The 57369-nt window shown below is 63.0% G+C and carries 53 protein-coding genes, 1 tRNA gene and 1 other RNA gene (1 of these 55 cut by a window edge); 12 read left to right on the forward strand and 43 right to left on the reverse strand.

Annotated elements, in window-relative coordinates:
- Nucleotides 1–66: the final stretch of a ribose-5-phosphate isomerase gene (locus APT63_18985; GenBank protein AMA47551.1), read on the forward strand. Its footprint begins 615 nt before the window's first position; 66 of the gene's 681 nt are visible here — the last part of the coding sequence; its start codon lies beyond the left edge, outside the window; it ends in the stop codon at nucleotides 64–66.
- Between the two features lie 48 nt (nucleotides 67–114).
- Here APT63_18985 and APT63_18990 read toward each other — a convergent pair whose 3' ends face one another.
- From APT63_18990 to APT63_19000, 3 genes are all read right to left on the reverse strand, one after another.
- The gene (locus APT63_18990) at nucleotides 115–1017 is read right to left on the reverse strand and encodes a DNA-binding protein (protein ID AMA47552.1); all 903 of its coding nucleotides are present in this window, start codon (nucleotides 1015–1017) and stop codon (nucleotides 115–117) included.
- Nucleotides 1018–1108: 91 nt separating this feature from the next.
- Nucleotides 1109–2035 (reverse strand): DNA-binding protein, encoded by a 927-nt coding sequence (locus APT63_18995; protein ID AMA47553.1) that lies wholly within the window; start codon nucleotides 2033–2035, stop codon nucleotides 1109–1111.
- Between the two features lie 166 nt (nucleotides 2036–2201).
- Nucleotides 2202–2867, reverse strand: coding sequence for an isomerase/hydrolase (locus tag APT63_19000; protein ID AMA47554.1), 666 nt, complete (start codon nucleotides 2865–2867; stop codon nucleotides 2202–2204).
- Between the two features lie 344 nt (nucleotides 2868–3211).
- On the opposite strand from APT63_19000, the gene APT63_19005 reads away from it, so the two are divergent.
- Entirely contained in the window at nucleotides 3212–4441 is a 1230-nt protein-coding gene (locus APT63_19005; protein ID AMA47555.1) for a D-3-phosphoglycerate dehydrogenase, read from the forward strand.
- A gap of 288 nt (nucleotides 4442–4729) precedes the next feature.
- On the forward strand, nucleotides 4730–5218 hold the full coding sequence (locus APT63_19010) for an ABC transporter substrate-binding protein (GenBank protein AMA47556.1): 489 nt from the start codon (nucleotides 4730–4732) through the stop codon (nucleotides 5216–5218).
- Between the two features lie 40 nt (nucleotides 5219–5258).
- On the opposite strand, the gene APT63_19015 is transcribed toward APT63_19010, so the two are convergent.
- On the reverse strand, nucleotides 5259–5891 hold the full coding sequence (locus tag APT63_19015; GenBank protein AMA47557.1) for a 2OG-Fe(II) oxygenase: 633 nt from the start codon (nucleotides 5889–5891) through the stop codon (nucleotides 5259–5261).
- Nucleotides 5892–6004: 113 nt separating this feature from the next.
- Here APT63_19015 and APT63_19020 point away from each other — a divergent pair, with 113 nt between their 5' ends.
- Complete coding sequence (locus tag APT63_19020) at nucleotides 6005–6757, forward strand: hypothetical protein (GenBank protein AMA47558.1); 753 nt, start codon at nucleotides 6005–6007, stop codon at nucleotides 6755–6757.
- On the opposite strand, the gene APT63_19025 is transcribed toward APT63_19020, so the two are convergent.
- The 4 genes from APT63_19025 to APT63_19040 form a co-directional block, all read right to left on the reverse strand.
- The gene (locus APT63_19025; GenBank protein ID AMA47559.1) at nucleotides 6758–7693 is read right to left on the reverse strand and encodes an alpha/beta hydrolase; all 936 of its coding nucleotides are present in this window, start codon (nucleotides 7691–7693) and stop codon (nucleotides 6758–6760) included.
- Nucleotides 7694–7771: 78 nt separating this feature from the next.
- Nucleotides 7772–8335, reverse strand: coding sequence for a maltose acetyltransferase (locus tag APT63_19030; GenBank protein AMA47560.1), 564 nt, complete (start codon nucleotides 8333–8335; stop codon nucleotides 7772–7774).
- A gap of 536 nt (nucleotides 8336–8871) precedes the next feature.
- Nucleotides 8872–10329, reverse strand: coding sequence for a hypothetical protein (locus APT63_19035; GenBank protein ID AMA47561.1), 1458 nt, complete (start codon nucleotides 10327–10329; stop codon nucleotides 8872–8874).
- A gap of 301 nt (nucleotides 10330–10630) precedes the next feature.
- Nucleotides 10631–11017 carry a hypothetical protein gene (locus APT63_19040; protein AMA47562.1) on the reverse strand — a complete coding sequence of 129 codons (387 nt, stop codon included), beginning with the start codon at nucleotides 11015–11017 and terminating at the stop codon, nucleotides 10631–10633.
- A 326-nt stretch (nucleotides 11018–11343) separates the two neighbouring features.
- Here APT63_19040 and APT63_19045 point away from each other — a divergent pair, with 326 nt between their 5' ends.
- Nucleotides 11344–12072: an ABC transporter gene (locus APT63_19045; GenBank protein ID AMA47563.1), complete on the forward strand. Its 729-nt coding sequence runs from the start codon at nucleotides 11344–11346 to the stop codon at nucleotides 12070–12072.
- A gap of 97 nt (nucleotides 12073–12169) precedes the next feature.
- Here APT63_19045 and APT63_19050 read toward each other — a convergent pair whose 3' ends face one another.
- From APT63_19050 to APT63_19150, 21 genes are all read right to left on the reverse strand, one after another.
- Nucleotides 12170–12955 (reverse strand): methionine ABC transporter substrate-binding protein, encoded by a 786-nt coding sequence (locus tag APT63_19050; protein AMA47564.1) that lies wholly within the window; start codon nucleotides 12953–12955, stop codon nucleotides 12170–12172.
- Nucleotides 12956–13094: 139 nt separating this feature from the next.
- The gene (locus tag APT63_19055; protein ID AMA47565.1) at nucleotides 13095–14036 is read right to left on the reverse strand and encodes a Fis family transcriptional regulator; all 942 of its coding nucleotides are present in this window, start codon (nucleotides 14034–14036) and stop codon (nucleotides 13095–13097) included.
- Nucleotides 14037–14096: 60 nt separating this feature from the next.
- The gene (locus APT63_19060; GenBank protein AMA47566.1) at nucleotides 14097–14678 is read right to left on the reverse strand and encodes an alpha/beta hydrolase; all 582 of its coding nucleotides are present in this window, start codon (nucleotides 14676–14678) and stop codon (nucleotides 14097–14099) included.
- A 638-nt stretch (nucleotides 14679–15316) separates the two neighbouring features.
- Nucleotides 15317–15718, reverse strand: a complete 402-nt coding sequence (locus APT63_19065; GenBank protein ID AMA47567.1) for a biopolymer transporter ExbD — start codon at nucleotides 15716–15718, stop codon at nucleotides 15317–15319.
- Nucleotide 15719: 1 nt separating this feature from the next.
- Entirely contained in the window at nucleotides 15720–16442 is a 723-nt protein-coding gene (locus APT63_19070) for a biopolymer transporter ExbB (protein ID AMA47945.1), read from the reverse strand.
- A gap of 39 nt (nucleotides 16443–16481) precedes the next feature.
- Nucleotides 16482–17294, reverse strand: coding sequence for an energy transducer TonB (locus APT63_19075; GenBank protein AMA47568.1), 813 nt, complete (start codon nucleotides 17292–17294; stop codon nucleotides 16482–16484).
- Between the two features lie 232 nt (nucleotides 17295–17526).
- On the reverse strand, nucleotides 17527–18516 hold the full coding sequence (locus tag APT63_19080) for a sulfate ABC transporter ATP-binding protein (GenBank protein ID AMA47569.1): 990 nt from the start codon (nucleotides 18514–18516) through the stop codon (nucleotides 17527–17529).
- Nucleotides 18517–18519: 3 nt separating this feature from the next.
- Nucleotides 18520–19392 carry a sulfate ABC transporter permease gene (locus APT63_19085; protein AMA47570.1) on the reverse strand — a complete coding sequence of 291 codons (873 nt, stop codon included), beginning with the start codon at nucleotides 19390–19392 and terminating at the stop codon, nucleotides 18520–18522.
- Between the two features lie 14 nt (nucleotides 19393–19406).
- Complete coding sequence (locus tag APT63_19090) at nucleotides 19407–20225, reverse strand: sulfate ABC transporter permease (GenBank protein ID AMA47571.1); 819 nt, start codon at nucleotides 20223–20225, stop codon at nucleotides 19407–19409.
- Between the two features lie 87 nt (nucleotides 20226–20312).
- The gene (locus APT63_19095; protein ID AMA47572.1) at nucleotides 20313–21320 is read right to left on the reverse strand and encodes an ABC transporter permease; all 1008 of its coding nucleotides are present in this window, start codon (nucleotides 21318–21320) and stop codon (nucleotides 20313–20315) included.
- A 46-nt stretch (nucleotides 21321–21366) separates the two neighbouring features.
- Nucleotides 21367–21549, reverse strand: coding sequence for a hypothetical protein (locus APT63_19100; GenBank protein AMA47573.1), 183 nt, complete (start codon nucleotides 21547–21549; stop codon nucleotides 21367–21369).
- A 547-nt stretch (nucleotides 21550–22096) separates the two neighbouring features.
- Entirely contained in the window at nucleotides 22097–25192 is a 3096-nt protein-coding gene (locus APT63_19105) for an ACR family transporter (GenBank protein ID AMA47574.1), read from the reverse strand.
- A complete protein-coding gene (locus APT63_19110) occupies nucleotides 25189–26265 on the reverse strand; it encodes an efflux transporter periplasmic adaptor subunit (GenBank protein AMA47575.1) in 1077 nt (358 codons plus the stop codon). The genes APT63_19105 and APT63_19110 overlap by 4 nt, the downstream gene beginning before the upstream one ends.
- Nucleotides 26262–27365 (reverse strand): efflux transporter periplasmic adaptor subunit, encoded by a 1104-nt coding sequence (locus tag APT63_19115; protein ID AMA47576.1) that lies wholly within the window; start codon nucleotides 27363–27365, stop codon nucleotides 26262–26264. The genes APT63_19110 and APT63_19115 overlap by 4 nt, the downstream gene beginning before the upstream one ends.
- 198 nt (nucleotides 27366–27563) lie before the next feature.
- A complete protein-coding gene (locus APT63_19120; protein AMA47577.1) occupies nucleotides 27564–28451 on the reverse strand; it encodes a spermidine/putrescine ABC transporter permease in 888 nt (295 codons plus the stop codon).
- On the reverse strand, nucleotides 28448–29368 hold the full coding sequence (locus APT63_19125; protein ID AMA47578.1) for a spermidine/putrescine ABC transporter permease: 921 nt from the start codon (nucleotides 29366–29368) through the stop codon (nucleotides 28448–28450). Before APT63_19125 ends, APT63_19120 begins: the two co-directional genes overlap by 4 nt.
- The gene (locus APT63_19130; protein AMA47579.1) at nucleotides 29365–30507 is read right to left on the reverse strand and encodes a transporter; all 1143 of its coding nucleotides are present in this window, start codon (nucleotides 30505–30507) and stop codon (nucleotides 29365–29367) included. The genes APT63_19125 and APT63_19130 overlap by 4 nt, the downstream gene beginning before the upstream one ends.
- A 59-nt stretch (nucleotides 30508–30566) precedes the next feature.
- Nucleotides 30567–31661 carry an ABC transporter substrate-binding protein gene (locus APT63_19135; GenBank protein ID AMA47580.1) on the reverse strand — a complete coding sequence of 365 codons (1095 nt, stop codon included), beginning with the start codon at nucleotides 31659–31661 and terminating at the stop codon, nucleotides 30567–30569.
- 159 nt (nucleotides 31662–31820) lie between these two features.
- Nucleotides 31821–32918 (reverse strand): spermidine/putrescine ABC transporter substrate-binding protein, encoded by a 1098-nt coding sequence (locus APT63_19140; protein AMA47581.1) that lies wholly within the window; start codon nucleotides 32916–32918, stop codon nucleotides 31821–31823.
- Between the two features lie 127 nt (nucleotides 32919–33045).
- On the reverse strand, nucleotides 33046–34407 hold the full coding sequence (locus tag APT63_19145) for an aminotransferase (GenBank protein ID AMA47582.1): 1362 nt from the start codon (nucleotides 34405–34407) through the stop codon (nucleotides 33046–33048).
- A gap of 40 nt (nucleotides 34408–34447) precedes the next feature.
- Complete coding sequence (locus APT63_19150; protein AMA47583.1) at nucleotides 34448–35806, reverse strand: glutamine synthetase; 1359 nt, start codon at nucleotides 35804–35806, stop codon at nucleotides 34448–34450.
- 655 nt (nucleotides 35807–36461) lie between these two features.
- Between APT63_19150 and APT63_19155 the strand changes: the two genes are divergently transcribed.
- Nucleotides 36462–37838, forward strand: coding sequence for a gamma-glutamylputrescine synthetase (locus tag APT63_19155; protein AMA47584.1), 1377 nt, complete (start codon nucleotides 36462–36464; stop codon nucleotides 37836–37838).
- 145 nt (nucleotides 37839–37983) lie between these two features.
- Nucleotides 37984–38060, forward strand: a tRNA-Arg gene (locus APT63_19160).
- 363 nt (nucleotides 38061–38423) lie between these two features.
- Here the strand turns inward: APT63_19160 and APT63_19165 are convergent.
- From APT63_19165 to APT63_19220, 12 genes are all read right to left on the reverse strand, one after another.
- Nucleotides 38424–39734 carry a hypothetical protein gene (locus APT63_19165; GenBank protein AMA47585.1) on the reverse strand — a complete coding sequence of 437 codons (1311 nt, stop codon included), beginning with the start codon at nucleotides 39732–39734 and terminating at the stop codon, nucleotides 38424–38426.
- A 174-nt stretch (nucleotides 39735–39908) separates the two neighbouring features.
- Entirely contained in the window at nucleotides 39909–40946 is a 1038-nt protein-coding gene (locus tag APT63_19170; GenBank protein AMA47946.1) for a hypothetical protein, read from the reverse strand.
- Between the two features lie 865 nt (nucleotides 40947–41811).
- Complete coding sequence (locus APT63_19175; protein AMA47586.1) at nucleotides 41812–43509, reverse strand: 2-isopropylmalate synthase; 1698 nt, start codon at nucleotides 43507–43509, stop codon at nucleotides 41812–41814.
- A gap of 438 nt (nucleotides 43510–43947) precedes the next feature.
- Nucleotides 43948–44331: a glycine cleavage system protein H gene (locus APT63_19180; GenBank protein ID AMA47587.1), complete on the reverse strand. Its 384-nt coding sequence runs from the start codon at nucleotides 44329–44331 to the stop codon at nucleotides 43948–43950.
- Between the two features lie 46 nt (nucleotides 44332–44377).
- Nucleotides 44378–45460 carry a glycine cleavage system protein T gene (locus tag APT63_19185; protein ID AMA47588.1) on the reverse strand — a complete coding sequence of 361 codons (1083 nt, stop codon included), beginning with the start codon at nucleotides 45458–45460 and terminating at the stop codon, nucleotides 44378–44380.
- Nucleotides 45461–45579: 119 nt separating this feature from the next.
- Nucleotides 45580–47202, reverse strand: a complete 1623-nt coding sequence (locus tag APT63_19190) for an iron ABC transporter permease (protein ID AMA47589.1) — start codon at nucleotides 47200–47202, stop codon at nucleotides 45580–45582.
- Between the two features lie 477 nt (nucleotides 47203–47679).
- On the reverse strand, nucleotides 47680–48681 hold the full coding sequence (locus APT63_19195) for an iron ABC transporter substrate-binding protein (GenBank protein ID AMA47590.1): 1002 nt from the start codon (nucleotides 48679–48681) through the stop codon (nucleotides 47680–47682).
- Between the two features lie 105 nt (nucleotides 48682–48786).
- Nucleotides 48787–50010 carry a 2-octaprenyl-3-methyl-6-methoxy-1,4-benzoquinol hydroxylase gene (locus APT63_19200; protein ID AMA47591.1) on the reverse strand — a complete coding sequence of 408 codons (1224 nt, stop codon included), beginning with the start codon at nucleotides 50008–50010 and terminating at the stop codon, nucleotides 48787–48789.
- A 3-nt stretch (nucleotides 50011–50013) separates the two neighbouring features.
- Nucleotides 50014–50496 (reverse strand): tetrameric acyl-CoA thioesterase, encoded by a 483-nt coding sequence (locus APT63_19205; protein AMA47592.1) that lies wholly within the window; start codon nucleotides 50494–50496, stop codon nucleotides 50014–50016.
- Entirely contained in the window at nucleotides 50493–51692 is a 1200-nt protein-coding gene (locus APT63_19210) for a 2-octaprenyl-6-methoxyphenyl hydroxylase (protein ID AMA47593.1), read from the reverse strand. Before APT63_19210 ends, APT63_19205 begins: the two co-directional genes overlap by 4 nt.
- Nucleotides 51689–53023, reverse strand: a complete 1335-nt coding sequence (locus tag APT63_19215) for a Xaa-Pro aminopeptidase (GenBank protein ID AMA47594.1) — start codon at nucleotides 53021–53023, stop codon at nucleotides 51689–51691. Before APT63_19215 ends, APT63_19210 begins: the two co-directional genes overlap by 4 nt.
- Before the next feature lie 23 nt (nucleotides 53024–53046).
- Nucleotides 53047–53610: a hypothetical protein gene (locus APT63_19220; GenBank protein ID AMA47595.1), complete on the reverse strand. Its 564-nt coding sequence runs from the start codon at nucleotides 53608–53610 to the stop codon at nucleotides 53047–53049.
- A 152-nt stretch (nucleotides 53611–53762) separates the two neighbouring features.
- Here APT63_19220 and APT63_19225 point away from each other — a divergent pair, with 152 nt between their 5' ends.
- The 5 genes from APT63_19225 (at nucleotide 53763) to APT63_19245 (ending at nucleotide 55968) form a co-directional block, all read left to right on the forward strand.
- The gene (locus APT63_19225; protein ID AMA47596.1) at nucleotides 53763–53972 is read left to right on the forward strand and encodes a hypothetical protein; all 210 of its coding nucleotides are present in this window, start codon (nucleotides 53763–53765) and stop codon (nucleotides 53970–53972) included.
- Entirely contained in the window at nucleotides 53969–54286 is a 318-nt protein-coding gene (locus APT63_19230) for a cell division protein ZapA (GenBank protein ID AMA47597.1), read from the forward strand. Before APT63_19225 ends, APT63_19230 begins: the two co-directional genes overlap by 4 nt.
- Before the next feature lie 18 nt (nucleotides 54287–54304).
- Nucleotides 54305–54483: non-coding RNA, 6S RNA (gene ssrS, locus APT63_19235), on the forward strand.
- A gap of 83 nt (nucleotides 54484–54566) precedes the next feature.
- Nucleotides 54567–55175, forward strand: a complete 609-nt coding sequence (locus APT63_19240; protein ID AMA47598.1) for a 5-formyltetrahydrofolate cyclo-ligase — start codon at nucleotides 54567–54569, stop codon at nucleotides 55173–55175.
- A gap of 340 nt (nucleotides 55176–55515) precedes the next feature.
- Nucleotides 55516–55968, forward strand: a complete 453-nt coding sequence (locus tag APT63_19245) for an EVE domain-containing protein (GenBank protein ID AMA47599.1) — start codon at nucleotides 55516–55518, stop codon at nucleotides 55966–55968.
- On the opposite strand, the gene APT63_19250 is transcribed toward APT63_19245, so the two are convergent.
- Both APT63_19250 and APT63_19255 read right to left on the reverse strand, forming a co-directional pair.
- Entirely contained in the window at nucleotides 55969–56376 is a 408-nt protein-coding gene (locus APT63_19250) for a flagellar basal body-associated protein FliL (protein ID AMA47600.1), read from the reverse strand.
- Between the two features lie 96 nt (nucleotides 56377–56472).
- On the reverse strand, nucleotides 56473–57123 hold the full coding sequence (locus tag APT63_19255; GenBank protein AMA47601.1) for a calcium transporter ChaC: 651 nt from the start codon (nucleotides 57121–57123) through the stop codon (nucleotides 56473–56475).
- Nucleotides 57124–57369 lie beyond the last annotated feature (246 nt).

The following is a 57369-nucleotide window of genomic DNA, read 5'->3' on the forward strand; positions in this document are numbered from 1 at the left end:
CCTGCCGATGTCCTGCTGCTGGGCACCGCGGACGGCGTTCGCACGCTGCGCGCGAACACGCCCTGACCCCGTGGCGCCTGCCCTTGGGCGCTTTCGGGCGCCAGGGGCTGGCCGTCAAGGCTGGCCGGGCTCGAACACGTAGAACAGGTTCGGCTCGCTGACCAGGTACAAGGTGCCGCGCTCGTCCATGGCGATGCCTTCGGCCTGGGGCACGGTCTGCTTCAGCCCCTGGAACCCTCGACGCAACGACAGGGTGCTCAGGGGCTTGCCCTCTTCGTCCAGCTCGATCACCAGCCGGGACTCGTCGGACAGCGCCAGCAGGTGGCCGCTGCGCTCGTCGAACTGCAGGCTCGACAGGTCACGCACGAACAACCGGGCATCGCGCTTGCGGTCCTGGGCCACCTGCACGGCATAGGGCTGTGCCGGGTCCCGGTGCGGGAAGCCCTGGACCACGTAGATCAGCATCGGATCGCGCTCCTTGGCGACGAACAGCCGTTTGCCCGCCGAGTCGTAGGCCAGACCCTCGAACCCCTTGTTGCCATTGAGGCCGATGCCCAGGGTCAGTTGCTCGGCCTGACTGGCGTCGAGCGTGTGCGTAGCGTCCTGCAATCGAACCTGGATCAGCCGTTGCTGGCGCTCATCGGTGATCACGTAGCTGTCGCGCCCCACGTACTCCACGGCCTCCGGGTCGCCAAAGCCGACCAGTGCGATGCGCCGCAGGATCCGACCGTCCAATGACAGCTCGATCAGCTCGGAACGCTTGTTGGTCACCGTGAACAGGGTCTTGCGATCGGGATCGTAGGTCAGCGCCGAGACGTCGTCGTCCAGGCCTTCGATGACCTTGCCTTCCACGGCAACGCGATAATGCTGCAAGGCCATGCCCTGCTCGGCCGGTCGCCACCAGGTCTTGACGTTGAACCAGCCCCGTTCGAACAGGCGAAACTCCTGTGCAGTGAAGATCAGGACCAGCAGGCTAAGACCGGCAAGCAGCAGCAAAGGGCGGGACAGACGGCGCATGGAAAGTCAGACTCGAGTTCGGAAAGGCGAATCTAACCACGACTGCTGAAATAAAGCTTAATGCCATCATCCGTAGAATCTGATGATAGGGTCAGTCTTTGCTGAAGCGATAGAACAGATTGGGCTCGCTGACCATGTACAGCGTGCCCTGCTCGTCCATGGCCACGCCTTCGGCGCGCGGCAGCGTCTGTTGCAGGCCGTTGAAACCGCCCAGCAAGGTCATGAAGCTGATCTGCTCGCCGTGCTCGTCGAGCTCCAGCAGCATGTTCGAATTGGCCGACAGCGCCAGCAGGTGCCCGGTACGCGGGTCCATGCCGGTGGCCGAGAGGTTGCGCAGGTCGAGCTGGTCGCTGGGCAGCGGGTACTTTTCGCCCACCAAGTTGCCATGCCCGTCGCTGTTCCAGGCGAACAGCCGGGGCGGACGCTCCTCACCGACGATCAGGCGTTGCCGACGCGGATCCCAGACGACGGCCTCGAAGCCCTTGTTGCCCTTGTCTGCGTCGCCCAGGTCATGGGCCTGGAAGTCGGCCCGGTCGAGCGAGGTGGTCTTCGCGTCGACCCGGACTACCACCAGGTCGTGCCGGCGCTCGTCGATGATGGCCAGGCGGCCGTCCTCCAGTACCGCGACGCCCTCCGGGTTGCTCCAGCCCACCAACGGAATCTTGCGCAGGACCTCGCCGTCCAGGGTCAACTGGACCAGGAACGGGTTCTTGCCCATGACCGAGAACAGCGTTCGCGTGGCCGGGTCGTAGGCCAGGTCGGACGCTTCGTCGTCCTCCATGCCTGGCAGGACCTTGGCGTCGATGTCGACGTGGTAATCGGGCAGCCAGGTGCTTTCCTGGCGCTCTGCCGGGCTTTCGAAGTACTCCTTGGCCCACAGCAAGGCGCGATCGTCCCAGTGCATCGTCACTGCCAGGCCGCCGGCGACCAGTGCCGCGAGCCCCAGCCCGAGCGGCCAGCGCAGGCCGACGCGCGCCTTGGGCTTGGACGAGGAAAGGGCACGGGTGGAAACGGGCATGGACATGTTCCTGGAGGCTTGCCGAAGAGGCGGCGCGCGGCCGGCGCGAGAAGTCTGCCGCGCGATTATCCGCAAACGATGTGAAAAAAACGGCAAAACCGGCGATCGGCCACGGCCGAGGGAGGCAGGCGGTGACGAACGCGGGCCGTCACCGCCCAAGGGGACGTCAGAGCACCCGGCTCTCGAAACGACTCACGCCAGGCAGCTCCAGCACCAGCGTATCGCCGACGTTCAACGGGCCCACACCGGCTGGCGTGCCGGTCAGGATCACATCGCCGGCCTGCAGCGAGAAGTGGGCGGCCATGTACTGGATCATCGGAACGATGGGGTTGAGCATCAGGGCGCTGCTGCCGTCCTGACGCACCTCGCCGTTGATGCTCAGGCGGATGCCGATGTCGGTCAGGTCACCGAAGGCACTGGCCGGGGAAAACGGCGGCAACACGCAGCCACCGTCGAAACTCTTGGCCAGCTCCCAGGGCAGGCCCTTCTCCTTGAGCCTGGCCTGCAGGTCGCGCAGGGTCAGGTCCAGGGCCGGCGCGAAACCGGAAATGGCATCACGCACTTCCTCTTCGCTGGGCTGGGTCGACAGCGACTTGCCGAGCAGGACAGCGATCTCGGCCTCGTAGTGCACCGAGCCGCGTTCGGTCGGGATGCGGAAGCCGCTGTTCAACGGCACCGTGCAACTGCCGGGCTTGATGAACAGCAGCGGCTCGCTCGGCACCGGGTTGTTCAGCTCCTTGGCATGCTCGGCATAGTTGCGACCGATGCACACCACTTTGCCCAGCGGAAAATGGATGGGGGTGCCGTCCACGTACGCGTGCTTGTAGCTCATTGCTGACTCCTGTGCCGACGCGGCTGTCATTCGGGAGCGAAGATCTTACCCGGATTCGAGCCGTCCGGATCGAGTACGGGCTTGATCACCTTCGCGCAGGCGAGTGGCGTCGGTGAACGACTGTCACGAGGCCTGTGGGAGGTTTGCTTGCGATGATGTGAAAGCGGAGGCCGGGCCGAACTCTCGAAACATTCATGGTCAGCCTGAGCACGCTTCACCTGTCGGAATCGGCTCAGAGTAGGTCGCGTATGCTAGCATTGCGCTCCCGCTGTTCGTGCTAAGGCCGATGCCGCGCCGCTTCACCTCCCTGCCATTTTCTATCTCCGGGACACAGGTTTACGCAGATGAGCAAGACTTCTCTCGACAAGAGCAAGATCAGGTTCCTTCTTCTCGAAGGCGTCCACCAGAACGCAGTGGACACTCTCAAGGCTGCCGGGTACAGCAACATCGAGTACCTCACCGGCTCGCTGCCAGAGGCCGAGCTCAAGGAAAAGATCGCCGATGCACACTTCATCGGCATCCGCTCGCGCACCCAGCTGACCGAAGAGGTCTTCGACTGCGCGAAGAAGCTGGTCGCGGTCGGCTGTTTCTGCATCGGCACCAACCAGGTGGACCTGGGCGCGGCCCGTGAGCGCGGTATCGCCGTGTTCAATGCACCCTACTCCAACACCCGTTCGGTCGCCGAACTGGTGCTGGCCGAGGCCATCCTGCTGCTGCGCGGCATCCCCGAGAAGAACGCCTCGTGCCACCGTGGTGGCTGGATCAAGAGCGCGGCCAACTCGTTCGAGATCCGTGGCAAGAAGCTGGGCATCGTCGGTTACGGCTCGATCGGCACGCAGCTGTCGGTGCTGGCCGAGAGCCTGGGGATGCAGGTCTACTTCTACGATCCGCTGACCAAGCTGCCGCTGGGCAACGCCACCCAGGTCCCGAGCCTGAACGAGCTGCTGGGCCTGGCCGACATCGTGTCGCTGCACGTACCTGAACTGCCGTCCACCCAGTGGATGATCGGTGAGGCGCAGATCCGCGCCATGAAGAAAGGCAGCATCCTGATCAACGCCGCCCGTGGCACCGTGGTGGAGCTCGAGCACCTGGCCAACGCGATCAAGGACAAGCACCTGATCGGCGCGGCCATCGACGTGTTCCCGGTCGAGCCGCGCTCCAACGACGAAGAGTTCGAAAGCCCGCTGCGTGGCCTGGACAACGTGATCCTGACCCCGCACATCGGTGGCTCGACCGCCGAGGCCCAGGCCAACATCGGCCTGGAAGTGGCGGAAAAGCTGGTCAAGTACAGCGACAACGGCACCTCGGTGTCGTCGGTCAACTTCCCGGAAGTGGCCCTGCCGGCGCACCCAGGCAAGCACCGCCTGCTGCACATCCACGAGAACATCCCGGGCGTGCTCAGCGAGATCAACCGCGTCTTCGCCGACAACGGTATCAACATCTCCGGCCAGTTCCTGCAGACCGACGAGAAAGTCGGCTACGTGGTGATCGACGTGGATGCCGAGTACTCCGACCTGGCGCAGGAGAAGCTGCAACAGGTCAAGGGCACCATCCGCTCGCGCGTACTGTTCTGATCCGCACCCCCTCGCATGGGGGGGTTGCCTGAAGGGCCGGGCGGTCGATGACCCCCGGCCCTTCGTCGTTCAGGCTCTACCGCCGATGCCGATCGGCCTGCCCTCGCCTCCCTATCCGCCCGTCTGCCTCACCCCTAGGGTAATCTTCCGCTCACGCCTGGACAAAAAACCCGTGCTCGCCCTCAAACATTGCGCTCAACTTGCGGTCAGACCCAGCGCTTGACCGGGGCGAAGGATAAAAAGCCTCGGCAACCGTCACCTATTTGCCGAACATGAAGGGGCCTTCTCATGCGATTGACCACAGCCTTGCTGTTGACCACGCTCATCAGTCCACTGGCGCAGGCCGAACTGCTGGACGAAGTGAATGACCGGGGCGAGCTGCGTATCGCCGTGCAGGCCGACACTCCGCCGTATGCCTTCAAGCAGGCGCAGCGATTGACGGGCTTCGAGGTCGAGCTGGGCCAGGCCCTGGCCCAGGAGCTGGACGTGCGCGCCTCGATCATCGAAGCGCCGGCAGACGCTGTGCTCAGCGGCATCGAGAGCGGCAAGTACGACATGGCCCTGAACCAGGCCAAGCCAGCCGCGACCGAGGGTTCGGCCGTGGACGTCAGTCAGCCCTACAGCGATCAGGCCTTGGCCATTCCGTTCCAGAAGGACAACCCGGCCTTCGAGTCGGCCGTCACCAATGCCATGCAGCGGATCAAGGCCGACGGTCGACTGACAGCGCTGGAAGAGAAGTGGCTCAAGGTGCCGCTGGAGGTCACCGCCGAGCAGTGACGCGCGCCAGGGGCGCCGAGGACAGGAACGCCCCCCGGCCTCAGAACGGCTCCTGGCCGCGTCGCCTGAACCAACCGGTCAGGGACAGACGGTCGCGCGTGGCGGGCAGCACCTCGTGGGGAATCGCGTCCGACATGAACACCACCAGGCACCCTGCCGTCGGGAACACATCGTGCTCCCTGCCGCCGGGCAGCACCATGCGCAGCTGGCCGCCCTGTGCAGGCTGCCAGTCCTGGTTCAGGTAGAGCACCGCGGTGACCATCCGTCGATCATCGTCGAGAAAACGGTCCAGGTGCTGCTTGTAGAAGGCGCCTGGCGGGTACAAGGCGAAATGGCACTCGTACTCCTCCAGCCCCAGGAACAGGTGCCGATTGAGCGCCTGGCGCAGGTGGTCCATCACGTCCAGGTACTGGTCACAGACGGCCGACTGGCCGGGCTCGATCCACTGGATCTGATCGCCCCGAATCCCCTCGCGCACGCCTTGCGCCGAACCGCGCCCGACGCCGGCAGGCAGCAACGCTCCGTCGGCCGCGCGTTGCCTGCACTCGAACGCCAGCCCCTCGAGCAGGTCGAGTGTCACAGGCAGCTGCTGCTGCGACCAACCGTGTTCGACCAGGTCGTCGACGATCAGCGAAAGGGTGGGGTGATCCGGAGAGATGTGCATGCCGCGCATAGTATCCAGAAGCCAGGTAAACCGACAGTGCTACTTGGCGGCACCGCACGCGGACATCTCGACAAAGCCGGGCCGTGCCACGGACAATAGCGCCCTGCCGACAGGAGTCCTGAATGCGCCGCGTGTTTTACTCGTTCCTGCTGATGATCTGCATCACGCCTGCCTGGGCCGACAGCCTCGACACCTTGTACAAGGCGGCCGGCTGGCCGGAGCAGCGCGCGCATTTCACCGATGCGCTGGACGCCGCCCAGCAGCGTTACCGCGACAGCCTTCCTCCGGCGGTGTACCAGGCGCTGGTCACCAACAGCAGCCAGCGGTTTCAGCCCCAGGCCATGGACAAGCGCGCCCAGGCGCAGCTGCGCGCCAACCTGCCCGATCCGGCGCCCGCCCTGGCCTTCTTCGAGTCGCCGCTGGGGCGCAAGATCGTCGCCGCCGAACTGCTGGCCACGCGCAAGGACCAGTTGGCCCAGAACGCCCAAGGCCTGCCCAAGGTTCAGGCCAGCGACAATCGTCTGTTGACCATCGGTCACCTGATCGATGCCCTGCCCGCCCGCGAAGCCGGGGCCGAAGTCAGCCTGGCCATCGCCGGGGTCGCCGCCGACAGCCTCAGCTCGATGATCCCTGGGCTGTTCGGGGGCGGCCAGGCGCAAGGGTTGCTGGACGGGCAGCGGCAGCGGTTGATGCAGCAGATCGGCGCAGACCTACCCAATACCCTGCTGTACGTCTACCGGGACCTGTCGGACGAAGAACTCGAAGCGTTCTCCACCTTCGCCGAGTCCAGCGACGGCCAGGCGTACTACAAGGCCGCCCTGGCAGCGATCCGTGCCGGGTTGGCCGTCGGTCAGGCGACCGGCGACCTGCGCTGATCAGCCCAACCGCTGACCGATGAAGGTGAAGTAGCGCTCACGGATGTCAGGCAGTTCGTTGACCAGATGATGCCGCGCCTCGGGCAGCATCAATACCTGTGCGCCCTCGAACTTGCGTTTGAGCACCTTGAGGTTGTACGCCCAGTCCACCGTGGCGTCGGCCTGGCCCTGGATGATCAAGGGTGTACGCAGGCTGCTGGGCGCGGCCTCAATGTGCTTGACCCAGTTGAACATCGCACCGACCCAGGCCGTGGGCAGGCGGCGGGGTTGCAGCGGGTCGGCCTGGAGAAACGGCAGGAAGGCAGGGTCGTTGCTGTTGGCCGTGAAGCGACGGTCGATGCCGTCGACGAAGTGCCGGAGCACGCTGTAGCTCAACCGCGAGCGGTGCCATGCCGAGGGCCTGACCAGGGGTGCCAGCAACACGACCTGCCCGTCGATCGGGCTCGAATCCCCTTGGTGCAGCACATGGTCGATGGCGATCGCACCGCCCGTGCTTTGCCCGCAGACATGCCAGGGCCGTGGCAAGCCCAACCGCCGCGCCTGGTCGAGCAAGCCGTCCAGGACCTGCTGATAGATGGCGAAATCGGTGATGCTGGCGCGGGCACCGCTCGACAGGCCATGACCCGGCAGGTCGCAGCTGATCACCGCCTGCCCGCGTGCCAGCGCCCACTCGATCACGTGCCGGTAGAGCCCCATGTGGTCGTAGAAGCCATGCAGGATGAACACCGTGCCGGCCGGCTTGACCGGAGCGGCCGGCAGCCAGACCTGCCCGACCAGCTCGAACCCCGCCACCGTGAAACCGCCCAGCCAGCTCTGCCCCGGCAGCCCCAGGCTGTAGAAGCGACGGTAGGCTTCGGCATCGCTGGACAAGGGCTGCCCCTCGGCCAGGGGCGCCAGGCTCGCACGGAGCAGATCAGGCTGGAACGAGGGAGACATCGGGCACATCCACGGGCAGTGAGGCGGCCATCTTCGGCTGTCAGGCACGCGATGGCAAGGCACAGGCCACGGGCGGCTCTACGCGTCTTCCGCCGCCCGGACACGGGCCGGATTGCCCATGACCACCGTCCCGGCCGGCACGTCGTGGGTCACCACGCTGCCCGCCCCGACCACGGCGTCATCGCCGATGGTGATGCCGGGCAGGATGATCGCCCCGCCGCCGATCCAGACGTTGTTGCCGAGGGTCACCGGCTTGCCGCTTTCCAGTCCCGTACGGCGAATGCCGGCCTGCTGGGGATGGTCGACCGTGTAGATGTGCACGCCTGGGCCGATGTGGCAGTCCTCGCCGATATGGACCGGGAGCACGTCGAGGATCACACAGCCGAAATTCAGGAAGCTGCGCGCGCCGACGCTGATGTTGTAGCCATAGTCGCAGTAGAACGGCGGACGAATCGTCACCGCCTCGCCGACCGCCGCGAAATGCGCATCGAGCAGCCCGCTGCGCAGGTCCTGATTGGCCACGTCGCTGGTGTTGTAGTGCTGCATCCACTGGGCATTGGCGGTCTGCTCGGCCAGCAGTTCCGGGCAGGTCGGCCGGTAGAGCAGGCCACTGAGCATCTTCTGTTTTTCGGTCAGCTGCATGGGGGATCCTTCAAGGCAGGGCTGGGCGCGACAGGCGTCGAAGATCGGACCGTGGGGAGGGGGAGAATGCACAAGGATTTTGCAGGTGTGTGGTTTGGCAAGCGGGCCTTAGCTCGAACGCATCGTCAAACGACTAGCGCTTGGCTGCCGCTCATAGTCGCGTAATCTTCACAGCGCCGCCTGCCAGGACGAGCCATACAAATCCGATTGTATTGAGCCATGAGGAGATCAATATCTTGCGCCTTAAGCTTGCCGGAAAGGCGTCATAATCTTGCACGTCCAGCCACCCTCTTTTAATAAAGTACTTAGGCCATATGAATAATGCGCTGACCATAGAAATAAGCATGACCTTCGACCGCAGACTGTTTCCACGCCATACCTTATTAAAGCTTGGCAACGCTGGACTTCTTGCCAATGCACGCAGCATGCTATCGAAATTGCCTGACAAGATAATATGCACATCAACCCCTAGCGCGATCACGATAAAGACGAAGGGTGCTGCAACAAAGGCCAACCCCCAAAGCGAATGTAGAAAATCAGTCAATAAATGTATGATCATAGATAACCTCTCCTGCGTAGTCGCCCAGGTGTTCACCTGCCCGCGTCCCTACCGAAGCACCTGTCCAAGCGCCTGCACCTACGACAGCCACGCTACAGACAAGGGTGCGCATTGGTGAAACACTGAGGCACAGTCTGCCAGCAGCTAGGGTTGATAGCCTGCTACCCATTGCGCCCCCAGCAAAACCGCCACCGAAACTTGAAGCTTCGGTGATTGTTATCTTCTTACAAGCTTCATCGCGCCCAGCAGCGCAAACTTCTTTTATTTTAAGCGCAGACGAAACACCACCTATGCCGACGCCGATATATCCTCCTGCATTCAAATATTTGCCCATCGCTGACACCTTATCCATGTGCGTTGCATAGCCCGGTATCTCACCCGCCACACCTGCCTTACTCCAGTGATGCACAAGACTTTTCGAGGAAATGCCCAGATCACGGCGTAGCGTGTCATAGCTTCCAAGCTCCATGCGCTTGTTCAAAAACCCGGCTTTCAGCTGAGCTTCCAGATCCTTGAGTATTGCTTTACGCTGATCAAAGAACGCCTGGCTTTGAAGTTTCCCTGTCTGGTTAAACTCATCCTTGTGCAACTGCGACAACGCATTCAGACTGCGCGAAACATCGTCCAGAATCTTTCTCGCCATCGCCTCCACCACGCCCATGGCGCTACTCGCCTTGCCCAACAGTGCAGCGATTTCCGGCAAGTTGCGCGTCATGAAGTCCGCCTCCTCGACACTCAGCGAAGACACGTGTCGCCGTACGTTTTCCGCCGCAGCCATCAATTGCGCCTCCATCCGACTACACGCCTGCTGACTGTCGGGATCGGCCAGCACGAACATCTCGCCTGCCTTGAAGCCTTCGTCGAACGTGGGATTCAGCCGCTTTACATACTCGATGGGCATCTTCAACTGCCGGTCCGACAGATAGAACAGAACGTCTGGACCGGACATGCTGCGCGGAACGATGAAGAAACCCGGCTCGAGCGTGCCCAGTGGTGCGACGAACATGGGTTCGGGAGATGTCGGTTGAAGGGAGGCAGGTTGGGACAGTCGAGGCTGTAGGGATTGAGGGATGGAGGTGGAGGTGGAGGTGGAGGTGGTTGACTCCGCATTGGCGGTGTTTTCCTTGGACGCCCGCCCGTTACCAGGGCTCTCGTGCAACGGCGCGACGACTCGATTGGCGCCGGACGGGCACCCACACGCCACCAGCGCTCCGTCGGTCGCGACCATGCGATCGTCGCTGAGAAAATGCGGACAACCTTCGACGACGACGCCAGGCTCGCCACATTCCGGGCACTCGGTCGTGGTGTCGCCTTCGCGCAGGACGTTCTGGCCACCTGCTAGATAAGATCTGCCACTGGCGATGCAAACGGCGCTTGTTGTGGTGTGATCTCCGTCAAGGGCCTGGCCTTTGCCGTCCAGAATCACGCGCGTCATGTGCGAGCTCCCTGTGCGAAACACTGGAAACTAGCAGACTTAGAAGAATTCTTTACAAGGAGGGTTTGATTTGGGAAATGTACTACACCATTTTCAGAAATACTGAGAAGCTGAGCTTCACAGCCTAGCTAAACCGACCTATGGAACTCGAGCCAGCCTTGCTGTCTTGCATTGATAGACCAGCGTGACCGTGAAACGATCCAACACTTTACTACTCAGGCAGACGTTCGACTTCAGTTTCCACTTAAGCATTGACGACACAGCCGGCTTAAGACATAGAAACCAGTTGCAATCCAGCAGGCTACAGGTAGGTCAGTACGCTTACCAAAAAAGTGCAACCCCCAAAGCCTACGAACAGCAGCCACGACGAGACCTGCATGATTCGCCTTAAACGTTTCGGAAACGCTTTCATGTCTGCCGCATCGAGAATACCTCTTTTTATCGCATATCGGTGATAGACCATCACGCCCGCCATGGCAGAGACCACCCAGAAGCGTGCCCTTAGCGTCCGGCTTCCCCATAGACGTAAGTAAAGCCTCAGGCCTGCACTGTTTTCGAATGAAAGCAGCATGACGCTATAGTGCTTTGAGTTCGCGACGTAGAGTTCTATAGACATGCCTATCGCGCACAGCATTGCTGAGCCAAGCAAGGCAAACAGTACACAGTCGCTTGCTCCCCACTCACTCATTGATAGCGCGCTCGTCAATCATTTGCCCGCCGTGTTCGCCTGCTAGAGTGCCCAGCACACCACTAAACGATTCGTTGCAAAGCATTTCGAACTCCCGTGTCAAACCAAGGAAGCTAGCAGACGACGCATGAAATGTTTTCCCGTAGAGGTGATTTGGGAAATGGACTACATGATTTTCAGAAAACCCTGAGAAAAAACCCTTTCAGATAAAGCAATCCTGCTCATAGATAACTATCTAGGCGTGCTTAAGTAAACAGTGAGCGCTCCGATTAGATGCATTTTCCATTAGCCTTACTGAGATTTTCAACGCGCCCAGGAGCGCCACCATGAGCCCCCTCCTGATCGACGTACGCCTCAAAGCCGACGCTGCACCTCCAACCTTCATGGAAAACCTGTTCCCGCTGACCTTTACCCATCGCATTACCGTCATCACCGGAGAAAACGGAAGTGGCAAGTCCACGTTGCTCGAGGCCCTCGCGATCAAGCTGGGCTGCAATGCCGAGGGTGGGGGTCGGAACTTTCGTTTCCAAACCGAGGCCACGCACTCCGAGCTGTTCGAGCACGTTACGTTATCGAAGGGTTACCGTAAGGAAAAAGACCTGTTCTTTTACCGTGCCGAGACGTTCTACAACCTCAACACCGAGGTGCGCCGGCTTGATGAAGCGCCGAGTTTCGATGCGAAGATTTCCACGTACTACGGCGGCAAGGATCTGCACGCGCAATCCCACGGCGAAGCCATGGAGGCGTTGTATACCTATCGCTTCAAACCCAACGGCCTGTACCTGCTCGACGAGCCGGAAGCGTCGTTGTCCCCCACGCGTCAGTTGGCGTTCATCCTGCGTATCGTCGAACTCGCCGGGCAAGGTGCCCAGTTCATCATCGCGACGCATTCACCGCTGCTGATGTTCATCCCCGGCTGCCAAGTGCTCGCCATCGACAACGGTAGCATCGGCCCGATCGACGCCGAGGCCTCGGTGGCCGTAGGGGTCTACAAAGCCGTGATCAATTCGAAAGGAGACTACGTCAGGCGATTGGTCGACGAGGAAGAGGCATGAAAAGGCGCACGCCTGGATTCAAGCCCTCCGCATCGTTTCAAAACAAAGGGGCCGCATGGCGGCCCCGATCATTCATTCGACAGGTGTCACACGACCATCAGAACGCTGGCAACACCGCGCCCTGGTATTTCTTCTCGATGAACGCCTTCACTTCCGGGCTGGTCAGCGCCTTGGCCAGTTTCTGCATGGCGTCGCTGTCCTTGTTGTCAGGACGGGCGACCAGGAAGTTCACGTAAGGCGAGTCGCTGCCTTCGATCACCAGGGCGTCCTTGGCCGGGTTCAGGCCGGCTTCGAGGGCGTAGTTGGTGTTGATCATGTCCAGGTCGACCTGATCCAGCACACGCGGCAGCATGGCCGATTCCAGTTCGCGGAATTTCAGCTTTTTAGGGTTCTCGGCGATGTCCTTGGGCGTGGCCAGGGCGTTCTTCGGGTCCTTCAGGGTGATCAGCCCGGCCTTCTGCAGCAGAATCAACGCACGGCCACTGTTGCTGCCTTCGTTGGGAATGGCCACGGTCGCGCCATCCTTCAGCTCGTCCAGGCTCTTGACCTTCTTGGAGTAGCCGCCGAAGGGTTCGACGTGCACGCCGACCACGGTTTCCAGGTGGGTGCCCTTGCCTTCGTTGAAGCTCTTGAGGTACGGCAGGGTCTGGAAGTAGTTGGCATCCAGACGCTTCTGGTCGACCTGCACGTTGGGCTGGACGTAGTCGGTGAAGACTTTGATCTCCAGGTCCACGCCTTCCTTGGCCAGGGTCGGCTTGACCAGTTCGAGGATCTCGGCGTGCGGCACGGGGGTGGCGGCCACGATCAGCTTCTCGGCGGCCTGGGCCAGGGAGCTCAGGGACAGCGCGGCAGCGAGGGCGGTCAACAGCAGGGTGTTTTTCATGGGAGATCCTTGCACAACGAATGCCGCTGAAGCGGCGAGCCAAAGGAGAGTGTGCGGACAATACCTGTAATTTTTATTACTCAGTAATATCTTTTAGTTGCCTCTATATTCCATTTGGTTTCATCTCAGATCCTGTGCTTCATTGACCTGGCAAACGCGCCAACGCGGCTTCCAACACACGGCGTACCCCTTCGACCGTAGACGGCTCGCGCACCTGCGTCAGTTGCTCGAGTACGGTTTCCAGACTGGCCAAGGGCGCGGTATCGGGTAGCCCGAGGTGCTCCGGCAATACTTCATCGCCCTGCCCCACCAGCAGCGCAAAGTGAATGACGTTTTCCAGTTCCCGCGTGTTGCCTGGCCAGGTGTGGGCTTCGAGAGCCAACTGGGCGGCCTCGCCGATCAACGGCAGGGGACGGCCCAGGCGCGCACTGTAGATGCCGACGAAGTAGTCGGCCAACGGCAGGATGTCGCCGACCCGCTCACGCAGGGCCGGCAGCTCGAGTTCGCCCTCGTGCAGGGACTGGTACAACCGTTCATTGAATCGACCTGCCGCAACCGCCTTGGACAGGTCGATGCTGGAGGCGGCCACCAGGCGAACGTCGACCGGCAACGGATGGGCAGCGCCCACACGCGTGACTTCCCGGTGTTCCAGCGCGGCCAACAGTTTGGCCTGGATCGTCAGCGGCAGGTCGGCGATCTCGTCCAGGTATAAGGTGCCGCCGTTGGCCGAGCCGAACCAGCCTGCGCGGCTGCTGGCCGTACCGCCCTGGGCGCCGGCGGTGTAGCCGAACAGTTCGGCATCGGCATAGGTCGGGCTGATGGCCGCGCAATTGACCGAGACGAACAGCCCGGCTCGGTCGCTGGCGCGATGGACCTGCCGGGCCAGCAGCTCCTTGCCGGTGCCGGTCTCGCCGCGAATCAGCACGGGTAGCGGCAAGCGCGCCACCTGCTCGAGTCGCTCACGCAACGCACGGGAGCGCGGATCGACGAACACCAGGGCCTTGGCGCGAATGCTCAGCGGGCTCTTGTCCAGCTCGGGGAAGGTCAGCAGAGGCTGGCCGAAAACAGGGTGCACACTCATGACGAACTCCCGCCCTGGACACGAGGACCGGGCGTTGTGGCATCGACGGATGAAAACGCTTCAGGCGCGACGCAGACCGCGCTGTTCGATACGGCTTTGCAGGCGGTAAAGGTAGGCGAAACCCTGTTCCCAGCGTTCATGGCCCGACCTGACGTTGATGTGACCGGCATTGGACAGCAGCCCGGTTTCCGCACCCCAGGCCCGTGCCAGGTACAAGGCACGCGGGACGCTGACCGCCGGATCGTTGTCGGAACTGACCACCTGGCTGGGGAAAGGCAGCCGCTGCAGAGGGATCGGTGCGAAGTTGCGCAAGGCAGGCGCACAGGCCGGACGCTCGACGTCGGCCGGTGCCACCAGCAAGGCCCCCTGCACCCGACGCAGCAGGCGCGGGCTGGCCTGGGCTGCCCACTGCGCGACGGTGATGCAACCCAGGCTGTGGGCAATCAGGATCACGGGCGAAGGCTCGGCATCGATGGCCTGCTCCAGCGTACGCACCCACTCATGGCGCTGGGGCGTGAGCCAATCGCGCTGCTCGACGCGCAGGCTGTTGGGCAGGCTGCGTTGCCAATGGCTTTGCCAATGATTGTCTGGCGATCCTTGCCAACCCGGCACAATGAGGTAGCGAATGGATTCGTTGCGCATGGGGGACGCCTCCACTGAGGTTTTGCGTGCTTAGTAGTCAGTATAAAGGCGCTGCTTTGAGCGTAAAGGAATAAGAAGCTATTTGTTAATAACCTAAATGAACATGAACGAAGTACTGGCTTTCGATAGCGGCGGCTTCATCGCGGGCAAGCCCGCTCCCACAAGCTGCTTGCGCAGCCACACCCGCACTGACGGCTACAGAGGTCTGGGTGGGAGCTGGCTTGCCAGCGATAGGGCCCTGTCAGGCGCCGCATGCGGTCGGGCATGTGCCAAGTAGAAAAGACAGTTGCTTCCACAAGCTGCTTGCGCAGCCACACCTGCACCGACGGCTACAGAGGTCTGGGTGGGAGCTGGCTTGCCAGCGATAGGGCCCTGTCAGGCGCCGCCTGTGTCGCGGCTAAGCGCACACATCAGCCCATGCGGTCAGGCATGTGCCGAGTAGAAAAAGACAGTGGCTCCCACACAATGTGAAGTCACTCCAGATCTCTGTGCTGGTCCTTAGCGTTTCACACAGCCTGCACTGGTGGATGCCCATGCGAGTCAGCCTGATCGACCAGCGGCTGCATCGCCGGTAAGAAAAGAGGCCACGCCGCAGTGCGACGATGGCCCCAAAACCCTTGCCTGGAGAAATGTGTTCTTTACCGTGCAGTGATCACCGCCAACTTGGTGATCCCGGCGCGTTCGATGGCCGCCATCGCCCGGGCCACCTCGCCATAGTTGACGCCATCGTCGGCCTGCAGCTGCACGCGCACTTCGGCGTCCTTGCCCTTGGCCGTCTTGAGCGTCGCTTCGAGCGCGTCAGGTTCGATCTGGTCCTTGTTGATGAACAGCTGGCCGCTGCCATCGATGCTCACGACCAGCGGCTCCTTCTGTTCGACCGGCGCCACGGCCTCGGTCTTGGGCAGGTTGATCGGGATGGCGTTGGTCAGCAGCGGCGCGGTGACGATAAACACCACCAGCAGCACCAGCATGACGTCCACCAAGGGCGTGACGTTGATCTCGCTGAGGACTTCATCGCTGTCCTGGGTCGAAAAGGCCATGTCAGGACGCCTCCTTCACCGGTTGGGTGAAGCCTGCCTGGGCACGGTGCACGGCAGGGTGGACCAGCACGCGGAACGCACTTTTCTGGGCCAGGCTGTAGAAGTCATGGGCGAAGTCGTCGAGGTCGGCGGCGGTCAGCTTGAGGCGGCGCAGGAAGTAGTTGTAGACCAGCACGGCCGGGACGGCGACCGCGATCCCGACCCCGGTGGCCACCAGTGCCGCACCGATCGGGCCGGCGACGGTTTCAAGGCTTGCCGAGCCGGCCGCGCTGATGCCCTTGAGCGCCTCCATGATGCCCCAGACCGTGCCGAACAGGCCGATGAACGGCGAGGTACTGCCGATACTGGCGACCACGGCCAGACCGGTTTCCAACGAGCGTCGTTCGCGGACGATCTGCTGGCGCAGCGCGCGCTCCAGACGGTCCTGATGGTTGATGGCCTGGCTCAGGTCACTGGCGTGGGCAGGCTCGCCGACGGCAATGGCGGCATAGCCGGACTGCGCCACGCGTGCGGCAGGCCCCGGCAACTCATGGCTCGGCTCGGCGGCGGCGTCGAGGCTGGACGCGGCCCAGAACTGCGTGTGGAAGCGCTTGTCCTGGTTCTTCAGGCGGGCGAACTGCACGACCTTGATCAGGGCCAGTGCCCAGGTCGCAATGGAAAAGACGATCAGCAGCCAGATGACGGCGCTTTCGACAGATGCGAGGGGGGATGCCAGTACACTCATGGTCATGATGCTCCGAAGGGTCGTTCCAAGGGGTGCGAATTAACGAAGGGTGAAATCGATGGGCACGCTGACCCAGCCGACCTGGGCGATCTCGCCCTGTTTGGCAGGCACGAAGCTCCAGCGCTTGACGGCGGCCAGGGCAGCCTCGTCCAGCACGTTTCGGCCGCTGCTTTTCTGGACCTGGATCTGGCCTGGCTTGCCACTGGGCAATACCTCGACCCGCAGGGTTACCGTGCCTTCCCAACCGCGACGCTGTGCCAGCTGCGGGTAGTCGGGTGCTGGATTCTTCAGGTAGGCCGCATTGGCCGATGCCGGTGTCACGGGGGCCGGCTTTGCCGGTGCCGGTGCCGGTGGTGCAGGCGCAGCCACGGGCGGCGGTGCCTGGACGGGCTTTGCAGGCGGCGGCGTGGGCTTGGCCACAGGTTTAGGGGCGGGCTTGGGCACAGGCTTGGGTTTGGGAACGGGCTTGGGCGCAGGCTTGGCAGCCAACTCATCGACCACAGGCGGTGGCGGTGGCGGCGGTGGCGGCTCGACAGGCACAGGTGGCGGTGGCTCGACCACGGGCGGCGCCGGCGCGGCGAACTCGATGGTCATGGGTGGAACCTTCGGCGGCTCGACGGGCAGCGGGGGCGTCGGCGCCTGATAGACCCAGTAGGCGACTGCACCGTGCAGCGCCAGCACCAGCAGGCCCAGCACGATGACGTCACGCCGTTTCATGCCGCTGTTCGGCGTGCGTTGCAGACGCAGGTGCAGCAGCGGTAGACGCAGCGTACGTCCCAGCTCGACCAAGTCACCAGGCGCTGGGCGCCTCGGTGGGTCATAGGCCCTGATGGCCGACTGGACATTACCCATTGATCAAACTCCCGGGGTTCGTGATGCAGTTCATGGAAGGTCGTGAAGGCCTGCGCATGGCTGAATCATCAACGCCAACAGCTTATCTCTGGAAGGAATATTTAAACTTATATCTAGGCTTTTTAGGAATATATGAAGGCGAGCCTTTCGCCTGCTTTTCGGCCCAGCGAAGCGTTCGTCACATCGCACCTGGAGCCCCTTTGAAAGGGCTCCAGGCGCCCTGGAAAGCGCGTCAGGCGCCCGTCAGCTTCTGCCAGACCTTCGGCTTGAAGAACAGCATCTCGCCCCGAGCGAGCCCGGTGAGGCTGTCATGGTCCTTGACCACTTCGGCCTCGATCAGCTCGCTTTGCCCTTCCACCTTGAGCGTGACCCGCGTGGTGGCCCCCAGGGGACGAATGTCGCGCACTTCGGCCGGATGATGGCCTTCGAGTTCATGACGCGACAGGGAAACCTCGTGTGGTCGGAACAGCACATGGTGGCCTTCGCTCAGGCTCAAGCGGTTGGAATCCCCCAGGAAGTGGTAGACGAAATCGTTGGCCGGCTTCTCGTAGACCTCCCCCGGCGAGCCGATCTGCTCGATCACGCCCTTGTTCATCACCACGATCCGGTCGGCCACCTCCATGGCTTCCTCCTGATCATGAGTCACGAAGACCGAGGTCAGGTTGATGTCCTCGTGCAGGCGTGCCAGCCAGCGCCGCAGCTCCTTGCGCACCTTGGCATCGAGCGCGCCGAACGGCTCGTCGAGTAGCAGCACCTTGGGCTCGACCGCCAGCGCACGGGCCAGGGCGATACGCTGGCGCTGTCCCCCGGACAGTTGCTCGGGGTAGCGATCGGCCAGCCAGTCGAGCTGCACCATGCCCAGCAGCTCATGGACCTTCTCGGCGATGCGGGTCTCGTTCGGACGCTCGCCCTTGGGCTTCATACGCAGGCCAAAGGCGACGTTGTCGAACACGCTCATGTGCCGGAACAGCGCATAGTGCTGGAACACGAACCCGACGTTGCGATCGCGCACGTCATGGCCGGACACATCCTCGCCATGGAACACGATGCTGCCCTGGTCCGGGGTCTCCAGCCCAGCGATGATCCGCAACAGGGTCGTCTTGCCGCAACCGGAGGGGCCGAGCAAGGCCACCAGCTCTCCGCTGTTGATGTCCAGGTTGATGGCATCCAGGGCCTGGAAACTGTTGAAACGCTTGCTGACGTTACGCACTTCGATCGACATGGATTAGTCCTCCGCTGCGGCATGGCGCAGACGGTTGATTCGGGATTCGCTCCACTGCTTGAGCAGCAGGATGAACAGCGCCAGGATCAGCAGCAGGCTGGCCACGCTGAACGCCGCGACGTGGTTGTATTCGTTGTAGAGGATCTCGACATGCAGCGGCAAGGTGTTGGTCACGCCGCGGATGTGCCCGGACACCACCGACACCGCACCGAACTCGCCCATGGCCCGCGCCGTGCACAGCACCACGCCGTAGATCAGGCCCCACTTGATGTTCGGCACGGTCACATGCCAGAACATCTGCCAGCCATTGGCACCGAGCAGGCGCGCGGCCTCCTCTTCCTGCGTGCCCTGCTCCTGCATCAGCGGGATCAGTTCGCGCGCCACGAACGGCACGGTGACGAAGATGGTCGCCAGGACGATGCCCGGCAGGGCGAAGACGATCTGGATGTCGTGGTCCTGCAGCCACGGGCCGAGCAGGCCCTGGGCGCCGAACATCAGCACGTAGACCAGGCCGGCGATCACCGGCGAGACCGAGAACGGCAGGTCGATCAGGGTCACCAGGATGCTCTTGCCGGTGAACGTGTACTTGCTCACGCACCAGGCAGCGCAGACGCCGAACACCAGGTTCAACGGGACGGAGATGGCCACCGCGAGCAGGGTCAGGCGCAGGGCGGCCAACGCATCGGGCTCGAAGATCGCCTCGAAGAACGTGCCGAAGCCGTTCTTCAGCGCCTGGGACACGACGATCACCAGCGGCAACGCCAGGAACAGCGCGAACACCAGCCAGGCGAGGAAAATCAGGATGCGCCGCGAGGTGGCGCTGCCGCGCCGGGCGGCATTGGCCGCCGTGGCGGCGTTCAGGGTCGAACGGGACATGGCCGAGCCTTCCTTCAAGGGGTTTCGATGCGGCGCTGCAGCAGGTTGATCAGCAGCAGCAGGATGAAGGACACCACCAGCATCAGCACGCCGATGGCCGTCGCGCCGGTGTAGTCGTACTGGTCGAGCTTGACCATGATCAGCAGCGGCAGGATCTCGGTCTTCATCGGCATGTTGCCGGCGATGAAGATCACCGAGCCGTACTCGCCGACCCCTCGCGCGAACGCCAGGGCGAAGCCGGTCAGCCAGGCCGGCAGCAGGGCCGGGGCCAGCACGTGGCGAAACACCTGCAGGGGCCGGGCACCCAGGCAGGCGGCAGCCTCCTCGACTTCACGGGGGATGTCGGCCAGGACCGGCTGCACGGTGCGCACCACGAACGGCAGGGTGACGAAGGTCAGGGCCAGGGTGATGCCGAGCGGGGTGTAGGCGATCTTGAGGCCCAGGTCGGTGGCGAACTGCCCCACCCAGCCTGCCGGTGCGTACAGCGCCGTCAGGGCGATGCCGGCAACGGCGGTGGGCAAGGCGAACGGCAGGTCGATCATCGCGTCGATGATCTTGCGGCCCGGGAAGGTGTAGCGCACCAGCACCCAGGCCAGCAGTGTGCCGATGACGCCGTTGATGAGCGCGGCGCACAGCGCGGTACCGAAGCTCAGCTTGAGCGCGGCGATCACCCGCGGGGCGCTGACGATGGCCCAGAACTGATCCCAGGTCAGCTGCGCGGCGTGCACGAACATGGCCGCCAAGGGAATGAGAACGATCAGGCTGAGGTACACCAAGGTGTAGCCCAGTGTCAGCCCGAAGCCGGGTATGACAGGGGAAATGCGTCGTGACATAAGAGTCCCTGGTTGAACGCACGAAGCCCGGGAACATTCCCGGGCCGGTGCAGGCTACTGAAGGGTATCGCGTGGATCAGGCACGGCTCATTGTGCCTGGTAGATCTGGTCGAACACCCCACCGTCGTTGAAGAATTTCGGCTGGGCCGTCTTCCAGCCGCCGAAGTCCTTGTCGATGGTGACCAGCTCGAGGGTCGGGAACTGCTTGCCGAACTCGGCGGCGACCTTCTCGTCGCGCGGACGGTAGAAGTTCTGCGCGGCGATGGTCTGCCCAGCCGGGCTGTACAGGTGCTTGAGGTATTCGGTGGCGATCTCGGTGTTGCCCTTCTTCTCGGCGTTCTTGTCGACCACGGCCACCGGTGGCTCGGCCAGGATCGACAGCGATGGCACGACGATCTCGAACTTGTCGGCGCCCCCGTCTTCCTTGAGGGCCAGGAAGGCTTCGTTCTCCCAGGCCAGCAGGACGTCGCCCTGGCCATTGTTGACGAAGGTGATGGTCGAGCCGCGCGCGCCGGTGTCCAGCACCGGGACGTGCTTGAACAACTCCTGGACGTAAGCCTTGGCCTTGTCTTCGCTACCCCCGCTCTTCAGGCCATAGGCCCAGGCCGCCAGGAAGTTCCAGCGGGCACCGCCGGAGGTCTTCGGATTCGGGGTGATCACCGAGACGTCCTGCTTGATCAGGTCGCCCCAGTCCTTAATGCCCTTGGGGTTGCCCTTGCGCACCAGGAACACGATGGTGGAGGTGTACGGCGTGCTGGCGTCCGGCAGGCGTGTCTGCCAGTCGGCCGGCAGGGTCTTGCCGAGCTTGGCGATCTCGTCGATGTCGCCGGCCAGGGCCAGGGTCACCACATCGGCCCGCAACCCATCGATGACCGCCCGCCCCTGCTTGCCCGAGCCGCCATGGGACTGCTGGATCTTGACCGTGTCGTCCGGGTGACTGGCCTGCCAGTGCTTGACGAACTCGGCGTTGTACTGCTGATACAACTCACGGGTCGGGTCGTAGGACACGTTCAGCAGCTCGTAGTCCTTGGCGATGGCGGAACCGGCAAACACGGCACTGGCCAAGGCGGCGAGCGCATAACGGCGGATGGACATGGTGAAGCTCCCGGATGGCGTTTGTTCTAATTGGATGGGGGCAGGATCAGCCGGACTTGTTGCCAGGCTGTTGCAGGCGGAATTTTTCCTTGCGCTCGATCTGCACGACCTGGGCGTTGTGCACGGTGATCTCCACCGCGCCGAACCGCAGGTCCCGCAGCGCGTTCTGGATCTCGCGCAGAAGGGTGGCTTCGTCCTGACCGTCGACGCTACGCAGTGATGCACTCATGCTCGTTCTCCCTTGAGTCGAAGTGCCGGGCAGCATGAGGAAGAGCGGCCTGGCGTGAGCGAATAGTAGCCAGCAGGATTTATTCTTAAAAATACTATTTAAGAATTTTTATATAACTGAAATATAGGTATGGGAAGAGGAAGGGAGAAGCTGTTAGCGATTAGCAGCAAGCTGATCGCGCCTGACATTCGTTCACCGCCTGACAGGGCCCTATCGCTGGCAAGCCAGCTCCCACACTTAGGTCGCTAGCCTGTCGGTGTATAGCTCCTACACCTAAATCGCCAGCCTGTCGGTGTATAGCTCCTACACCCAGATCGCCAGCCTGCCGATGTATAGCTCCTACACCCAGATCGCCAGCCTGCCGGTGCATGGATCTGCGCAAGCAGCGCATGGAAGGCTGCTCAGGCAGCTTGTGGGAGCGGGCTTGCCCGCGATAGGGCCCTGTCAGGCGCCACCTATATCGCGAGCAAGCCCCCTCTCAAGGACGTCAGCGCGGATCGATACCCTTCAGGCCGATATCGATCCGCTCTCTCTTTCAGCTCGCCGCTTACGACTTGCCACTCGCCGGTTGCGACGGGCTGTCCGCAGCGCCTTTCTGATCGCCGTCGTCTTCCTTGATGCGGTACCAGGCCACGTACAGGGCCGGCAGGAACAGCAGGGTCAGCAAGGTGGCGCTGACGATGCCGCCGATCATGGCGTAGGCCATCGGCCCCCAGAAGACCTCGCGGGCGATCGGGATCATGCCCAGGCTGGCGGCAGCGGCCGTCAGCAGGATGGGACGGCGCCGGTGGTTGGTGGCTTCCAGTACGGCCTGCCAGGGCGTGTAGCCATCGCGCTCGTAGGCATCGATCTGGGTCACCAGGATCACCGAGTTGCGGATGATGATGCCGATCAGCGCCAGAATGCCGAGAATCGCCACGAAGCCCAAGGGTGTACCGGTCGGCACCAGCGCCAGTACCACACCGATCAGGCCGAGCGGCGCCACGCTGATCACCAGGAACAGCTTCTGCACGCTGTGCAGCTGGATCATCAGGAAGGTCGCCATCAGGAACAGCATCAGCGGGATCACCTGCGCGATCGGCCCCTGGGCCTTGCCGCTTTCCTCGACGGTACCACCCGTGGCGACCTCGTAGCCGGTCGGCAGCTTGCTGGCGAACTCATCGATCTTCGGCTTGAGTTCGGCCACCAGGTCGGTCGGCTGCATGTCGCCGTTGACCGACGCCTTGAGGGTGATGGTCGGCTTGCGGTCGCGGCGCCAGACCAGAGGCTGCTCCATCTCGTAGCGGATCGTGGCGAACGCCAGCAGAGGAATGGAAACACCGCTGGGGTTGACGATCTGCAGGTTCTGCAAGGTTTCCGGCGAGCCACGTTCGCTGTCCTGGGCCCGCGCCACGACGTTGATCAGGTAGATCTCGTCGTTGACCTGGGTGACCGGTGCACCACTGACGATGCTGTTCATCACATTGGCCACATCCTCGGACGACAGCCCCAGCTGACGGGCCTTGTCCTGGGCGATGTCCACGCGCAGCACTTTGCCTGGCTCGTTCCAGTCGTAGATCATCTCGCCGACGTTGGGGTTACCGTCGAGCAGGGTCGCCAGCTCGATGGCGTGCTTGCGCACCTGGTCGATGTCCTTGCCGCTGATGCGGTACTGGATGGGACGCCCGACCGGCGGGCCCATCTCCAGGGACTGGACGTTGGTGCCGATACCGACGAAGTCCTTGCGCAGGCGCTCCTTGAGGCGGCCGATGAGTTCGTTGCGTTCTTCGAGGCCAGTGCTGACGATCACCAACTGCGCGTAGTACGGGTTCTGCAACTGCTGGTCGAGCGGCAGGTAGAAGCGCACCGCGCCCTGGCCGATGTAGGTGCTCCAGTGGGCGATCTGCGGATCGTCCTTGAGCGTCGCCTCGAGGCTGTCCACCACACGGCGGGTTTCCTTGATCGAGGCGTTCTGCGGCAGGTTCAGGTCGACCAGGATTTCCGGCCGGTCGGACGAAGGGAAGAACTGGTTCTGCACGAAGCGCATGCTGAACAGCGCCAGGGCGAACAGCACCACGGTGCCGATGATGGTCAGCCAGCGGTGACGCATGCACCACACCAGGCTGCCTTCGAAGGCGCGACCGACACGGCCCGGTTTCTCGTCGGGCTTCTTCACGTTCTTGCTCAGGATGTGCACGCCCAGCACCGGCGCGAAGAACACCGCCACCACCCAGGAGACCAGCAAGGCGACGGCGATCACCGCGAACAGCGTGAAGGTGTACTCCCCCGCCGAGCTGGCGTTCAGGCCGATCGGCACGAAGCCCGCGACGGTCACCAGGGTGCCGGTAAGCATCGGGAAGGCGGTCGAGGTGTAGGCGTAGGTCGCCGCGTCCTCCTTGCTCTCGCCCTTCTCGAGGCGTGTGACCATCATCTCCACGGTGATCATGGCATCGTCCACCAGCAGGCCGAGGGCGATGATCAACGCGCCCAGCGAAATCCGCTGCATGGTGATGCCGCTGTACTCCATGAACACGAAGACCATCGCCAGCACCAGCGGGATCGAGCAGGCCACCACCAGGCCCGCGCGAATCCCCAGGCTGACGAAGCTGACCACCAGCACGATGATCACGGCCTCGAACAGGGCACTGGTGAAGCCGCCCACGGCGTCCTCGACCACCAGCGACTGATCCGACACGGTGTGTACGCCCACACCGACCGGCAGCTGCGCCTCGACCTGCTCCATCTTCTCCTTGAGGGCCTTGCCGAACGACTGCACGTTGCCGCCCTTCTTCATGCCGATCGCCAGGCCCAGCGCGGTCTGGCCGTTGTAGCGGAAGATCGGGGCAGGCGGGTCTTCGTAGCCGCGTTCGATCTCGGCAATGTCGGCCAGACGGTAGAAGCGGTCGTTGATGCGCAGGTTGACGGCTTGCAGGTCCTTTTCCGAGGCGAACTGGCCGGAGGTACGCACCGAGATGCGCTCCGGCCCGGCCTCGATCACGCCTGCCGGCGTCACGGCGTTCTGCGCCTGGAGCGCCTGCATGACCTGGCGCTGGTCGATCCCCAGGGCCGCCAGCCGGCGGGTGGAGAAGTTCAGGTACAGCACCTCGTCCTGCAGACCGATCAGCTCGACCTTGCCGAGGTTGTCCACTTCGCGGACTTCGGCGCGCACCTGCTCCACGTAGTCGCGCAGCTGCCGCAGGGACAGGCCGTCGGCGGTGAAGGCATAGATCGAGCCGAACACGTCGCCGAATTCGTCGTTGAAGCCTGGCCCTTGAATGCCTTTGGGGAATTCGCCACGGATGTCGTTGATCTTCTTGCGCACCTGGTACCAGATCTGCGGAATGTCCTCCGCCTGGGTGGTATCGCGCAGGTAGACGAAGACCGTGGATTCGCCCGGACGGGTGTAGCTCTTGACGTAGTCGAGCGAGTCCAGCTCCTCGAGCTTCTTCTCGATGCGGTCGGTGACCTGCAGCAGGGTCTCGTCCTGGGTCGCGCCCGGCCAACTGGTCTGGATGACCATGGTCTTGATGGTGAACGAGGGGTCTTCCTCACGGCCCAGGTTCATGTACGAGAACACGCCCATCAACAGCGCGACGAACATCAGGTACCAGACGAAGGATTGGTGCTTCAGCGCCCACTCCGAGAGGTTGAAACTGCCTTTCATCGGGTGGATTCCTTCTCGACGATGACCTTCTGGCCTTGTTTGAGGCTGTTGACGCCGGCAGTGACCACGCGCTCGCCCGGCTGCACACCGTCGCTCACGACGATGCTGTCGTCGTGCCGCTCGATCAGGGTGACGTCGCGCAACGAGACGGTGTCCTGTTCAGTGTCCACGACCCACACCTGGGTCTTGCCCTCGCGCTCGAGCAGCGCCGTGCGGGGCAGCTCGCTGCGGGGGGACACGGCCTGGGTCAGGCTCACGCTGATCGCGGTGCCCAGGTGGAACCCGGCCGGCGTGTCGGCCAGGGTCAGGCGCGCGCGGCGGGTACGGGTCGTGGCATCGGCCCGGGGCTCCAGCTCACGCAGGGTGGCCGTAGTGCTGATGGCAGGGTTCAGTTGCGAGGACACGGTGAAGACCAGCGCCGGCGTCAGCTGCTCGGCCAGGGAGGTCGGCAGATCGATAACCGCCTCCTTGACGTCGGGCCGGGCCAGGGTCACCACGGCCTGCCCGGCGCCGACGGTCTGCCCGGCTTCGGCCTGCCACTCGGTGACCACGGCCGCGTGATCGCTGCGCAGCTCGCTGTAGCTGAGCTGGTCACGTGCTTGGCTGACCGACGAACGTGCTTGCTCGAGCGAGGCGCCCGAGGTCTTCAGGTCGGTCTGGGCGATGTCCAGTTGCGCCTGGGCACCGACGCCACGGTCGTACAGCTGCTGCTGACGGTTGGCGTTGGCCTTGGCATTGATCCACTGGGCCTGGATGCGCGCCAGGTCGCCTTCGGCGGCGCGCAACTGGTTCTGCTGGTCGGTGGGGTCCAGCGACGCCAGGACCTGCCCGGCCTTGACCTGGGCACCGACATCGACCCAGCGACGGGCGATGCGTCCGGGTACCCGAAAGCCCAAGGTGCTCTCGTAGCGCGCCTGGATGGTGCCGGCGAAGCGGCCCAGCTGCGACTGCAACTGGGGTTGGACTTCCACCGACAGCACCGGGCGCACCGGGTCGGGTTTTTCTTCCTTGTCGGAGCAGCCGACCAGCGTCAGCGCCACCCCCATGCACAACGTCCATGCCAGACGCATCATGGCGCCAGCCCTCCCGGCTTCTCGACATCTTTCTTCACGGCCACCTTCTCGACCTGCATGCCGGGGTGCAGCAATTGCGCGCCGGTCACGACCACCTCTTCATCCCCTTTCAAGCCCTTGTCGATGACGATGCTGCCGGTCAGGTAACGGGCGATGCTGACCTCGCGCAGGTCCACCTTGTCACCCTCGCCCACTACCCAGACCGCCGGCGTGTGCACGGTCTTGCTCAGGGCCGACCACGGCAGCTCGATGCTCGGCGTGCCCTGGCCCTTGGCCGTGGCGGTCACCAGCGAGCCGAGCTGCATGCGCTCGGGCACGTCGCGCAGGGCGACCTTGACCTGAACGGTGCCGGTCTGCTGGGAGACGGTCGGGGTGATCTCGCGCACTTGGCCGTCGGCAACCACGGCCGGATCGTCCAGCAGGCGTACGGTAAGGCGCTTGTCACTGTCGGGCGCGCCCAGCAGCGATTCGTAGACGTTGAACACCGCATCGCGCTCGCCATCGCGGGCCAGGCTGAAGATCGGCATGGTGGCCTGCACCACCTGGCCCACTTCGGCCTGGCGTGCGGTGATGACGCCATCGGCCTCGGACACCAGCGCGGTGTAGCCGAGCTGTTCCTGGGCATTGGCCAACTGCGCCTGGGCGGCCTTGAGCGCGCTCTGGCTGCTGCGTTGCGACGCTTCGGCGGTGTCGTACTCGCTCTGGCTGGTATAACCCTTGGGCAGCAGTTTCTGCTGGCGCACGAACGCCGCGCTGGTCTGGGCGACCCGTGCCTGGGCAGCGAAGACTTCCGCCTTGGCCGAGGCGACGTTGTTCTGCAGGTCCTTGGGGTCCAGTCGCGCCAGCACCTGGTTGGCCTTGACGTGGTCACCGACGTCGACGCTGCGCGAGATGATCTTGCCGCCCACGCGGAACGACAGGTCGGTCTGCACCCGCGCCTGGATGTCCCCTGTCAACGTGACGGTCGCCGCGAAGGCGTCGGACGTGGCCCGTTGCACCCCCACCCGCGGGTGATGCGGCTCAGCGGTCTGCTTGTCGCAGCCGGCCAGCACGAACAGCACTCCGAGGCCCAGCCCCCCTAGCGCACGCGCTACTTTCATGCCGGCTCCTTGCGTATGTCGAATTGATCAGATCATGGACTGATGGCCCGGGTGAGGGTTCCATGATGGGCGGCGGGATTCAAGAGGGATGTGGAGAAGTGGGGAAAGGCGCGGCTGAAGAGGCGATATCCCTGCTCGAGGTCAACCGCCACTGCTTGGCAAGGGGGGCGCGCTCGAACCCCCCAGGGTCGTTCAGGCTCAGACCGGCGCGATACTGGCGCGCTTGACCGATGGCGCCGCGGCGTTGGCCGCCGCACCTTCCTCGATGGCCTGCTGGATGGCCTTGCGCCGACGCTCTTCGGCACGGCGGCTGAAGAACCAGACGCAGAAGGTCACCAGCGACACCGACAGCAGGATCAGGCTGGCCACGGCGTTGATCTCGGGCTTCACGCCAAGGCGCACTGCCGAGAACACTTCCATCGGCAAGGTGGTCGAGCCGGGCCCGGACACGAAGCTGGCCAGCACTAGGTCATCCAGTGACAGGGCGAACGACATCATGCCGCCCGCTGCCAGGGAGGGCGCGATCATCGGAATGGTGATCAGGAAGAACACCTTCCACGGCCGCGCACCCAGGTCCATGGCCGCCTCCTCGATGGACAGGTCCAGCTCGCGCAGGCGTGCCGACACCACCACTGCCACGTAGGCCGAGCAGAACGTGGTGTGGGCGATCCAGATGGTCATGATGCCGCGCTCCTGCGGCCAGCCGATCATCTGTGCCATGGCCACGAACAGCAGCAACAGCGACAGACCGGTGATCACCTCGGGCATGACCAGCGGCGCGGTCACCAGGCCGCCGAACAGCGTGCGGCCCTTGAAGCGGCGGATGCGGGTCATGACGAAGGCGGCCATGGTGCCCAGCGCCACGGCCGCGACCGCGGTGTACAGCGCGATCTCCAGCGAGCGCATGACCGACCCCATCAGCTGGGTGTTGTCGAGCAGGCCGACATACCACTTCACCGACCAGCCGCCCCAGACCGTCACCAGCTTGGAGGCGTTGAACGAGTAGATCACCAGAATCAGCATCGGCAGGTAGATGAACAGCAGGCCCAGCACCAGCATCAGCTTCGAGAAACCAAAGCGCTTCATGCCTTGCCCTCCATCTCTTTGGCCTGGCTGCGGTTGAACAGCAGGATCGGCACGATCAGGATCGCCAGCATCACCACCGCCAGCGCGGAAGCCACCGGCCAGTCACGGTTGTTGAAGAACTCCTGCCACAGCACCTTGCCGATCATCAGGGTTTCCGGCCCGCCGAGCAGCTCGGGGATGACGAACTCGCCTACCACCGGGATGAACACCAGCATGCAGCCGGCGATGATGCCGTTCTTCGACAGCGGCACGGTGATCTTCCAGAAGCTGTTGAAGGTGCTCGAACCCAGGTCCGAAGCCGCCTCGAGCAGGCTCTGGTCATGCTTCACCAGGTTGGCGAACAGCGGCAGGATCATGAACGGCAGGTACGAATAGACCACGCCGATGTACACCGCCAGGTTGGTGTTGAGGATCTGCAGCGGCTGGTCGATCAGCCCCAGCCACATCAGGAAGCTGTTGAGCAGGCCGTTGTTGCTGAGAATGCCCATCCAGGCGTACACCCGAATCAGGATCGCCGTCCAGGTCGGCATCATGATCAGCAGCAACAGGACGGTCTGGGTCTCCTTGCGGGCGTTGGCGATGGCGTAGGCCATCGGGTAGCCGATCAACAGGCACAGCAGGGTGCTGACGAAGGCCATCTTCAGCGAACCCAGGTAGGCCGCCAGGTACAGCTCGTCCTCGCCGAGCAGGCCATAGTTGGCCAGGTTCAGCACCACCTGCAGCTTGTCGTCGAGGTAGCTGAAGACCTCGGTATACGGCGGAATCGCCACGTCGGCTTCGGCGAAGCTGATCTTCAGGACGATGAAGAACGGCAGCAGGAAGAACAGGAACAGCCAGAGGAACGGCACGCCGATCACCAGCTGCCGCCCGTCAGGCGTCAGGCGCTTGAACGCTCGCTTGAGCTTGCGGATCTTCATGAGCGCAGTACCACGCCGCTGTCGTTCTCCCACCAGACGTAGACCTGGTCGCCCCAGGTCGGGCGCGCGCCCTGGCGTTCGGCGTTGGCCACGAACGACTGGACGATCTTGCCGCTGGGCAGCTGCACGTGGAACACCGAGTGGCCGCCCAGGTAGGCGATGTCGTGCACCTTGCCGTGGGACCAGTTGTAATCGTCGGTCGGCTGCTCGGTCGTGACCAGCAGTTTCTCGGGCCGCAGCGCGTAGAGGATGTGCTTGTCCTCGACCGAGGTGGAGACCCCGTGGCCGACGTAGATGTTGCGCTCCAGCTCGGGGCTGGCGATCAGGGCATGGCCTTCGGCATCGTCGACCACCTCACCCTCAAACAGGTTGACACTGCCGATGAACTCGCACACCAGGCGGCTGGTGGGGGTCTCGTAGACGTCCACCGGGCTGCCGATCTGGGCGATCCAGCCCAGGTGCATGATGGCGATGCGCTGGGCCATGGTCATGGCCTCTTCCTGGTCGTGGGTGACCATCACGCAGGTCACGCCGACCCGCTCGATGATTTCCACCAGTTCCAGCTGCATCTGCGAGCGCAGCTTCTTGTCCAGCGCGCCCATGGGTTCGTCGAGCAGCAACAGCTTGGGCCGCTTGGCCAGCGAACGCGCCAGGGCCACCCGCTGGCGCTGGCCACCGGAAAGCTGGTGCGGCTTGCGCCGAGCGTACTGGGTCATGTGCACCAGCTTGAGCATCTCGGCCACGCGGGCCTGGATCTCGGCCTTGGGCATCTTGTCCTGCTGCAGGCCGAAGGCGATGTTCTGCTCCACGCTCATGTGCGGGAACAGCGCATAGGACTGGAACATCATGTTGATCGGCCGCTCGTAGGGCGGCAGGTCGGTGATGTCGACGCCGTCGAGGTAGATGCGGCCTTCGGTCGGGCGCTCGAACCCGGCCAGCATGCGCAGCAGGGTCGACTTGCCCGAGCCCGAACCACCCAGCAGGGCGAAGATCTCGCCCTTGCGGATCTCCAGCGACACATCGTCGACCGCGACGGTCTCGTCGAACTTCTTGGTGACGCGGTCGATCTTGACCAGCACCTGTTTGGGCTGGACACCACCGTCAAGGGGGGGCTTGGAGGCACCGGAGGCAACTGCCATGAATGAAACTCCCAACAAGATTTGCTAAGGCCCGCCCCTGTGATGGCGGGCCCGGATGATTATTTGCCCGACTTGACCTTGGTCCAGCTACGGGTCATCAGTCGTTGCACCTTCGGTGGCAGCTCGGCGTTGACGAACATCCTGTCCAGCACGGCCTGCGGCGGGTAGACCGCCGGGTCCTTGTACACGTCCTGATCCATCAGTTCGCCGGCCTTGAGGTTGGGGTTCGCGTACCCGACATAGTCGCTGACCTGTGCGATGACCTCGGGTTTCAACAGATAGTCGATCAAGGCATGCGCTTGCTTGGCGTTCTTGGCGTCCTTGGGGATCGCCAGCACGTCGAACCAGAGGTTGCCACCCTCCTTGGGAATGGCGTACGCCAGCTTGACGCCCTTCTTCGCCTCTTCGGCCCGGGCCTTGGCCTGGAACACGTCGCCCGAAAAGCCGGCGGCGACGCAGATGTCGCCATTGGCCAGGTCGGTGATGTACTTGGAGGAGTGGAAGTAGGTCACGTACGGACGGACCGCGAGCAGCTTCTGCTCGGCCTTCTGGTAGTCCTTGGGATTGGTGCTGTTGGGGTCGAGGCCCAGGTAGTTGAGCACCGCCGGCAGCATTTCGTCCGCCGAGTCGAGGAAGGCCACGCCGCACTGGGAGAGCTTCTTCATGTTCTCGGGTTCGAACAGCACGGCCCACGAGTCGATCGTGTCCACGCCCAGGGCGGCCTTGACCTTCTCGACGTTGTAGCCGATGCCGTTGGTGCCCCAGAGGTAAGGCACGGCATATTGATTGCCGGGATCGTTCTTTTCCAGGCGCTTCATCAACGCCGGGTCGAGGTTGGCGTAGTTGGGCAGCAGGGTGCGGTCGAGCTTCATGAACGCGCCGGCCTTGATCTGCTTGCCCAGGAAATGGTTGGACGGCACCACCACGTCGTAGCCGGTACGACCGGCAAGCAGCTTGCCTTCCAGGGTTTCGTTGGAATCGAAGACATCTTGCACCGGCGTGATGCCAGTGTCCTTTTCGAAGTCCGCGAGGGTGTTGGGCCCGATGTAGTCCGACCAGTTGTACAGGTGCACCGTGGGCGCCGCTTGGACGCCGAGAGCCAGCGTCAGACCCGCACTGGCCACCAGGGCCTTGCGAAATACAGAAATGGACAAGGGTTGGTCCTCACAATGAGTGCATGTGGTCGCAACGCACGCTGCCGCATACGCCAAACCGGCGCGCAACTTACCTTCGCAGCTCCGCTGTCGCAAACTTATTTATCCCGAGGGTCCACCTGACCTGGCGCGGCCAGGCGAGGTGGACCTTTCGAACGGTTACTTGCCCGACTTGATCTTGGTCCAGCTACGGGTGATCAGGCGCAGAGTGGCAGGCTCCTGGTCGCTGATCGCGTAGAGCTTTTTCTTCACGTCATCGGAGGGATAGATGCTCGGATCGCCCGAGATGTCCTTGTCCACCAGCGGCGTGGCTGCCTTGTTGCCGTTGGGGAAGCGCACGGCGTTGGTGATCTCGGCCATGATTTCCGGTTGCATGAGGAAGTTCATGAAGCTGTACGCGGCCTCGACGTTCTCGGCATCCTTGGGCACGGCGACCATGTCGTAGAAGGTGCCGGCACCTTCCTTCGGAATCACGTAGTCGAGCTTGACCTTGCCACCGGCTTCGGCGGCACGGGCCTTGGACTGCTCCAGGTCGCCCGAGTAGCCGACGGCGACGCAGATGTTGCCGTTGGCCAGGTCCGAGATGTACTTGGACGAGTGGAAGTAGGCCACCGACGGACGGATTTTCAGGAACAGGTCTTCGGCGGCCTTCAGGTCGCCCTTGTCCTTGCTGTCGGTCGGCTTGCCCAGGTAGTGCAGCGCGGCCGGGATCATCTCGGTCGGCGCATCGAGGAAGCTCACGCCGCAGCTCTTGAGCTTCTCCATGTTCTCGGGCTTGAACACCGCGTCCCACGAGTCGATCTTGTCCACGCCCAGCGCGGCCTTGACCTTCTCGGGGTTGTAGCCGATGCCGATCGAGCCCCACATGTAAGGGAAGGCGTGCTTGTTGTCCTTGTCGCTGGCGTCGCCGACGGCCTTGAGCAGGTCCTGGTCCAAGTTCTTCCAGTTCGGCAGCTTGGACTTGTCCAGTTCCTGGTAGACGCCGGCCTTGATCTGCTTGGCGAGGAAGTTGTTCGACGGCACGACGATGTCGTAGCCGGACTTGCCCGCCAGCAACTTGGCTTCCAGGGTCTCGTTGCTGTCGAAGACGTCGTAGACCACCTTGATGCCGGTCTGCTTCTCGAACTTGGCGACCGTGTCCGGAGCGATGTAGTCCGACCAGTTGTAGACGTGCAGGACCTTGTCGTCAGCCTGAACGGCGGTGGCCACTGCACCTGCGAGGGTGGCGGCCAGCAGCGTCTTGCCCAATTTCTTCATGCGTTTGCTCCGGATTGTTCGTGAGTTCGTCTGTTCAGCGGCCAGGCCAGTGGGTGCAAGCGCTGGAACACCCGTTAGTCTGGCAAGTTACCGACCGCTGTTACAACACGCGTCAGCGGTCAATCGCTCATTCGAGCGACTGCAAGGTCAGGTCCAGGCATCGACGGGCCTTTTCCACTAGCTCGTCGATCTCCTCGTGGCTGATCACCAAGGGCGGCGCGATGATCATGGTGTCACCCACCGCACGCATCACCAGCCCGTTGGCGAAGCAGAAATTGCGGCAGATCATGCCCACGCCCTGCCCCTCGTAACGGCTGCGCGTTGCCTTGTCCTTGACCAGCTCGATGGCGCCGAGCATCCCCAGGCCGCGCACTTCGCCGACCAGCGGGTGGTCCTCCAGCTCGCGCAGACGCTGCTGCAAATAGGGTGCCGTTTCCGTTCTGGCGCGCTCGATGATGCGCTCCTCACGCAGGATGCGCAGGTTCTCGAGCCCGACCGCGGCCGCCACGGGGTGGCCGGAATAGGTGAATCCGTGCGTGAACTCGCCGCCTTCAGCCAGGACCTGGGCCACCGAATCACGCACGATCACACCGCCCATGGGGATGTAGCCGGAGGTCAGCCCCTTGGCGATGGTCATCAGGTCCGGCTTGAGATCATAGTAGTCCGAGCCGAACCACTCACCGGTCCGGCCGAACCCGCAGATCACCTCGTCGGCGACGAACAGGATGTCGTAGCGGGCGAGAATCTCCTTGATCTTCGGCCAGTAGCTGTCCGGCGGAATGATCACCCCACCGGCGCCCTGGATCGGCTCGGCGATGAAGGCCGCGACCTGATCCTCGCCCAGTTCCAGAATCTTCTGTTCCAGTTGCTCGGCCGCCCAGATGCCGAAGGCTTCCGGAGTCATGTCGCCGCCCTCGCCGTACCAATACGGCTGGGGAATGTGCGCGATGCCGGGGATCGGCAGGCCGCCCTGGGCATGCATGCCGCTCATGCCGCCGAGGCTGGCGCCGGCCACGGTCGAGCCGTGATAACCGTTGATGCGGCCGATCAGCGTCTGCTTCTGCGGTTTGCCCTTGAGCGCCCAGTAGTGACGAACCATGCGCAGCACGGTGTCGTTGCCTTCGGAGCCGGAGCCGGTGAAGAACACGTGGCTCATGCCTTCGGGCGCCACCTCGGTGATGGCGTGGGCCAGCTCCAGCGCAGGCGGGTGGGCCGTCTGGAAGAACAGGTTGTAATAGGGCAGCTCGCGCATCTGCCGCTGGGCGGCGTCGACCAGCTCTTCGCGCCCATAGCCGATGGCCACGCACCACAGCCCGGCCATGCCGTCGAGGATCTTCTGCCCTTCGCTGTCCCACAGGTGCACGCCCTGGGCACGGGTGATGATGCGCGGGCCTTTTTCCTTCAACTGGCCATAGTCGCTGAACGGCGCCAGGTGATGCTCGCCGCTCAGGGCTTGCCAGTGCTGGGTTCGTGAATCGTTGACGCTCATGGGGTCCTCCAAGGTCGGTCGGCCGCAGGGCGGCAAGGGGTCACACCGCGAACAGCAGGAACTCACGCTCCCAGGAACTGATCACGCGTTTGAAGTTTTCGTGCTCGGCGCGCTTGGTGGCCACGTAGCCGCTGATGAACTTCTTGCCCAGGTACTGCTCGAGCGCGCGGCTCTGTTCCATGCGCTCCAGGGCGTCCTCGATGGTCAGCGGCAGGCGCAGGTTGCGGCGCTCGTAGCCACGGCCCTGCACCGGGGCGCTGGCGGCGATGCCCTCGACCATGCCGATGTAACCACACAGCAGGCTGGCGGCGATCGCCAGGTACGGGTTGGCGTCGGCGCCCGGCAGGCGGTTCTCGACGCGGCGGCTCTGCGGACCGGCGTCCGGCACGCGCAGCCCCACGGTTCGGTTCTCCTCGCCCCATTCGACGTTGACCGGCGCCGAGGTGTCGGGCAGGAAGCGGCGGAACGAGTTGACGTTGGGCGCGAACAGCGGCAGGGCTTCGGGGATGAACTTCTGCAGCCCACCGATGTGGTGCAGGAACAGGTCGCTCATGCTGCCATCGTCGTTGGAGAAGATGTTCTTGCCGGTGTTGACGTCGACCACGCTCTGGTGGATGTGCATGGCGCTGCCCGGCTCACCGGTCATGGGCTTGGCCATGAAGGTGGCGGCGACGTTGTGCTTGAGCGCGGCCTCGCGCATGGTGCGCTTGAACACCAGGATCTGGTCGGCCAGGTCCAGGGCGTTGCCATGACGGAAGTTGATCTCCATCTGCGCGGTGCCGTCTTCGTGGATCAGCGTGTCGAGGTCCAGCTGTTGCAGTTCGCACCAGTCGTAGACATCCTCGAACAACGGATCGAATTCGTTGGCGGCCTCGATGGAGAACGACTGACGACCGGTTTCCGGGCGACCGGAACGGCCGATCGGCGGTTGCAGCGGGAAGTCAGGGTCTTCGCTGCGCTTGGTCAGGTAGAACTCCATTTCCGGCGCCACGATCGGCACCCAGCCACGGTCGGTGTAGAGCTTGAGCACCTTCTTGAGCACGTTGCGCGGCGACAGCTCGATCGGGTTGCCTTTCTTGTCGTAGGTGTCGTGGATCACCTGCGCGGTCGGCTCGATCGCCCAGGGCACCAGATAGACGGCGTTCTCGTCCGGGCGGCAGATCATGTCGATGTCGGCCGGGTCGAGCAGCTCGTAATAGATGTCGTCGTCAACGTAGTCGCCGGTCACGGTCTGCAGCAGCACGCTCTCGGGCAGGCGCATGCCCTTTTCCGCGATGAACTTGTTGGTCGGCGAGATCTTGCCGCGGGTGATGCCGGTCAGGTCGCTGATCAGGCATTCGACTTCGGTGATCTTGTGCTCTTTCAACCAATCGGTGAGCTGGTCGAGGTTGTTACTCATAAATACCTCAGGAGGTCATGTTGATCCGGACCCAAGGCCCGGACGCGACTGACGGCAGGCGCCGACCGACATGGTCAGCGCATGCGACACGGCATGGACGAGCCCGCCATTGGATTCTGGATGGAGCGCGTGACGAAAGCAAAGTGCCTTCGGATGCAGGGGCAAACACGTCGGCCGATCGATGCGGGAGGTGTCTGGCGTGCGGCGCGGGGCTGCGCGGGCGGAAGGTGGCGAGGGGAGAACGAGGACGACGACAGGGCCGGCCCGTCAATTATTCCGGTCACGGACGACCCCATGCAAAGCGTATCCGGCAGGGCACCTGGATAGGCCCTCGAAAGAGCATGGCCTGTGGCGCGGCCGGGGGTGGCGCGCGATGACGAGCGTATCATTCAACCCTCGCTATTATGACTATTATGGGTTGAATCGAAGCTTAGCCTTGTTCATTTTTTTACACAACGTGTGCGTAAAAAATAGATGACGTTCTTCGTCTGGGTGTTGAGATAGGCCTTGCAGGCGCCCCGAATTGCAGCAAAAATGCCCGCTGCATGCCATTTTGGGGCATCCCCCCGCGCGCTTGACTTGGCGCCCTCTTTCCGATTGACTGGGCTTGCAAGCCCCGTTTGATTGATATTTTTAACAACAAAGGTGTTGCATCATGTCGGTACCCCCGCGTGCCGTTCAGCTTAACGAAGCGAACGCGTTCCTTAAGGAACATCCTGAGGTTCTCTACGTTGACCTTCTGATTGCAGATATGAATGGTGTGGTGCGTGGCAAGCGCATCGAGCGCACCAGCCTCCACAAGGTGTACGAGAAAGGCATCAACCTGCCCGCCTCGCTCTTCGCATTGGACATCAACGGCTCGACGGTCGAGAGCACGGGCCTGGGCCTGGACATCGGCGACGCCGACCGGATCTGTTATCCGATCCCCGATACCCTGTCCAACGAGCCCTGGCAGAAGCGCCCGACCGCGCAGCTGCTGATGACCATGCACGAGATCGAAGGCGCGCCGTTCTTCGCCGACCCGCGCGAAGTGCTGCGCCAGGTGGTCAGCAAGTTCGACGACCTGGGCCTGACCATCTGCGCCGCGTTCGAGCTGGAGTTCTACCTGATCGACCAGGAGAACGTGAACGGCCGTCCGCAGCCACCCCGCTCGCCGATCTCCGGCAAGCGTCCGCAGTCGACCCAGGTCTACCTGATCGACGACCTGGACGAATACGCCGATTGCCTCCAGGACATTCTGGAAGGCGCCAAGGAACAAGGCATTCCTGCCGACGCGATCGTCAAGGAAAGCGCCCCGGCGCAGTTCGAAGTCAACCTGCACCACGTGCCCGATCCGCTCAAGGCCTGCGACTATGCCGTCCTGCTCAAGCGCCTGATCAAGAACATCGCCTACGACCATGAGATGGACACCACCTTCATGGCCAAGCCCTATCCGGGCCAGGCAGGCAATGGGTTGCACGTGCACATCTCCGTGCTGGACAAGGATGGCAACAACATCTTCACCAGCGAGGATCCCGAGCAGAACGCCGCGCTTCGTCACGCGGTCGGCGGTGTGCTCGAGACCCTGCCCGCCTCGATGGCGTTCCTGTGCCCGAACGTCAACTCGTACCGTCGGTTCGGTGCGCAGTTCTACGTGCCGAACGCACCGAGCTGGGGCCTGGACAACCGCACCGTGGCCCTGCGCGTGCCGACCGGCACGCCCGACGCGGTACGCCTGGAGCACCGTGTGGCAGGCGCCGATGCCAACCCCTACCTGATGATGGCAGCGGTCTTGGCCGGCGTGCACCACGGCCTGACCAACAAGATCGACCCAGGCAAGCCGATCGAGGGCAACTCCTACGAGCAGCTCGAGCAAAGCCTGCCGAACAACCTGCGCGATGCCCTGCGCGAGCTGGACGACAGCGAAATCCTCAACAAGTACATCGATCCGAAGTACATCGACATCTTCGTGGCCTGCAAGGAAAGCGAGCTGGAAGAGTTCGAGCACTCGATCTCGGACCTGGAGTACAACTGGTACCTGCACACGGTCTGAGGCCGTGGCAGGGTCGGTTTTCGGGTCATGGGCTGCTCTCGAAGGGCTGTCGATGACCCGAAGGTTCGAGGCGGTTGCGAAGAAACCGTATACCCATCAAGGCGATGGACGTCGCCCGCCAAGATGGGTATCATCGTGCCCCGTTGCACTCGTAGCTCAGCTGGATAGAGTATTGCCCTCCGAAGGCAGTGGTCGTGGGTTCGAATCCCGCCGAGTGCGCCATCTTCTCCTCCCCTTGTGTCACAAGGGGTTAGCGCTTCTGACAGAAGCCTGTCCTAGTCCTGAAAGCCGCTTTTGCCATTGATTTGCCGCACCCAAGGGTGGCGGGGATGGTCTAAATGGCCTTTATCAGGAGCCGTGGCGAACATCCGTGGAAAGCGCGAATTCGCCATAAGGGCTGTCCAGCCCAGCGCAAGCCTTCGAAACCACAGCCGGCGCCCTAGTCTGGGCACGTATGATTGAAAGCGAAATCGACAGGGGCCATTGTTGTCTCTCAGCTCATTGCCTTGGCACGCTGGTAGATTTCGCAGATTCTGTCTCGATCGATAACAAATTCCTCCTTGCCAGAACCGGTCCAACAATCACTTACGCCAACTCAGGACCGGTATATTTCGCCAGTTCGTTGCCATACAGCAACGACAGTTCGGCCAAGAACTTGTTGCCTTTGTTTGCAGCAGCATAGGGGCAGTCATCGAGCACGATGACATGGCCAATGGTTCCAATATTGCCGGTGTAGACGCTCACCTGCTGACCAGGAACGACATGGGCGGTACAGAACGTAATGTCGTACTTGTCCAGCAGCGGTTGCAACAGACGAGGGTCATAGTCATCGGCAATTCGTCCGCCATATCGCGAGGCGATCGTGACCACGGTACCCGTAGTTTCAATCAGCGAGTCGTCAATCTCGAGGGTTTCCCCCAAGTGCAGACGGATCAGCATGTCGAATGGATCAATACCGGTGAGCATCCGATACATCTGTGGTGCGACGCTGCCCATCATGCGGGCATTGATCTCCACCAGGCAGGGGCCTTCATCATCACGAAGCAATTCGACGTGATACAGCCCCATATCCAGTTTCAAGACAGTGAAGACCTGCTGGACGTAGGCCTTCAATCCATTGCGCGCGGCCGTGTCCAGCCCCGAGGGCATGGTGGCCGTCATCTCGAGCATCTCGTTGTAATCGGCGCGGAAGCGAATGGTCGTTGCGTAGCACGACACGACCCCGTCTTGGACGATGGCTTCGACAGAATGCAGCGTACCGTTCACGTATTGCTCGATCACATAGTCGCGGCTGACCAGCGCATTGATCATCGGATCGGAATCAGCACGCGCCTGGCGGATATGTTCAACGAATGCGTCGAAATCCTGCTGGGTAAAACAGATCGCCGAAAACTGTTTGGAAAAACCACGTGTGGGTTTGATCACGAACGGCAACGCCAACCGGGGCGCCGTACCTTCGGCCAATTGGCTTTCGCTCAAGACCTGAAAGTCGGGGGAACGTACGTTATTGTCGCGCAAGCGTTCACGCAGACGACTTTTGTAAACAGCATCGCAAAGGTGCTCATGTCTTGGATAACGCGTACCGAGCCACTCGGCTTCCCGGGCCACGGCAACAATCGCTGCCTCAGACGTAGAGAGCAGTGCATCGATTTTTCGAATGCCGTGGAGCTGCACCAGCAGATTGTGAAATTCCTCTCCCTCAAGCGAATCGATGCGAACATAGTCATCGACGTGTTCAAGGTAGGGCTCGATTTTCGAGTGATCTCCCTTGACCGATATTGTCAGAAAAGACGCATCGCGCGGGTGAATGAAGGTCACATGACAACCCAGGCGTTTGGCAGCCTCGAAGGCGAGCAGACCACTGACCGTGCTGTCGACCAAGACGACGTGTTTCATAAAGCGCTCCGTACCGTTTTAGGTGAGAGGGGAAATAGCCGCAGAGCGAAAAAACAACCGCCATAAAGGCCAGCGTGGGAGGGGTGCTGAACCTGTTGCAAAAACACCAGTATACTGAGTCCTATCACGCCTTCTAACGCATGGACTCACGACTTACTTATTATGGTGAAGCCCCTATCGAATAACGTGCTCGGCAGGCCTTAAACCGAACGAAAGCAGTAGAGCGGCCGCCAAATAGCACATGACAAAAATGACGCTGGTCCATAGCAATCCGATGTGCTCGACCAATAGTGAGCCCAACACTATCGTTATCATCATTCCGCCATAAACGCCCGCATACTGCACCGACGCAACCAGTGGCATGGCAGCGGCCGGCGCCGTCAGCACGACGTCGGATTGCAATTTGAAAAAGGCCAGTTCAAAGAAAAAGATGTAGAAAAAGTAAGCGCTGTAGCTGGAGGCCAGACCTTCGCCATAGGCAGCTGCCACCATGAACAGTGCGCTGGCGGCTGCCATGAAAAAGGGCGCCAGCTTGTGTCCACGCTTGTTCAACGTGTAGTAAAGAATCGCGCCGAACAAGGCGGCCACGCTGTTGACCGCTTGCAGCAGACCCACATAGCTCTCCGACAAGCCTAGGACATGAGCCGGCAGCGTGATCCGCGATACGTTGAAGAAGCCTTGATACAGACTGACGAAAAGAATAAAGCTCCAAAAACTACGGCACAATGCCGGTCGGGCTCTCAGTAGATCCGCAAACGTTTCGATCAGCGCCGTAGACGACGGCACGGTGGTACTCGTCGGACGTTCCGCGCGGGGTAGTAGAAAGGCCGCAAAGGCGGCTATGGCGAACAATGCGGCAGTGATGGCCAGCACGTGCCAAGGCATCATATCGCCCTTGATCAATGCCATCGTAGCACCGGCGATACCACCGGCAATGAACTGTGCGGTCAGGGTCAACGGAACGGTAGATTCGACATTGGCTGAATTGAAATAGCATTTGATGGCAACGATTCGGCCCACCCTCTGCAACGCGTCCAGCCCTCCAATGGCGATGCTGCCAATGATCGCAACCCCTATGACGGTCGGCAGTAATGAATAAACCAGCACGGCCACCGCCAACGCCAAGGCATTGGAGAACAGCAACAATGCGCGCGGAGAGGCGCTATCGGACAGTTTGTAAATCTGCCCGACAAATAAGACAGGCAACACCATCGGTGCAAATAGCACGACTTGCGAGTACAACAGGTTGCCGGTTTCCTTGTAGGTATAATAAGACAGAAAGACATAACTCAACGTGGACGCATAGATGGCGCACAGGTTCACTATCCATATAAGAAGCGTAAGGCTTTTCAACGAATAATTAGTATGCATCGTGTGCCTTATTTATTATGAGCCCTACTGACGCCAAAAACGGTATGACAGAAAAAATTACTTGGCAATGAAAAAAATGTAACAACCAAGACGCCCTCCTGCGTCCATCGCTTCATGCACTATTCAGGTGCGAACCTGTAGCAGTCATCTGTATGCTTTTAGCATTCACATAGAGTCGTCATCTGTATGTTTTTAGCACACAGATGAAGTAGCGATTCACTAAAAACTCTGCTGCGTATTCATCTGTTGCAGAACTGGTTTCCTCTCGGAGATCCGGCGATGGAAGAAGCGTTGTATGAAATCACACCCACGCGCCGAGTTCGAAGAAGGACGGCCAGCGCGCCTCCGAGATGCGCTAGATAAAGAAAGGCAATCAAAACCTTTTGGGCATGAGCGTATATCCGTGCCGATGTGGATCAGGCTGCTCCACCACGTCAGTAACGCCGCACCCATGTAGCCGATTTCACACAGGCCGCCGAACTGCTACCAGGTGAAGAAAAGGCGGGTACGCCGATGCCGCACACACCCGTGTGCAAAAGCGTGAAGAGCTTGAGCACCACGAGGTACCCAGGCAAATCGCAGCGCACCGCAGCACCCACGCTAGGTCGAGCAAACACAGCGTGTCGTACAAGACCCAGCGCAAGATCGGTTTTTTCGTTTCAGACCATGCTCGCCGTGCGTGCCTACACCCCTGCTCCCCCGCGCTTCAGACCATGACCGCTCCATCCCGCACGTGCGCGAGCAGGCCCTGCCGAGTCGCCCTGCACACCGCACTGACCAGCGCCTGCAACGATGCCTGGAGCATGCTGCTGTCTCTGCCGACACCGAACAGCCGTTGGTTGTCGATGCGGATCTCCACATAGGCCATCGCGTCGGCCTGGGCGCCCTCGTGTATCGCGTGCTCATGGTAATCCGCGATGTCGAAGGCCAAGCCGCAGGCGTTGAACGCAGCGACGAGGGCGGCCAATGGTCCGTTGCCTTCACCGCGCACAGGCAGACGGCCGCCTTCAAAGACCAGCTGCGCGCTCACGCACGTACTGGCGCCTTCCTGGGTCAGCCTGGGCGGGGTCAGGGTGTAGGGCTTGCCCGGCTGCAGGTAATGCGCGTCGAAGCAGGACAGGATCATGTCGCGGGTCACCTCGCACTCCTCGGTATCGGCGACACGCTGCACCAGGCCACTGAACTCCATCTGCAGGCGACGTGGCAGCACGATGCCCTGCTGCTCCAGCAGGTACGCCACCCCGCCTTTGCCTGATTGGCTGTTGACCCGGATCACGGCCTCGTAGCTGCGGCCCATGTCGGCCGGATCGATCGGCAGGTAGGGAATCTGCCAGTACCCTCCCGGGTTGGCGCGCTGGTGCGCGAACCCTTTCTTGATGGCGTCCTGGTGGGAGCCGGAGAACGCAGTGAACACCAACTCGCCCGCGTAGGGGTGACGTGGGTGGGTAGGCAGCTGGTTGCAGTGCTCGACCTCGCGCTGAACGTGGCCGATGTCCGAAAAGTCCAGGCCTGGGCTGATACCGCTGGTATAGAGGTTCATGGCCAACGTCAGGATATCCACGTTGCCCGTGCGCTCGCCGTTGCCGAACAAGGTACCCTCGACGCGTTCGGCGCCTGCCAGGCACGCCTGCTCGGCCGTGGAGACCCCGGTGCCCCGGTCGTTGTGGGGATGCACGCTGATGATCACGCTGTCACGCTGGCTCACCTGTCGGCAGAACCACTCGATCTGGTCGGCGAACACATTGGCGGTCGCCACCTCCACGGTCGTGGGCAGGTTGAGGATCATCTTGTTGGAGGGCGTCGGTTCATACGCAGCGATGACCGCGTCGCAGATCTCCAGCCCGAAGTCCGGTTCGGTGAAGCAGAACGTCTCCGGCGAATACTGGTACGTCCACCGGGTCTCTGGGTGGGCCTGCATCAGCGCCTTGATCTCGCGGGTGGCCTGGGTGGCGATGTCGATGCAGCCTGCCCGATCGACCCCGAACACGACGTCGCGGAACACCGGGGCGGTGGCGTTGTAGACGTGCACGATCGCGCGCGGTACACCCTTGAGCGCCTCGAACGTACGCTCGATCAGATGGGTTCGTGCCTGGGTCATGACCTGGATCGTGACATCGTTGGGGATGGCGCCGCTTTCGATCAGTTCGCGCACGTAATCGAAATCGGTCTGCGAGGCTGCCGGAAAGCCCACCTCGATCTCCTTGAAGCCGATCTTGACCAGCAGGTCGAAGAAGCGGCGCTTGCGTTCGAGGTTCATGGGTTCGATCAACGCCTGATTACCGTCGCGCATGTCGACGCTGCACCACGTCGGCGCCGCTTGCTGCACGTTGTTGGGCCAGGTGCGATCGGGCAGGTCGACTACCTCGAAATGGCGGTATTTGGTGGAAGGGTCTTTCAACATCATGGCGGCGCTCTCCTTTGCCTGTGGAAGCGTGTGACGGCCCGGAAGTGGGTCGCAGACTAAAGCATTGGATCCAATTTATGATGAAAGGGGTGGCTAAGGATTGCGTTTTGCCCTGCGAGGAGGCTGCATGCGCTCAGAAAGTTGTGAATAAAGCGGCAGGATTGGCTATTAATTGTCCTTCAATATGAAATATTCGAAAAATAAACCACTGAAGTAAGATTTTCGGCCTGCTTTCTTGCCCGTCTCCCTGCTTGACGGATCAATACGAAAAAGCCCCCGCACAGCGCAGGCTGGCAGGGGCTTCTTCGATGCATCGAGCGGTCACCTGATGGGCAGAACCGTACAGGCCACGCGCAAGCAGGTAATGGTTCGAGCCTGAGCGGCCCAAGGTCGAGACAGGTCGCTGCTCACGACGCCTGAACGCCTGCCAGGCCTCACTTACTCGCCAATCGCGCTCTTGTAACCGGCTGCATCCAGCAGCTTGTCCAGTTCGGCGGTATCGTTGGGCTTGAGCTTGAAGATCCAGGCACCGTAGGGTTCTTCGTTGAGCTGCTCGGGCGCGTCAGCCAGGGCATCGTTGACCGCGATGACCTCACCGCCGACCGGGGCGTAGATGTCCGAAGCGGCCTTCACCGACTCGACCACGCCAGCCTGATCGCCTGCAGCGAACGTCTTGCCGACTTCGGCCAGCTCGACGAACACCACGTCGCCCAAGGCTTCCTGGGCGTGGTCGCTGATGCCGACGGTGACGGTGCCGTCGCTTTCCAGGCGTGCCCATTCATGGCTTTCGGCGAAACGCAGTTCGGCGGGAATATTGCTCATGTGTCTACTTCCTCGTTTGAATCAGCGGCGGTCCGCCGGGATAGGTTCAGATCAGGATCTTGCCATGGCGCACGAACGTCGGCTTGACCACGCGCACCGGGTACCACTTGCCACGGATCTCGACCTCGGCGCGGTCACGGCTGGCCATGGGCAGCCGGGCCAGGGCGATCGACTTGTTCAGCGTAGGCGAGAAACTACCACTGGTGATCTCCCCTTCGCCAACCCCGGCGACGCGGACCACCTGATGAGCGCGCAAGACGCCGCGCTCTTCGAGCACCAGGCCGACCAGCTTGTCCTGCACGCCCTGCTCGATCTCGGCCAGCAGACCGGCGCGGCCGATGAAGTCACGGTCGCTCGGCTCCCAGGCGACACTCCAGCCCAGGTTGGACGTCAGGGGCGTATGGGCCTGGTCGATGTCCTGGCCGTACAGGTTCATGCCGGCTTCCAGACGCAGCGTGTCACGGGCGCCCAGGCCGCTGGGCGCGATACCGGCGCCGATCATGTCGTTGAACAGCTGCGGGGCCTGCTCGCCGGGCAGGATGATCTCCAGCCCGTCTTCGCCGGTGTAGCCGGTGCGCGAGATGAACCAGTCGCCGTCGGCCTGCCCTTCGAACGGGTGCAGCGCCTGAATCAGCTTGGCCCGTGCCGCACTGACCAGGCTGACGACCTTGGCGCGGGCGTGGGGACCCTGTACTGCCAGGATCGCCAGCTCGGGCCGCGGTTCGAGGCTCACCTCGACACCCTCGGCCTGACGTTGCAGCCAAGCCACGACCTTGTCGCGGGTCGCGGCGTTGGTCACCAGCCGATAGCCCCCTTCGGTGCGATAGACGATCAGGTCATCGACCACCCCGCCGCGCTCATCGAGCATGGGGCTGTAGAGCGCCTTGCCGAGGCGATCCAGGCGGGCGACGTCGTTGGCCAGCACGTAGCGCAGCCACGCCGTGGCCCCAGGGCCGCTGACATCGAGGATGGTCATGTGGGAAACGTCGAACACGCCGCAATCGTCGCGGACCTGGTGATGCTCTTCGACCTGCGAACCATAATGAAGCGGCATATCCCACCCGCTGAAATCGACCATCTTGGCGCCGAGCGCCAGATGCCAGTCATGCAGGAGCGTGCGCTGTCCCATGGGTTTCTCCTTCCAAGCAGGGTGAAGGCAGTGGATGACAGAACCTTGTCATCATTCGTTGTAAGACCTGCCGTCACAAATGCCGCGCATTGTAGCGGCATGACCACGGGCTGGCACCCTCAGCGAGCGGTGCCGTGTCCTTGGGCCGATCGACGTATCAGGCCGATGACCGGCAGCAGGCCGACCAGCACCAGCGTCAGGGCAGGCAATGACGCGCGCGCCCATTCACCCTCGCTGGTCATTTCGAAGATTCGTACCGCCAGGGTGTCCCAGCCGAAGGGCCGCATCAGCAAGGTGGCCGGCATTTCCTTGAGCACGTCGACGAAGACCAGCAAGGCAGCGCTGAACGCACCGGGCAGCAGCAAGGGCAGGTAGACCTTGAAGAACAGACGAGGCCCCGCGACGCCCAGGCTGCGGGCGGCCTGTGGCAAGGACGGGCGGATGCGCGCCAGGCTGCTTTCGAGCGGCGCATGGGCCACGGCGATGAAACGGATGAGGTAGGCCAGCAACAGCGCCGTGAGGCTGCCGAGCAGGACCGGCTGCGCAGCGCCGCCCCACGCACGGAACAGCGGGATCATCACGTGATTGTCGAGGTAGCTGAAGGCGAGCATGATCGCCACGGCCAGGACCGACCCCGGCAAGGCATAGCCCAGGTTGGCCAGGCCGACCCCTGCCCGGATACCGCGCGTCGGGGCCTGGCGCTTGGCGAAGGCCAGCAGCAACGCCACGGACACGGTGATCAGCGCGGCCAGTGCGCCCAGGTAGAGGGTATGCAGGACCAGGCCCAGGTAGCGCTCGTCGAGGTCGTGCCGGCCACGGGTGTACAGCCAGGCCAGCAGTTGCAGCACCGGGATGACGAAGGCGCAGGCGAACACCAGCAGGCACCAGGCACTGGCCATGAAGGCCTTGAACCCTCGCAGCCGGTACAGGGCCTGGTCACGGGCGCGTTCCTGAGCAGCATGCATCGGGCCACGCGCCCGACGTTCGCCGTAGAGCAGCAAGGCGACCAGCAACAGCAACAGGCTGGCCAGTTGCGCGGCGCTGGAAAGGCTGAAAAAGCCGTACCAGGTCTTGTAGATGGCCGTGGTGAAGGTGTCGAAATTGAACACGGCCACGGCGCCGAAATCGGCCAGCGTCTCCATCAGCGCCAGGGCGATCCCGGCGGCGATCGCCGGCCGCGCCATGGGCAGCGCCACCCGCCAGAACGCTTGCCAGGGGGAAAGCCCCAGCACCCTCGCCGCCTCCATCAGGCCCTTGCCCTGGGCCAGGAAAGCACTGCGCGCCAACAGGTAGACGTAGGGGTAGAACACCAGCACCAGTACGGTGATGACACCACCTGTCGAGCGCACACGCGGCAGACGCAGGGGGCCGAACAGCTCGCGCAGCGCGCTCTGCACGGGGCCGGCGAAGTCCAGCAGGCCGACGAAGACGAAGGCCAGCACGTAGGCGGGAATGGCGAAGGGCAGCATCAGCGCCCAGTCCAGCCAGCGCCGCCCGGGGAATTCGCAGAGGCTGGTGAGCCAGGCCAGACTGACGCCGAGCAGCGTGACGCCGGTACCCACGCCCAGCACCAGGATCAAGGTATTGCCCAGCAGGCGGGACATCTGCGTCTCGAGCAGGTGCGACCAGATGCCCAGGTCGAGGGTCTGCCAGGACAGCAGCAGGACGCTCAACGGCAGCAGCACCAGGCTGGCGATGAGCGCGACGGGGAGGTACCAGCGGCGATGAGGCGAAGAGGGCAAGGGTGAACCTCAGTGATGGAAAGGCAGCGTGGCGCAGAGCGGGGGCTGTCCTGGCAGCGGTGGGCTTACGCACCTCATTGCGGCAATCGCGGGCAAGCCCGCTCCCACACAGGCTGTGTGAAAACTCGGCGACAAACTCGAAGTACGCGTCGCTACGTGGATTTTAGGAATGTTTGTGGGACAAACGAATCCAGGAATCACGTAGCGTTGCGTTTTTCCGGTCGTTTTTTGATCTCTGTACCGGCTCTCAGAGTTTTCACACAGCCTGCACAAGCTGCTTGCGCAGCCATGGCTACACCGACGGCTGCAGAGGTCTGGATAGGAGCTGGCTTGCCCGCGATAGCGTCCGGTCAGGCGCCGCCTGCATCGCAGGTAGGCCCACGCATCAGCCCATAGGGTCGGGCATGTACCGAGTAGAAAAAAGACAGGTACTCCCACACCCGTAGCAGCATGCGCGTCGCGGCAGACAGGCATGACTCAGCGCCAGCCTGCCCGGTCCATCAGCTTGATCGCCTCGGCCTGGCGCTTGCCGGCCACCTCGACCGGGATGTCGTCGGCCTTGAACGTTCCCCAGGCGGCCACTTCGGCCGAGGGCTCGACCTTGGGGTTGGCGGGGAATTCCTGGTTGATGTCGGCGAACAGCTTTTGCGCCTGGGCACCGGTCATCCATTCGACCAGCTTGGTGGCGGCCTCCGGATGCGGTGCATGCTGGGTCAGGCCGATGCCGGACAGGTTCACGTGCACGCCCCGGTCACCCTGGTTGGGCCAGAACAGCTTGATCGGCAGATCCGGCTGCTGCTTGTGCAGGCGCCCATAGTAATAGGTGTTGACCACACCCACATCGCACTGCCCGGCCTCGATGGCCTGCAAGACGGCGGTGTCGTCGGAGAACACGTCGGTGGAGAGGTTGTTCACCCAGCCCGTGACGATTTGTTCGGCCTTCTGCTCGCCATGGTTTTCGATCAGCGTGGCGGTCAGCGACTGGTTGTAGACCTTCTTGGCAGTGCGCAGGCACAGCCGCCCTTCCCACGCCTTGTCGGCCAGGGCTTCGTACGTGCTCAGCGAGGCCGGATCGACACGTTCGGTGGAGTAGGCGATGGTGCGCGCGCGCAGGCTCAGGCCCGTCCATGCATGGGACGCGGCGCGGTACTGGGCAGGAATGTTCTGCTCGATCACCGGCGATTCGATGGGCTGCAGGATACCCATCTGCTCGGCCTGCCAAAGGTTGCCGGCATCGACGGTCAGCAGCAGGTCGGCCACCCTGTTCTGCCCCTCGGCCTTGATGCGCTGCATCAAGGGGGCTTCCTTGTCGGTGATGAAGGTGATAGGTACGCCGGTCTCTGCGGTGTAGGCGTCGAAGACCGGCTTGATCAGCTCGTCGATACGCGAGGAATACACCACGATTTCATCGGCCCCCTGGACAGAGTTGCCCCAGAGCAGCACGGTTAGAGTGGCCAGGAGGGACGTGCGCGACAGCATGGTGATTCCTCGTCGATTCACAGAGGCGCAAATCGTAGTCAATCCCATTTGCCGGACAAAGCTTCCCGTCTGGGCAAGCCGTTACGGGATGTTGCGATGCCGAGGCTAGCGGCGCGCCAGCTCAGGCAGGTCCCCGCTCAGGCCCAGGGCCTGACGCACGAACAGGGCCTTGGCCTCGGGACGCCGATCGACCCATTTCAAGCCGGTGTTGCGCAACCAGCGCAGGGGCAACGGATCGGCCTGGAACAGGCGCTCGAACCCTTCCATGGCAGCCATCAGCGCCAGGTTGTGCGGCATGCGTCGGCGCTCGTACCGGCTCAGTACACGCTCGTCCGCCAGACGTTCACCTCGGGCCTGCGCACGCTGCAGCTCCTCGGCCAGCACGGCCGCGTCCAGCAGCCCCAGGTTGACGCCCTGACCTGCCAGTGGGTGGATGGTGTGCGCGGCATCCCCGATCAAGACCAGGCCGTTGTCCACGTACCGCTTGGCATGACGTTGGCGCAGCGGTACACAGAGCCGGGCCTCGGCATGCAGCACCTGACCCAGACGCCCCTCGAAGGCCTGCTCCAGCGCCCGGCAGAAACCTGCATCGTCCAGGGCCATGGCCGCTCGGGCCTGCTCGGGCGTGGTCGACCAGACGATCGAGCACCAGCCTTCGCTCGCTTCGCGCGACAAAGGCAGGAACGCCAGCGGCCCCTCATCGGTGAAGCGCTGCCAGGCCGTGGCCTGGTGCGACTGGCTGCAGCGCACGCTGGTCACGATGGCCTCGTGCAGGTAATCCCACTCGCGGGTCTCGCACCCCGCCAACAGCCGGACCGCCGAGCGCGCGCCGTCGGCGGCCACCACCAGCGGCGTGCGCACCTGTCGACCGCCCGCCAGGGTCAGCAGCCAGTCGTCCCCCGAGTGGCGCAACTGCTCCAGACGCGCGCCTGGCAGCAGACTGACGTCGCTATCTTGCAGGCATTCGAGCAAGGCGTCCTGGACCACGCGGTTCTCGACGATATGGCCGAGCACGTCGGCGTGCACGCTGGCCGCGGAGAAATGGATCTGACCGGTGCCGCTGCCGTCCCAGACCTGCATGTCGGTGTAGGGGCAGCTACGACGACGCTCGATGCCCTCCCAGGCACCCAGGCGCTGGAGGATGCGCTGACTGGCCACCGACAACGCGCTGACACGCGGTTCGAACGGCATCGACGCCTCATAGGGCGCAACCGACAAGGGCCCGCCGTCGATCAGCAGTACGTCGAGCCCACTGCGGTGCAGGGCCAGGGCCAGCGCACTGCCGACCATGCCTGCTCCGACGATTACCAGATCCGCGCGCGTTTCCATGCCTTATGCCTGCCTTGCTCGCGGCTTGAGCCGCACGTAGAGGGTTTTATCGACGCGGGCGACCAGTTCGCCGGAGGCGTCGCGAATATCGACCTGCAGCCGCGGCAGGTGTTTCTTGCCGCCTGCGGTGTGTCGGCGAATGTCGTCGAGCAGGGCATCGTCGAGGTGGAACTCGGCAAAGACCGGGCCCTTGCCCGGGGCGATGAAGTCGATGCTGGCCGCCTTGTCCCAGACGATGTAGTCGCGTCCGAGCTGTTCGATCAGCAGCAGCATGTAGAACGGATCGACCATCGAATACAGGCTGCCACCGAACTGGGTGCCGACGTAGTTGCGGTTCCAGAACGTCAGCTTCATCCGCACCTTGGCGCTGCGCAGGTCAGGCCCGATGGACTGCACACGAATGCCGGCACCCAGGTACGGCGGGTAAAGGTTGATCATCCAGCGCATCAGGCGCGCACGCCAGACGCGCTGGCGCGGTTCTGTCATCGCTCGCCCCGTGGGTCGGGACGCGTGCCCAACCCCATCGCCTGGCGCGCGAACCAGCGTTTGGCCGGCGGCAGCAGGTCGAGGGCCAGCAGCCCCAGGTTGCGCCCGGCGGCGAGCAGGGGCTGGTCGGTCCCGAACAGGCGCGTGACCTGGTCCGAGAAACCGATGGTCAACGCCTGGTCCTGGGTCTGACGCTGGCGGTAACCCTGCAAGGTCGCCAGATCCCCAGGCACCGCAGGACCCGTCAACAGCGCATCGGCCAGCGACTGCACGTCGCGCAGGGACAGGTTGAACCCTTGCCCGGCGATCGGGTGCAGGCTATGGGCCGCGTTGCCCAGCACGACCAGATGGGGCCGGACCTGCTCATCCGACTCGATCAGGGCCAGCGGGTAGACATGCCGTGCGCCTACCTGCTGCAGCCTGCCCAAGCGGTAGCCGAAGACGCCCTGCAGTTCGTCCAGAAACGCGCGATCGTCCACTTCCAGCAGGCGCGCCGTGTCATTGCCGGCCCGGGTCCAGACCAGGGCGCAGCGGTTGTCGGGCAGCGGCAGCAGGGCCATCGGGCCTTGCTCGGTGAAGCGTTCGAAGGCCTGCCCGCAATGGGCTTCACCTGGGGTGATGTTGGCGATCAAGGCACGCTGGTCGTAAGGGCGATGATGGACGTGAATGCCCAGCTGCTCGCGCAGCGTCGAGCGACCGCCGTCGGCCAGCACGGCCAGGTCGCAGTCGAGGTGCGTGTCGTCATTCAGCTGCAGGCGATAACCGCCTTCGATGGCGCTCATCCGGGTGACTTCGGCCGGGCAACGCCAGCTGACCACTTCGGGGTCCAGCGCCTTCCACAATGACTGCCCGAGCCAGGCGTTCTCCACCACATAGCCCAGCGCCGGTACGCCCTCTTCGAGCGCGTCGAGCCGGGTAGAGCCGAAACGGCCACGGTCGGACACCTGGATCTGCCGGATCGGCTCGGCGCGATGGCTGATGGTCTGCCACAGACCGAGTCGTTCGTAGATCTGCCGGGTGCCGAACGACAGGGCCGAGGAACGCGCATCGTAGCTGGGCTGGTAGCTGTCGCCCGGGGCGAAGGGCTCGATCAGCACGATCGACCAGCCGCGGGCCTTGGCACCGGCCTGCAGCGCCACGGCCAGGCTGGCACCGACCAGGCCCCCACCGATGATCGCCAGGCTGAAGCGGCTCATGCGGCAGCTCCACGCGCGGCGCTCATCAGGGCTTCGATCTCGTCCACGGTCTTGGGCACACCTGTGGTGAGGATGTCGCACCCGTGCTTGGTCACCACGACGTCGTCCTCGATGCGGATACCGATGCCGCGCCATTTCTTGGCCACGGCCTGGTTGTCCGGGGCGATGTAGATCCCCGGCTCGACCGTGAGCGCCATGCCGGGTTCGAGCACCCGCCACTGACCGCCGATCTTGTAGTCGCCCACATCGTGCACATCCATGCCCAGCCAGTGGCCGGCACGGTGCATGTAGAAGGCGCGGTGCGCCTCGTTGTCGATCAGCGTCTGCACGTCGCCCTTGAGCAGGCCGAGACGCACCAGGCCTTCGGTGATCACGCGGACGGTGGCTTCATGGGCCTGGTTCCAGTGCCGACCTGGCGCGATCTGCGCGAAGGCGGCGGCTTGCGCCTCGAGCACCAGTTCATAGATCGCCTTCTGCTCCGGCGAGAAGCGCCCGCTGACCGGGAAGGTGCGGGTGATGTCACTGGCGTAGCAATCGAGCTCGCACCCGGCATCGATCAGCACCAGGTCACCGTCCTTGAGCACGGCGTCGTTCTGCTGGTAATGCAGGATGCAGGCGTTGCGCCCGGCCGCCACGATCGAACCGTAGGCCGGCATCTTCGCCCCGCCCTTGCGGAATTCGTAATCCAGTTCGGCTTCGAGGCTGTACTCATGCAACCCGGCACGGCATGCCTGCATGGCGCGCACATGGGCACGCGCCGATACGGCGGCTGCTTCGCGCATCACCTTCACCTCGGCCGCCGACTTGTACAGCCGCATGTCGTGCAGCAGGTGATCCAGGGCGACGAATTCGTTCGGCGGCTGGGCACCCAGGCGGGCCTTGGAGCGGATCACGTTGATCCAGTCCATCAACCGCCGATCGAATTCGGGGTTGCTGCCCATGGCGCTGTAGACACGCTCACGGCCTTCGATCAGGCCCGGCAGGATCTCGTCGATGTCGGCGATCGGAAACGCATCGTCCGCACCATGATCACGCACGGCGCCTTCCTGGCCGGCACGCAGGCCGTCCCACTGCTCGCGCTCGGCGTTGCGCTCACGGCAGAAGAGCACGTACTCGCCATGCTCACGGCCCGGGATCAGCGCGATCACCGCGTCCGGCTCGGGGAAGCCGCTGAGGTACTGGAAATCGCTGTCCTGCCGGTAGACATGCTCGACGTCGCGGTTGCGGATGGCGACGGCCGCCGCAGGCAGGATGGCGATGCTGTTAGGGACCATCTGCGCCATCAGCGCCTTGCGACGACGGACATACTCGGCCTTCGGAATCCGGCTCATGGCTGGAACGCCCCCTTCGGGTGTCAGTGCAACGACGGCTTGGCGGCAGGCTCGGCGGCCTGGGCAGGCTTGGCGAACTCCGAGAACAGCAGCAGCGGCGCGACGCGTAGGTACTCCATGACTTCCATGTAGTCGCTTTCACCGTCCTCGGACTCTTCCAGCGCATCCTGGACCTGGGAAATGGCCACCAAGTCCTGAAGCACCTCGCGCGCCTCCTCGCTGAGCTCCTTGCCCCCGGCATTGAGCCCGAAGCCGGCGGCGAAGCCCTGGCACCACTGGCCCAGGGCCATGGCGCGCTCGCTCAGCGGGGCGTCATCGCCCGGCAGCAGCAGCACGATGGCGATGTCGTCGCCGGTCAGTTCGGCCTTGACCATCTCCTGCAGGCCGACCAGCGCATTGCGCACGGTGTCCTGCGGCTCGACCTCGAGCAGTGCGGCGGCATCGGCCAGCCAGGCCTCGGCGTCGAAACCGGCGCCCGCGCAGCTGCGACCGAGCAGCAGGCCGTGCAGTTCGGCAGGTGAAACGGGGTGGCCATTGCTGCTGAGCAAGGCGGCGAAGGCGGTGTACGGCGATTGGGTATTGGGCATGGGCAACTAGGCGCCAGGCGGCGCAATGACTAGAATGAAGGTCTCGTATCCTAGCACCGGCACGCGCGGCACACTATCGGCACTGGCCGTGAGCGCGCGATCCGGGGCATCATCGCCGGGGACGTGACGACGGAGCGAAGCGAGTGCCATCCATGCAAGAGAACGAGCTGCAAGCGCTGATGAGCCGATTCGAGCTGCTGATCGAGCGTGTGGAGCAACTAAAACGGCGTAATGCACTCCTAGTAGCGCAGGAACGATCCTGGCGCGAAGAGCGCGCCCATCTCATCGAAAAGAACGAGACCGCCCGGCGCAAGGTCGAATCGATGATCTTGCGTCTCAGGGCCCTGGAGCAAGACTCATGAGTTCAAGCAACAACGTCACCGTGCAGATCCTCGACAAGGACTATTCGATCATCTGTCCGCCCGAGGAGCGCAACAACCTGGTCAGCGCCGCCCGCTACCTGGACGCCAAGATGCGCGAGATCCGCAGCAGCGGCAAGGTGATCGGTGCCGACCGCATCGCGGTGATGGCTGCGCTGAACATTACCCATGACCTGCTGCACAAGCAGGACCGTCCGGACGTGGCTGCCACGGGCACGTCCCGCGAGCAGGTCCGCGATCTGCTGGAGCGGGTCGACCAGGCGCTGACCGACGACCCGGATGCAAAAAGCGTTTGAATCTGCGTATACTGGCCACACTCCCTGGTGGATGCGCCAGTCGGTTATGTCCCTGAGCCGATACGCACAACCACGGGGGTTGCACGTGGTGCTGGTGTGCATGTCCGCTCGACGGAAAGCCTTAAAGCGTCCGGCAACCTCCACCTTGAACTTTCGGGTTCAAGGGCTACACCGACAGCGGTTTTACCGGGGAGCCTGAATACGCCGATGCCCGCCCTTGTGGCGGGCATCTTGTTATCTGGCGCAGGCTGCGCCAGCACTGCCCCGAGACGCCCGTGCCATGACCGACACCGCGCCGCTCACCCGCCCTCAGCTACGCCGCCTGCTGCGCACCGCGCGCCGTGCCCTGACACCCGCTGAACAGCACCAGGCGTCACAGGGTCTGTACCGCCAGCTGGCCCAGCACCCCTTGTTCAGACGCGCCCGGCACATCGCTCTGTACCTACCCAACGATGGCGAGATCGATCCGCGCCCGCTCCTGCGCGAGGCCCAGCGTCGTGGCAAGCACGTCTATCTGCCGGTCCTGCATGCCTGGCCACGCACCCGCATGGCATTCCAGCGCTTCGAACGTGGCGAGTCGTTGCGTCGCAACCGGTTTCGCATTCCGGAACCTGTGATCAACCGCAGGCGCCAGCGTCCGACCTGGGCGCTCGACCTGATCCTGCTGCCCCTGGTGGGCTTCGATGAACACGGCGGACGCCTGGGGATGGGCGGTGGCTTCTACGATCGCAGCCTGGCCTACCAGCAACGTCGGACGACGTGGAAGAAACCCCGGCTACTGGGGCTGGCCCATGAATGCCAGAAGGTCGAGCGGCTGACTCAGGCCAGTTGGGATGTACCGCTGACGGGGACGGTCTCGGACCGTGAATGGTACCTGGTGCCGGCATGACCGGCACGGGCGGGGCGACTCAACGCACAGACTGATCTTGCACCGCGGACGCCTGGTACGAGGCGTCTACCTTGCGCTCCAGAAAGCTCTGCGCATAGCCCGTGGTGACCACACCCAGGCCAAAGATCAGCACCAGGATCCACAGTGGATCCGTCTTGCGTCGGTTCATCGATTGCCCCCCTCGGGCAAACTGATTCGCCCCACGTCCACGATGGCCGCAGGTGCGTAGCCCTGAAAACGGGCGCATTCTCCGACAACCCGAGTCGACAATCAAATGCTGGCGTCAACCGACTGTCGGTTTGATGCAACGAGTTATTTCAAATAATGTCAGGACTGCGCGATGACTTACTGGTTGATGAAATCAGAGCCCGATGAGCTTTCCATCCAGGCGTTGGCCCGCTCGAGCGGTGCGTGCTGGGATGGCGTACGCAACTATCAGGCACGTAACTTTCTGCGCGAAATGGCCGCAGGCGACGAGTGCTTTTTCTACCATGCCAGCTGCCCGCAGCCGGGCATCGCCGGCATCGCCCGGGTGACCACTGCGGCCTATCCCGACCCAAGTGCGCTGGCACCTGACAGTCCCTACTTCGACTCCAAGGCCAGTGTGGACAAGAACCCCTGGAGCGCCGTGGATGTTTGCCACGTACGCACGTTCGCACGCGTGCTACCCCTGGGTTTGCTGAAGCAGCAGGCCGCGCTGGCGGCGCTGCCACTGGTGCAGAAAGGCAGTCGTCTTTCGGTGATGCCCGTTACTGCCGAGCAGTGGCAGGCGATCCTGGCGCTCGCGACGTGATCACTGGACGATCAGGTTGTTGAACAGCACGTCCTCGACGATCGGCTTGCCTTCTTCGGTCTCGAGGACCTGCTGGACCTGCTTGAGCGCTTCCTGACGAAGCTTTTCCTTGGCCTCGACCGAGCTCATGTCATCCACGCCCTGCTGGGCGAACAGGCCGACCAGCTGGTTGCGAATCAACGGCTCGTGGTGCTTGACCGCCGCCGCTGCCGCATCCCCGGTAACACGCAACGCCACATCGGCCTTGTAGACGCGCAGGCGTGGCCCGCCATCAAGCGCGTAATTGCCCACCAGGGGCGGGGTCAGGGTGATGTAGGCGACCTTGGGCGCGCCTTCTTTCTCTTCCTCGGCCGCCAGGGCCACGCCTGGCAACAACAGGGCCAGTACCAACAAGATCCGCGCGTTCACGTTCGCTCCTCATGCAAATGACGTCAGCATACCCGAGACACACCGACCTGCCCTGTTATCGGCGGCAACCGGCAAAGCAGGAGGTCGACGGCCCGATCAGGCCTGGAGCAGACCATGGCACCGACGGAAGCGTGCCTCAAGGCTGCGGTCCGGCATCTGATGCACGCGCAAGGCATCGAGCGTCTGCTCCACGTATTCACGGGTCGTGCCGTAGTGCCCTTTGGCCGTGGCCAGGATCTGGCTCAGCAAGGTATCGGGCAGGTTTCCAGCGTAGCAGGGCAAGTGCCGCTCCAGCACGAAACCCAACGCCTGGATACGCGTGCCATCGGCCAGTCGGCAATTGAGCCAGTGAGGGCGATAGGCAGGGTAAGGCATTTCACGCTGCCACAAGGCCAACAAGGCGGCTTCCAGGTCGGCCTCATCCAATCGGTAGGCCACGCCACTGCACGACCCTCCCCGATCCAGGCCGAACACCAGGCCGGGTTGCTCGGGCGTACCACGGTGCGCATGGGACCACAGGTACAGCCCACGGTGATAACCATGCACACGTGCGCGCTGACGCTCGAGGGACTTGCACTCCGGCCGCCAGATGAGCGAGCCATAGGCGAAGAGCCAGACCGGGCCGCCACGGTGCTGGGCCATGGTGCTCTGCATCGATGCCACGAGTTGTTCAGGGGTGTGCTGCAGGCCGAAATCGAGGGAAGGGGGATACGTCGGTTGCCAGCTGGAGGCTTGAGTCGATGACATCGTGGCGCTCGTCCTTTCTCCGTGACCGTGGAAGGCCGTAATCTACCTGAAGGGGTCGTCGTGGTTCCAAGTTATAACAAAAATTCCGACGGCAGGCAGGAGAAGGCATCGCTTTGGATAATCTAATTTCTTATATCGATAGCGCCAAAATATGAGAGGGCATTGATGTACCCAAGCCACGTCGATGATTACTTTTCACATAGTGGGGAAACTTCAACCTCGAATTGCGCAACTTCAAGTCTGTCG

It is taken from the genome of Pseudomonas monteilii (assembly GCA_001534745.1).
Classification (GTDB): Bacteria; Pseudomonadota; Gammaproteobacteria; order Pseudomonadales; family Pseudomonadaceae; genus Aquipseudomonas; species Aquipseudomonas alabamensis.

Coding starts and splice junctions, on each gene's coding strand:
- APT63_18990 (AMA47552.1), bottom strand. CDS start 1,017: ATGCGCCGTCTGTCCCGCCCTTTGCTGCTGCTTGCCGGTCTTAGCCTG.
- APT63_18995 (AMA47553.1), bottom strand. CDS start 2,035: ATGCCCGTTTCCACCCGTGCCCTTTCCTCGTCCAAGCCCAAGGCGCGC.
- APT63_19000 (AMA47554.1), bottom strand. CDS start 2,867: ATGAGCTACAAGCACGCGTACGTGGACGGCACCCCCATCCATTTTCCG.
- APT63_19005 (AMA47555.1), top strand. CDS start 3,212: ATGAGCAAGACTTCTCTCGACAAGAGCAAGATCAGGTTCCTTCTTCTC.
- APT63_19010 (AMA47556.1), top strand. CDS start 4,730: ATGCGATTGACCACAGCCTTGCTGTTGACCACGCTCATCAGTCCACTG.
- APT63_19015 (AMA47557.1), bottom strand. CDS start 5,891: ATGCGCGGCATGCACATCTCTCCGGATCACCCCACCCTTTCGCTGATC.
- APT63_19020 (AMA47558.1), top strand. CDS start 6,005: ATGCGCCGCGTGTTTTACTCGTTCCTGCTGATGATCTGCATCACGCCT.
- APT63_19025 (AMA47559.1), bottom strand. CDS start 7,693: ATGTCTCCCTCGTTCCAGCCTGATCTGCTCCGTGCGAGCCTGGCGCCC.
- APT63_19030 (AMA47560.1), bottom strand. CDS start 8,335: ATGCAGCTGACCGAAAAACAGAAGATGCTCAGTGGCCTGCTCTACCGG.
- APT63_19035 (AMA47561.1), bottom strand. CDS start 10,329: ATGACGCGCGTGATTCTGGACGGCAAAGGCCAGGCCCTTGACGGAGAT.
- APT63_19040 (AMA47562.1), bottom strand. CDS start 11,017: ATGAGTGAGTGGGGAGCAAGCGACTGTGTACTGTTTGCCTTGCTTGGC.
- APT63_19045 (AMA47563.1), top strand. CDS start 11,344: ATGAGCCCCCTCCTGATCGACGTACGCCTCAAAGCCGACGCTGCACCT.
- APT63_19050 (AMA47564.1), bottom strand. CDS start 12,955: ATGAAAAACACCCTGCTGTTGACCGCCCTCGCTGCCGCGCTGTCCCTG.
- APT63_19055 (AMA47565.1), bottom strand. CDS start 14,036: ATGAGTGTGCACCCTGTTTTCGGCCAGCCTCTGCTGACCTTCCCCGAG.
- APT63_19060 (AMA47566.1), bottom strand. CDS start 14,678: ATGCGCAACGAATCCATTCGCTACCTCATTGTGCCGGGTTGGCAAGGA.
- APT63_19065 (AMA47567.1), bottom strand. CDS start 15,718: ATGGCCTTTTCGACCCAGGACAGCGATGAAGTCCTCAGCGAGATCAAC.
- APT63_19070 (AMA47945.1), bottom strand. CDS start 16,442: ATGAGTGTACTGGCATCCCCCCTCGCATCTGTCGAAAGCGCCGTCATC.
- APT63_19075 (AMA47568.1), bottom strand. CDS start 17,294: ATGGGTAATGTCCAGTCGGCCATCAGGGCCTATGACCCACCGAGGCGC.
- APT63_19080 (AMA47569.1), bottom strand. CDS start 18,516: ATGTCGATCGAAGTGCGTAACGTCAGCAAGCGTTTCAACAGTTTCCAG.
- APT63_19085 (AMA47570.1), bottom strand. CDS start 19,392: ATGTCCCGTTCGACCCTGAACGCCGCCACGGCGGCCAATGCCGCCCGG.
- APT63_19090 (AMA47571.1), bottom strand. CDS start 20,225: ATGTCACGACGCATTTCCCCTGTCATACCCGGCTTCGGGCTGACACTG.
- APT63_19095 (AMA47572.1), bottom strand. CDS start 21,320: ATGTCCATCCGCCGTTATGCGCTCGCCGCCTTGGCCAGTGCCGTGTTT.
- APT63_19100 (AMA47573.1), bottom strand. CDS start 21,549: ATGAGTGCATCACTGCGTAGCGTCGACGGTCAGGACGAAGCCACCCTT.
- APT63_19105 (AMA47574.1), bottom strand. CDS start 25,192: ATGAAAGGCAGTTTCAACCTCTCGGAGTGGGCGCTGAAGCACCAATCC.
- APT63_19110 (AMA47575.1), bottom strand. CDS start 26,265: ATGATGCGTCTGGCATGGACGTTGTGCATGGGGGTGGCGCTGACGCTG.
- APT63_19115 (AMA47576.1), bottom strand. CDS start 27,365: ATGAAAGTAGCGCGTGCGCTAGGGGGGCTGGGCCTCGGAGTGCTGTTC.
- APT63_19120 (AMA47577.1), bottom strand. CDS start 28,451: ATGAAGCGCTTTGGTTTCTCGAAGCTGATGCTGGTGCTGGGCCTGCTG.
- APT63_19125 (AMA47578.1), bottom strand. CDS start 29,368: ATGAAGATCCGCAAGCTCAAGCGAGCGTTCAAGCGCCTGACGCCTGAC.
- APT63_19130 (AMA47579.1), bottom strand. CDS start 30,507: ATGGCAGTTGCCTCCGGTGCCTCCAAGCCCCCCCTTGACGGTGGTGTC.
- APT63_19140 (AMA47581.1), bottom strand. CDS start 32,918: ATGAAGAAATTGGGCAAGACGCTGCTGGCCGCCACCCTCGCAGGTGCA.
- APT63_19145 (AMA47582.1), bottom strand. CDS start 34,407: ATGAGCGTCAACGATTCACGAACCCAGCACTGGCAAGCCCTGAGCGGC.
- APT63_19150 (AMA47583.1), bottom strand. CDS start 35,806: ATGAGTAACAACCTCGACCAGCTCACCGATTGGTTGAAAGAGCACAAG.
- APT63_19155 (AMA47584.1), top strand. CDS start 36,462: ATGTCGGTACCCCCGCGTGCCGTTCAGCTTAACGAAGCGAACGCGTTC.
- APT63_19165 (AMA47585.1), bottom strand. CDS start 39,734: ATGAAACACGTCGTCTTGGTCGACAGCACGGTCAGTGGTCTGCTCGCC.
- APT63_19170 (AMA47946.1), bottom strand. CDS start 40,946: ATGGTGTTGCCTGTCTTATTTGTCGGGCAGATTTACAAACTGTCCGAT.
- APT63_19175 (AMA47586.1), bottom strand. CDS start 43,509: ATGATGTTGAAAGACCCTTCCACCAAATACCGCCATTTCGAGGTAGTC.
- APT63_19180 (AMA47587.1), bottom strand. CDS start 44,331: ATGAGCAATATTCCCGCCGAACTGCGTTTCGCCGAAAGCCATGAATGG.
- APT63_19185 (AMA47588.1), bottom strand. CDS start 45,460: ATGGGACAGCGCACGCTCCTGCATGACTGGCATCTGGCGCTCGGCGCC.
- APT63_19195 (AMA47590.1), bottom strand. CDS start 48,681: ATGCTGTCGCGCACGTCCCTCCTGGCCACTCTAACCGTGCTGCTCTGG.
- APT63_19200 (AMA47591.1), bottom strand. CDS start 50,010: ATGGAAACGCGCGCGGATCTGGTAATCGTCGGAGCAGGCATGGTCGGC.
- APT63_19205 (AMA47592.1), bottom strand. CDS start 50,496: ATGACAGAACCGCGCCAGCGCGTCTGGCGTGCGCGCCTGATGCGCTGG.
- APT63_19210 (AMA47593.1), bottom strand. CDS start 51,692: ATGAGCCGCTTCAGCCTGGCGATCATCGGTGGGGGCCTGGTCGGTGCC.
- APT63_19215 (AMA47594.1), bottom strand. CDS start 53,023: ATGAGCCGGATTCCGAAGGCCGAGTATGTCCGTCGTCGCAAGGCGCTG.
- APT63_19220 (AMA47595.1), bottom strand. CDS start 53,610: ATGCCCAATACCCAATCGCCGTACACCGCCTTCGCCGCCTTGCTCAGC.
- APT63_19225 (AMA47596.1), top strand. CDS start 53,763: ATGCAAGAGAACGAGCTGCAAGCGCTGATGAGCCGATTCGAGCTGCTG.
- APT63_19230 (AMA47597.1), top strand. CDS start 53,969: ATGAGTTCAAGCAACAACGTCACCGTGCAGATCCTCGACAAGGACTAT.
- APT63_19240 (AMA47598.1), top strand. CDS start 54,567: ATGACCGACACCGCGCCGCTCACCCGCCCTCAGCTACGCCGCCTGCTG.
- APT63_19245 (AMA47599.1), top strand. CDS start 55,516: ATGACTTACTGGTTGATGAAATCAGAGCCCGATGAGCTTTCCATCCAG.
- APT63_19255 (AMA47601.1), bottom strand. CDS start 57,123: ATGTCATCGACTCAAGCCTCCAGCTGGCAACCGACGTATCCCCCTTCC.